The sequence below is a fragment of the Niveispirillum sp. SYP-B3756 genome, from assembly GCF_009495745.1.
In the GTDB taxonomy this organism is placed as follows: domain Bacteria; phylum Pseudomonadota; class Alphaproteobacteria; order Azospirillales; family Azospirillaceae; genus Niveispirillum.
Genome location: NZ_WIDQ01000020.1, coordinates 1 through 57671 on the forward strand (window position 1 = coordinate 1; position 57671 = coordinate 57671).

The 57671-nt window shown below is 61.2% G+C and carries 50 protein-coding genes, 1 pseudogene and 1 CRISPR repeat array (1 of these 52 running past the window's edge); of the genes and pseudogenes, 33 read left to right on the top strand and 18 right to left on the bottom strand.

The genetic code is table 11. The annotated features are described in order from the left end of the window. A partial coding sequence (locus tag GE253_RS22830) for an ATPase, T2SS/T4P/T4SS family (RefSeq protein ID WP_173012786.1) occupies nt 1–408 on the top strand: 408 nt, incomplete at its 5' end. Here the strand turns inward: GE253_RS22830 and GE253_RS22835 are convergent. Then, nucleotides 392–868 carry a helix-turn-helix transcriptional regulator gene (locus GE253_RS22835; protein ID WP_153206463.1) on the bottom strand — a complete coding sequence of 159 codons (477 nt, stop codon included), beginning with the start codon at nt 866–868 and terminating at the stop codon, nt 392–394. The two genes, GE253_RS22830 and GE253_RS22835, sit on opposite strands and share 17 nt — an antisense overlap. A gap of 511 nt (nt 869–1379) precedes the next feature. Between GE253_RS22835 and GE253_RS22840 the strand changes: the two genes are divergently transcribed. Beyond that, entirely contained in the window at nt 1380–1829 is a 450-nt protein-coding gene (locus GE253_RS22840) for a helix-turn-helix transcriptional regulator (RefSeq protein WP_153206464.1), read from the top strand. A 93-nt stretch (nt 1830–1922) separates the two neighbouring features. On the opposite strand, the gene GE253_RS22845 is transcribed toward GE253_RS22840, so the two are convergent. The 4 genes from GE253_RS22845 to GE253_RS22860 are packed head-to-tail and all read right to left on the bottom strand — an operon-like array spanning nt 1923 to nt 7024. Beyond that, a complete protein-coding gene (locus GE253_RS22845; protein WP_153206465.1) occupies nt 1923–2501 on the bottom strand; it encodes an SMC-Scp complex subunit ScpB in 579 nt (192 codons plus the stop codon). A gap of 2 nt (nt 2502–2503) precedes the next feature. Then, a complete protein-coding gene (locus GE253_RS22850) occupies nt 2504–3412 on the bottom strand; it encodes a DUF1403 family protein (RefSeq protein WP_153206466.1) in 909 nt (302 codons plus the stop codon). 2 nt (nt 3413–3414) lie between these two features. After that, entirely contained in the window at nt 3415–5205 is a 1791-nt protein-coding gene (locus GE253_RS22855) for an SIR2 family protein (RefSeq protein WP_173012787.1), read from the bottom strand. A 22-nt stretch (nt 5206–5227) separates the two neighbouring features. Next, a complete protein-coding gene (locus GE253_RS22860; RefSeq protein ID WP_153206468.1) occupies nt 5228–7024 on the bottom strand; it encodes an SIR2 family protein in 1797 nt (598 codons plus the stop codon). 238 nt (nt 7025–7262) lie between these two features. Here GE253_RS22860 and GE253_RS22865 point away from each other — a divergent pair, with 238 nt between their 5' ends. The 9 genes from GE253_RS22865 (at nt 7263) to cas2 (ending at nt 17406) form a co-directional block, all read left to right on the top strand. Continuing rightward, nucleotides 7263–7835 carry a hypothetical protein gene (locus GE253_RS22865; protein ID WP_153206469.1) on the top strand — a complete coding sequence of 191 codons (573 nt, stop codon included), beginning with the start codon at nt 7263–7265 and terminating at the stop codon, nt 7833–7835. 581 nt (nt 7836–8416) lie between these two features. Continuing rightward, nucleotides 8417–9472 carry a tyrosine-type recombinase/integrase gene (locus GE253_RS22870; RefSeq protein ID WP_153206470.1) on the top strand — a complete coding sequence of 352 codons (1056 nt, stop codon included), beginning with the start codon at nt 8417–8419 and terminating at the stop codon, nt 9470–9472. 172 nt (nt 9473–9644) lie between these two features. Then, nucleotides 9645–11927 (top strand): CRISPR-associated helicase Cas3', encoded by a 2283-nt coding sequence (gene cas3, locus GE253_RS22875; protein ID WP_153206471.1) that lies wholly within the window; start codon nt 9645–9647, stop codon nt 11925–11927. 16 nt (nt 11928–11943) lie between these two features. Further along, nucleotides 11944–12642, top strand: coding sequence for a type I-C CRISPR-associated protein Cas5c (cas5c, locus tag GE253_RS22880; RefSeq protein WP_153206472.1), 699 nt, complete (start codon nt 11944–11946; stop codon nt 12640–12642). Beyond that, a complete protein-coding gene (gene cas8c / locus GE253_RS22885) occupies nt 12639–14465 on the top strand; it encodes a type I-C CRISPR-associated protein Cas8c/Csd1 (protein WP_153206473.1) in 1827 nt (608 codons plus the stop codon). Before cas5c ends, cas8c begins: the two co-directional genes overlap by 4 nt. 3 nt (nt 14466–14468) lie before the next feature. Then, the gene (cas7c, locus tag GE253_RS22890) at nt 14469–15413 is read left to right on the top strand and encodes a type I-C CRISPR-associated protein Cas7/Csd2 (RefSeq protein ID WP_153206474.1); all 945 of its coding nucleotides are present in this window, start codon (nt 14469–14471) and stop codon (nt 15411–15413) included. 29 nt (nt 15414–15442) lie between these two features. Beyond that, entirely contained in the window at nt 15443–16057 is a 615-nt protein-coding gene (gene cas4 / locus GE253_RS22895; RefSeq protein ID WP_153206475.1) for a CRISPR-associated protein Cas4, read from the top strand. A gap of 3 nt (nt 16058–16060) precedes the next feature. Beyond that, on the top strand, nt 16061–17101 hold the full coding sequence (gene cas1c, locus GE253_RS22900) for a type I-C CRISPR-associated endonuclease Cas1c (protein ID WP_153206476.1): 1041 nt from the start codon (nt 16061–16063) through the stop codon (nt 17099–17101). 14 nt (nt 17102–17115) lie between these two features. After that, nucleotides 17116–17406, top strand: a complete 291-nt coding sequence (gene cas2, locus GE253_RS22905; protein WP_153206477.1) for a CRISPR-associated endonuclease Cas2 — start codon at nt 17116–17118, stop codon at nt 17404–17406. A gap of 193 nt (nt 17407–17599) precedes the next feature. Continuing rightward, nucleotides 17600–20395: a CRISPR direct-repeat array (repeat unit 31 nt; unit sequence GTCGCCCCTTCACGGGGGCGTGGATTGAAAC). A gap of 420 nt (nt 20396–20815) precedes the next feature. Here the strand turns inward: cas2 and GE253_RS22915 are convergent. Further along, entirely contained in the window at nt 20816–21697 is an 882-nt protein-coding gene (locus GE253_RS22915) for a hypothetical protein (RefSeq protein WP_153206479.1), read from the bottom strand. A 126-nt stretch (nt 21698–21823) separates the two neighbouring features. Here GE253_RS22915 and GE253_RS22920 point away from each other — a divergent pair, with 126 nt between their 5' ends. Then, on the top strand, nt 21824–22273 hold the full coding sequence (locus tag GE253_RS22920) for a hypothetical protein (protein ID WP_153206480.1): 450 nt from the start codon (nt 21824–21826) through the stop codon (nt 22271–22273). A gap of 284 nt (nt 22274–22557) precedes the next feature. On the opposite strand, the gene GE253_RS22925 is transcribed toward GE253_RS22920, so the two are convergent. Beyond that, nucleotides 22558–22827: a hypothetical protein gene (locus tag GE253_RS22925; RefSeq protein WP_153206481.1), complete on the bottom strand. Its 270-nt coding sequence runs from the start codon at nt 22825–22827 to the stop codon at nt 22558–22560. A 189-nt stretch (nt 22828–23016) separates the two neighbouring features. Between GE253_RS22925 and GE253_RS22930 the strand changes: the two genes are divergently transcribed. The 12 genes from GE253_RS22930 (at nt 23017) to GE253_RS22985 (ending at nt 32917) form a co-directional block, all read left to right on the top strand. Continuing rightward, nucleotides 23017–23439: a hypothetical protein gene (locus GE253_RS22930; RefSeq protein ID WP_153206482.1), complete on the top strand. Its 423-nt coding sequence runs from the start codon at nt 23017–23019 to the stop codon at nt 23437–23439. 7 nt (nt 23440–23446) lie between these two features. Then, nucleotides 23447–24319 carry a hypothetical protein gene (locus GE253_RS22935; RefSeq protein WP_153206483.1) on the top strand — a complete coding sequence of 291 codons (873 nt, stop codon included), beginning with the start codon at nt 23447–23449 and terminating at the stop codon, nt 24317–24319. Beyond that, nucleotides 24316–24741 carry a lytic transglycosylase domain-containing protein gene (locus GE253_RS22940; RefSeq protein ID WP_153206484.1) on the top strand — a complete coding sequence of 142 codons (426 nt, stop codon included), beginning with the start codon at nt 24316–24318 and terminating at the stop codon, nt 24739–24741. The genes GE253_RS22935 and GE253_RS22940 overlap by 4 nt, the downstream gene beginning before the upstream one ends. Further along, nucleotides 24734–25942, top strand: a complete 1209-nt coding sequence (locus GE253_RS22945; protein ID WP_153206485.1) for a hypothetical protein — start codon at nt 24734–24736, stop codon at nt 25940–25942. The genes GE253_RS22940 and GE253_RS22945 overlap by 8 nt, the downstream gene beginning before the upstream one ends. Beyond that, nucleotides 25923–26342 carry a hypothetical protein gene (locus GE253_RS22950; protein ID WP_153206486.1) on the top strand — a complete coding sequence of 140 codons (420 nt, stop codon included), beginning with the start codon at nt 25923–25925 and terminating at the stop codon, nt 26340–26342. Before GE253_RS22945 ends, GE253_RS22950 begins: the two co-directional genes overlap by 20 nt. A gap of 4 nt (nt 26343–26346) precedes the next feature. Further along, nucleotides 26347–29034 carry a TraM recognition domain-containing protein gene (locus tag GE253_RS22955; protein ID WP_153206487.1) on the top strand — a complete coding sequence of 896 codons (2688 nt, stop codon included), beginning with the start codon at nt 26347–26349 and terminating at the stop codon, nt 29032–29034. A gap of 60 nt (nt 29035–29094) precedes the next feature. Next, nucleotides 29095–29409 carry a helix-turn-helix transcriptional regulator gene (locus GE253_RS22960; protein WP_153206488.1) on the top strand — a complete coding sequence of 105 codons (315 nt, stop codon included), beginning with the start codon at nt 29095–29097 and terminating at the stop codon, nt 29407–29409. After that, nucleotides 29390–30727 carry a HipA domain-containing protein gene (locus GE253_RS22965; RefSeq protein ID WP_153206489.1) on the top strand — a complete coding sequence of 446 codons (1338 nt, stop codon included), beginning with the start codon at nt 29390–29392 and terminating at the stop codon, nt 30725–30727. The genes GE253_RS22960 and GE253_RS22965 overlap by 20 nt, the downstream gene beginning before the upstream one ends. A gap of 515 nt (nt 30728–31242) precedes the next feature. Beyond that, a complete protein-coding gene (locus GE253_RS22970; protein ID WP_153206490.1) occupies nt 31243–31554 on the top strand; it encodes a nucleotidyl transferase AbiEii/AbiGii toxin family protein in 312 nt (103 codons plus the stop codon). 155 nt (nt 31555–31709) lie between these two features. Continuing rightward, nucleotides 31710–31889, top strand: a complete 180-nt coding sequence (locus GE253_RS22975) for a hypothetical protein (RefSeq protein ID WP_153206491.1) — start codon at nt 31710–31712, stop codon at nt 31887–31889. A gap of 33 nt (nt 31890–31922) precedes the next feature. Beyond that, nucleotides 31923–32372 (top strand): DUF29 domain-containing protein, encoded by a 450-nt coding sequence (locus GE253_RS22980; RefSeq protein WP_247878824.1) that lies wholly within the window; start codon nt 31923–31925, stop codon nt 32370–32372. A gap of 119 nt (nt 32373–32491) precedes the next feature. Beyond that, nucleotides 32492–32917 (top strand): hypothetical protein, encoded by a 426-nt coding sequence (locus GE253_RS22985; RefSeq protein ID WP_153206492.1) that lies wholly within the window; start codon nt 32492–32494, stop codon nt 32915–32917. Here the strand turns inward: GE253_RS22985 and GE253_RS22990 are convergent. Continuing rightward, entirely contained in the window at nt 32901–35069 is a 2169-nt protein-coding gene (locus GE253_RS22990; RefSeq protein ID WP_153206493.1) for a DotA/TraY family protein, read from the bottom strand. The genes GE253_RS22985 and GE253_RS22990 overlap by 17 nt on opposite strands. Before the next feature lie 289 nt (nt 35070–35358). Between GE253_RS22990 and GE253_RS22995 the strand changes: the two genes are divergently transcribed. After that, nucleotides 35359–36288, top strand: coding sequence for an Abi family protein (locus tag GE253_RS22995; protein WP_247878825.1), 930 nt, complete (start codon nt 35359–35361; stop codon nt 36286–36288). A gap of 3 nt (nt 36289–36291) precedes the next feature. Here GE253_RS22995 and GE253_RS23000 read toward each other — a convergent pair whose 3' ends face one another. From GE253_RS23000 to GE253_RS23010, 3 genes are all read right to left on the bottom strand, one after another. Then, entirely contained in the window at nt 36292–36780 is a 489-nt protein-coding gene (locus GE253_RS23000) for a hypothetical protein (protein ID WP_153206495.1), read from the bottom strand. 65 nt (nt 36781–36845) lie between these two features. Next, nucleotides 36846–37274, bottom strand: a complete 429-nt coding sequence (locus tag GE253_RS23005; protein ID WP_153206496.1) for a hypothetical protein — start codon at nt 37272–37274, stop codon at nt 36846–36848. Next, nucleotides 37271–37567 carry a hypothetical protein gene (locus GE253_RS23010; RefSeq protein ID WP_153206497.1) on the bottom strand — a complete coding sequence of 99 codons (297 nt, stop codon included), beginning with the start codon at nt 37565–37567 and terminating at the stop codon, nt 37271–37273. Before GE253_RS23010 ends, GE253_RS23005 begins: the two co-directional genes overlap by 4 nt. A gap of 186 nt (nt 37568–37753) precedes the next feature. Here GE253_RS23010 and GE253_RS23015 point away from each other — a divergent pair, with 186 nt between their 5' ends. From GE253_RS23015 to GE253_RS23040, 6 genes are all read left to right on the top strand, one after another. Further along, nucleotides 37754–38227, top strand: coding sequence for a hypothetical protein (locus tag GE253_RS23015; protein ID WP_211101558.1), 474 nt, complete (start codon nt 37754–37756; stop codon nt 38225–38227). Between the two features lie 21 nt (nt 38228–38248). Further along, complete coding sequence (locus tag GE253_RS23020; RefSeq protein WP_153206499.1) at nt 38249–38749, top strand: hypothetical protein; 501 nt, start codon at nt 38249–38251, stop codon at nt 38747–38749. 11 nt (nt 38750–38760) lie between these two features. Further along, entirely contained in the window at nt 38761–39855 is a 1095-nt protein-coding gene (locus tag GE253_RS23025; RefSeq protein ID WP_153206500.1) for a hypothetical protein, read from the top strand. 12 nt (nt 39856–39867) lie between these two features. Beyond that, entirely contained in the window at nt 39868–41067 is a 1200-nt protein-coding gene (locus GE253_RS23030; protein ID WP_153206501.1) for a hypothetical protein, read from the top strand. Nucleotides 41068–41088: 21 nt separating this feature from the next. After that, nucleotides 41089–42678 carry a toprim domain-containing protein gene (locus GE253_RS23035; protein WP_153206502.1) on the top strand — a complete coding sequence of 530 codons (1590 nt, stop codon included), beginning with the start codon at nt 41089–41091 and terminating at the stop codon, nt 42676–42678. 318 nt (nt 42679–42996) lie between these two features. Next, nucleotides 42997–44154 carry a hypothetical protein gene (locus tag GE253_RS23040; RefSeq protein WP_153206503.1) on the top strand — a complete coding sequence of 386 codons (1158 nt, stop codon included), beginning with the start codon at nt 42997–42999 and terminating at the stop codon, nt 44152–44154. A gap of 3 nt (nt 44155–44157) precedes the next feature. Here GE253_RS23040 and GE253_RS23045 read toward each other — a convergent pair whose 3' ends face one another. The 7 genes from GE253_RS23045 to GE253_RS23075 all read right to left on the bottom strand — a co-directional run bounded on the left by GE253_RS23045 (nt 44158) and on the right by GE253_RS23075 (nt 56485). Then, nucleotides 44158–45111, bottom strand: a complete 954-nt coding sequence (locus GE253_RS23045; RefSeq protein WP_153206504.1) for a replication initiator protein A — start codon at nt 45109–45111, stop codon at nt 44158–44160. Nucleotides 45112–45703: 592 nt separating this feature from the next. Beyond that, nucleotides 45704–46786: a zincin-like metallopeptidase domain-containing protein gene (locus tag GE253_RS23050; protein ID WP_153206505.1), complete on the bottom strand. Its 1083-nt coding sequence runs from the start codon at nt 46784–46786 to the stop codon at nt 45704–45706. Between the two features lie 225 nt (nt 46787–47011). After that, a complete protein-coding gene (locus GE253_RS23055; protein ID WP_153206506.1) occupies nt 47012–49228 on the bottom strand; it encodes a DNA topoisomerase in 2217 nt (738 codons plus the stop codon). Beyond that, nucleotides 49228–49560 (bottom strand): hypothetical protein, encoded by a 333-nt coding sequence (locus GE253_RS23060; RefSeq protein ID WP_153206507.1) that lies wholly within the window; start codon nt 49558–49560, stop codon nt 49228–49230. The genes GE253_RS23055 and GE253_RS23060 overlap by 1 nt, the downstream gene beginning before the upstream one ends. Before the next feature lie 42 nt (nt 49561–49602). Beyond that, nucleotides 49603–54558 (bottom strand): strawberry notch C-terminal domain-containing protein, encoded by a 4956-nt coding sequence (locus GE253_RS23065; protein ID WP_153206508.1) that lies wholly within the window; start codon nt 54556–54558, stop codon nt 49603–49605. 33 nt (nt 54559–54591) lie between these two features. Continuing rightward, nucleotides 54592–55749 carry a hypothetical protein gene (locus GE253_RS23070; RefSeq protein ID WP_153206509.1) on the bottom strand — a complete coding sequence of 386 codons (1158 nt, stop codon included), beginning with the start codon at nt 55747–55749 and terminating at the stop codon, nt 54592–54594. A 214-nt stretch (nt 55750–55963) separates the two neighbouring features. Then, nucleotides 55964–56485, bottom strand: coding sequence for a hypothetical protein (locus GE253_RS23075; RefSeq protein ID WP_153206510.1), 522 nt, complete (start codon nt 56483–56485; stop codon nt 55964–55966). 213 nt (nt 56486–56698) lie between these two features. Here GE253_RS23075 and GE253_RS23080 point away from each other — a divergent pair, with 213 nt between their 5' ends. Together GE253_RS23080 and GE253_RS23085 are read left to right on the top strand one after the other, a co-directional pair. Beyond that, nucleotides 56699–56941, top strand: coding sequence for a hypothetical protein (locus tag GE253_RS23080; RefSeq protein WP_153206511.1), 243 nt, complete (start codon nt 56699–56701; stop codon nt 56939–56941). Nucleotides 56942–57384: 443 nt separating this feature from the next. Further along, nucleotides 57385–57671: pseudogene (locus GE253_RS23085) on the top strand (IS5 family transposase) (its annotated part continues 592 nt past the right edge of the window); the annotation flags it as partial.

The window sequence follows — 57671 nt, forward strand, 5'->3', positions numbered from 1 at the left end:
TTACGTCGAGCTCTTCGTAGTGGCATCGATCGGATTTTCATGGGCGAAACCCGTTCGCCCTCTGAAGCAGCCGTTGCCCTTGATGCGGCGACAACAAATCACCTTGTGCTGGCGAATTTCCATGCAGATGGGATTGAGGGGGGGATTGGGAAACTGGCTGATCTAGCGGGCCGCTTACGAAGCGACGCTTGGTCCTTGCTAGCCGAATGTCTCGTTGCAATTTTTTTTCAGCAGATGACGGTACAAGAAAAGGATGGACAGTTTCGTTCGGTTCCCGCGATTAGTCCCTTTATTATCCCGGGTGGAGTGGATGGTAGGCGCATTCGAGGATGCATACGCGAGGGGAAGCTGGCTGAACTGGCAACGGATATAGACCGACAGCGGGCGATGATTAGAGCAAGGAACTGATCATCGTTTCCGCTTCAAACGATACTCCTGCGTCTTTGTAAGCTCGCATGAGCGATATAATGGTGCTGTCATGGCTATCGGTCTCCTCGGTTTCCAATCTGCTGACTGTCGGCCTGGTCAAACCAGCAGCTTCGGCCGCTTGTGATTGTGACCACCGCAGCAGTTCGCGGGCGGCCCGGCTCCGGACGGACATCTGAGACAGGTTCGGGTGCTTCAACTGTCCCGGTCCAAATTCAATCCCCATTCCTGCCAATGCTTCGACGAGGATCCTAAGGCGCGCTTGCGACACGTTGGAACCTCGCTCAAACCGCTGGACGGAGGGAAGGGACCATTTAGCCAATGAAGCGACCTCGACTTGCTGCACCTGAAGCACAGCCCGCGCTGCGCGCAAGGCGGCCGATGATAGGGAGAATTCTGGCTTATTTGTCATTTTTGCATCAATTGATTGATGGTGCATCATATGATGTGTTATGTAGGGTCATCATGCTTTCTGAATAGCACTGGAGCTCCTACATGTTCAGCACAAATCTCTGGATATGGTTCGGCAAAGTCCGTCTGGGCGCATTGGTGGAGATCGTAATCAAGGCTGCGGCCGGGGCTGTCATCCTTGCAGCTGCTTGGGCTTGGTATCTCTTGATGTGGGGCTTAGCCGTATGAAGCCGAAGCCACAAATCGAAGCGTTTATTATGTGCCACAACGGAGAAAAATTCGTATCCATCAATGGTAATATCCAGCGTCTTTGGTCGAAAGATATTAGAATATTTCTACCTGAAAAGCTTGTTCTATTAAATGTGTCGAATGATCGTATTGTTATGACCGTTGAGGCGACGACATGGAAATTGGCAAAATCGGTTTTACTGAAAATTTGTCAAGATAAATGGCCCATGAATACGGTATTCTACAATGGACGTGAAGTTTTTTACTTAAACCAGTGAGCGCTTTATGGCGCGGTAACGCAAGGTGAGCTAGTGATGAACGATGTCGTCAAAGTTCGGCGGCCCAGCGGTCGTCCAAAGTTGGACAAGCCCAATGCAATCGATGTGCATGTCGGCTCCCGCGTCCGACTCCGCCGCACTCTGCTGGGGATGAGCCAGGAGAAGCTGGGCGAGGCCATTGGCCTGACGTTCCAGCAGGTGCAGAAGTACGAACGGGGCGCCAACCGTATCGGCGCTTCCCGCCTGTTCGACCTGTCCCGTGTGCTGGATGTCCCCGTGTCATTTTTCTATGACGACATGGCTGATCCTGAGAGCGGTGAGAGTCTGTGTGCTCCCTCCGCGATGCCGGACGCCGACGAGCCAGACCCCATGCATAAGCGCGAAACGTTAGAGTTGGTGCGGGCCTATTACCGCATTGCCGATCCCTTAGTACGTAAGCGCATCTTCGATCTGACGAAGGCCGTTGCTTTGCCAAATGACGCCTGACTACAAGGGTTCGGCAATCTCTGGCTAGATTATGAGGTCGTGAATGCGAATGCATTTTCGCTGATCAACAGCACCGACTGGACCGATCACCCGCTACGCCGGGGACGTTGCAGACAGAAGTAAAGCAGGATCGTCCAGATCAGCGAGACTGGCCAGCCCAAACAACTCCAAGAAGCAATCCGTCGTTACCAACGTGAATGGTGCCCCCGGTCCCGGCCGGCGGTGGCCAGCAGCGATCAGGCCCTGCGCCCGCAAACGGCCGATATCGTCGCCGCTGACAGCCCGGCCCAGGATTTGCTCGCATTGCCGCCGCGTCATGGGCTGGTGGAAGGCAATGACCGCCAGCAACTCCACCTCGCGGCGGCTTAGATCAACAGTGACCGCATCGCCGGCGAGTTGGCTGCGCAGCATGGCCCCATAGCGCTCTCGCGTCACCAGCTGCCAGCCGCCGGCGACATGCAGCAGCTCATAAGGCCGGGCGCGCAGCTCATCCTGCAATAGGGCGATGATGTCGGCCAGCGGGACGCTGCTTCCGATCAGACGCGCCAGCACGGGGGGCGGCACTGGCCGGGGGCTGGCAAAGATCAAGGCCTCCACCCGCAGCATCCATTCGCGCATCCGCATCTCAGGCGGCAGGTCCAGCAGCTCGCGATCCAGCGGGGGCGTCGCCATGCTCAAAGCCCGTATAGGCGATAGCTGGGGCGTCCCGTCAGTTCCCGCACCGCCCCCAGATCAACCAGGCGCTGGAGGAGCCGGCGGGCTGGCCGATCCGGCAGCAGGTCGGCCAGCGCCGCCGACCACACCGCGTCCCGCGAGAGAATGCGTGTGATAACCCCAGCAGCCTGACGTGTGCGCACCTGACGGCCGCTGTCAATCAAGCGGGCGGCCTGGCTGGCCAGGGGGCGCACCAGGCTGAGGATTTCCCCCGTACCCGCCAGCAGCGTGCGTGCGATCGCCGGTACTGACGGATCGGGCTGCTCCCGACGCCCCAGGCCCAGACTATAAAGGGGCAGGGGCCAGCCGAGACAGCGACCGACCACATAGTCGCCAGCCAGCAGGCGGATCGATAGCGGCAGGCCGGTGGTAGCCTCCAGGACAGTGCCGATAGCGGCGAGCGGGCAGGGCAGGGCGGCAGCGGTACCGACAGCCAGGACGAGGTGCAACAGCGCCTCGTCTGTGTCCCGCCATCCCAATCCACGGATCAGCTCAAACAGCCGGTTATGGTGGCGGTGGTCGGTGGCCATGCCCTGCAGATCACCGTGTGTCGACCGATAGCGGCTGGCGGCGGACTCTTCCCAGGGCAAGCTTGCCAGCCAGGACCAGGCTGCCAAGGTGGGAGCCCCAGGGCCAGCGGGGTCTCCCATCATCCGCATATCGCGCAGCTCCGGGACTGTTTCCGGGCGTCCTGCGCTGGCCAACACCTTGGCTGCCGCCATCAGGCTCGCCCGATCTGCCACTAAGCCGGCGATCGGAGATATGGCCAGGGCTTGGTGCAGGTCAGCCAGCCGTGCCCCCAGGCGTAACAAGGGCTGCACAGCGGCCGCACGCATCCAGCCGGGAGATTCTTCGAGGATGGCTTGCATTGCTATCCCCGGCGCCAGTCCTCAGCTTGACGCTCATAAAGTTGTTTGAATGCTTCTAGCCAGCGCTGGTCGATAGCAGCATTCGGCCAAAGATTTATTTCTTTGATCATGGCATTCATTAGTTCTCTTCTTTGGCTGCAATCCCATCCAATTTTGCCCACCGGAAAACCAATCCCGCCTGTTCCTCTGGGGGCAATTAAAGCCGCTTCTAGCGTGGTGGTGGGCATTTCACTGCATATCGCAAGCGCACCAAGCAGCTCATACCGGCCCATGATGGTCGGGAAGCTCGCCACTGGACCCAGAAACTGCTTCGCCCAGGTCTCTAAGAGCGTCCAGAGACGGACGACCAACGGTATCACCGATTTCCTGTCCTCCAATTCCAGTGATTGCCACCACTCCGTAAGCGCGCTGCCCTCCCACGCATTCAAAAACAAACACTTTGCGATCGGGAGGAAGGTGCCCCGCAGCTGCGCTAATGGGAACTGAAACAGCTGCCAGAGAGCGGTCCAACGCTGCGCGGCAATCAGGCCCAGGGCATAGCTGGCACACACCAGGAGCGCCGGGTAGGTTTTTATCCGATAATCATCATTCGTGCCGCCGCTGCCGGGCTTGAGATTGTACAGGTGCCGGATCACGGCGAGGACGGCCTGATCGGCCTCATCGTTTCCCCAGCGACCGATCACGCCAGCAATGCTGGCCAGGGGCTGGAACGCGGCTTCATAGCGTTCGATTTGGTGCCGCCGTGCGGGGATGCCGTTAACCGGTAACGCGGTCAGCGGTGAATTGCTGCTGACCGTCAGTGCCCGGCTGGCTTCGGCATCCAGCAAATCGGACAACTCTATCCGAAACTCTGGTTTCGACAGGTACCGTTTGGCCGCAGCGATCAGCAGCTCCACGCTGGCTGGGGGCGGCCGGCGGGCCTGATGGATCAGCTCCACCTGGTCAGCCAACCGGCAGAAGAACCCGTCGGCGCCGTCGATCGTCACCAGCTGGGCATCACGGTGGCGGGCCAGATCCTGCGCCGGAGCAGCCAGCGGGCCAAGACTGGCCCACCAGGTGCTGTAGCGCCGGCCGGGAGCCCGCAGCAGGGCCTGGCGCAGCGCCGTGTCCCAAACACCAGACCAGCCGCAGATAACCAGCCCATATTCATCAAAGACCCGCGCCAAAAGCCCTTCCATACTGGCATCGTAGGTGGCCAGCTCTTCGGCCGTGTTCAGGGAGCGCACGTCGAGATAATCACCGTGCAGCTTGACAACCGTGCAGCTGCCGGCGGGAACATGTTGCAAGGGGCGGGCACCGTTGCATTGGTCCGGTGACGCAATGACCACCGGCTCGACGCCGGCGTCACGCAGCGCCGTTTCCAGCAGCCGGTCGAAATTCGTGGTGAGGATGACCCGGATGTAACCGCCAGCGACCAGGCGCGCAATAGCGTGATGCGCCAGGGTCGGCACCTTGAGTCCCTCGGCCCGGTCCTCGTCGGAGGGTTCGATGTAGCGGGCAATGATTGGCTGTCGTTCGCTGGGCTGTCGTCCCAGGGCCGCCAGCAGCGCGCTGTAATCCGGCGCCTGGTCGGTTTGCGCCCGATACCATCCTTCCCAATCGGCATCGGTACGGTCGGTTGTCTCACCCTTCAGGGTGCCGATCTGTCGGATCAGATCAATGGTGATGCCCCAGCCCGTCGGAATGCCGGCGGCGCTGGAGAGGCCTGAGCCCAGCAGCAGGGCATAGACGCCCGGCTGCTGTTGGATGCTGAAGGCCAGCCTCAGGGTTCCATCTTCAATGATGCTTGGCATCTTCGTGTTGCTCCGGGACCGATCAGCCGTCGAGGCGGACCTTACGATTGAGATTGGCTCGATAGGCGTCATAGAGCCGCAGCTCAGTGCCGGCGGGTGCGAAGCCTTGCCCATCGATGGTGCGGCTCCGCATTTCATCCACGAGGAACCGGAGGATGCTGCGCTCCAGCACGGGTACCGCCATATCAACGCCGCTCCGGGCTGGTTGCCCTTGGTGGTCATATCGCTCCGGGCGTTGGCAGAAATGCGCGAAGGAACCATACACAATGAACCGGGCGTGTAGCATGTCGCGATCCGCAACGTCCGCAGCGAAATGACAGAGCCGGGGTTGAAGCCATCGCCACACATGCTCCGTCACCGGTGCTTCATGGCCGTCCGCAGTCAGTCCGGTCAGGTGCGTTACGAAATCATCCCGTGCGTGAAGCGGCTCCCACCAGGTTAGCAGCATCAAATCAACCAACGGCCTCTGCTGCGTGACACCGCGCCCGACTTGCAGCCGGAAGAACTCCACCAAGGCCTGCCAGCGTTCCCCGTGCGTCAATCCCACTCCATAGGCATGAAAAAGCAGCAGGACCGGATAGGTTTGAATATTCTCGAAATGGCGTGCGAGCTGGCCTGCGGCCTTCGCACCTAAATAGACCCGCGCGAGGGTGTTGTGCGCCAGCTGTTGGTGGGCCTTGGTTGCATCGTCTACACCCCAACGGCCCAGCAGGCCCAGCAGGATGGCCAGCCGCTCGGTAAGGCTTTCGTGGCGATCGCGCCTGACGACCAACGCCTCTCTGCTGTAGGGGACGCGTGGATCGAAGTCCGGGCCGGACAGAGCCGCGATGAGCCGATCCGCTTCGGCGGTGACCAGGTCGGCCAGTTCGATCCGAAACTCGTCTGGCCGGGCGAGGTACCGCTTCATGCGCGCGGCCAGCAACTGGACGGTTTCGGGAGGCGGTTGGCGGATGGCCTCGATACGTTCCACCCGTTCAGCCAGACTGACAAAGAGATCGTTCGCGGAGGCCCTGACGGTCTCGGCCTTGCGATGATCGATCAGATCATGCGCGTGAGAAAGGGACGCCAGATCCGCCCACCAAGTGCTGTAGCGCCGCCCCGGCGCCCGCAGCAGGGCCTGCCGCAGGGCATGATCCGACATTCCCGACCAGCCACAGATGATCAGGCCATGTTCATCGAAGACTCGATCGAGCAATCGGTTGACAGGCGCATCATAGGCAGCCAACTCAGGCACCGTGTTGCGGATGGTCGTTTCCTGATAGTCACCGTGCAGCTTGACGATCAGGCAGCTTCCGTCTGGAATGAACTGAAGGGGGCGAGCCCCTTCGCACTGGGCTCCCGAGGTCACCCGACTGTAGGAGACGCCCTCGGCCGCCAGGGCCTCCTCCAGCAGCCGATCGAAATTCGTGGTCAGAATGATTTTGATATAGCCATCCCGGACCAGCCGGGCGATGGCTTGGTGGGCAAGGGTTGGGATTTTCAGCCCGGCCTCGCGATCGGCCAGCGTCGGTTCAATATATTCCGCCAGGATGGGCTGGCGTTCTGCGGGCAACGGCGCGACCTGCTGCAGGAGCGTGCTATAATCTGGATCCGATCCTGTCTCTCGCCGATGCCAAGCTTCGCACTCTTCCAACTTCAGGGCTATGGCAGGCGTCCGGGCGGCGGCAACTCGTTGGATCAGGCGGAGAACGATCCCCCAGCCGGTAGGGATGCCGGCGGCGCTGGACACGCCGGAGCCGAGCAGCAGGGCATAGACACCCTTGTTCTGCTGGATGCTGAAGGCCAGCCTTGTCACGGGATCGTCGGCAATATCGGCCATGGCCTGTCCTTGTCAGCCTCTTTGGGGGCGCTGATTGTGGCAGGTGGCGGGGAGGCGTCAAGGGTATTGCGGTCACTTTTGTGCATAAATCAGCGGTAAAAGCGCCGTGAGTTGGAAGAAGCTTCATAGGGTTATAATTAAGCTTAGCGCCCTATGGACGAAAGCACACCGATAGGCTAGAACAAGAGCAGAACAGCGCGTACCATCGGACGAAAAAACAGGCTGACAAGGGGGCGACATGCGCATATCCAGCAAGGATGAGTTGAGGCAGCGGCCGGCCTGGGGCGCCTATAGCTGGGCAGCCGTCGCCGGTGGCCAGCAGCTGGCCATATATGTGGCCTATTTGCTGGCCGGTCTGATGGCCCTGGCCATCCTGGGGGCCAATATTGCCGGGTGGGTGGCGGCGCCGATCTTGATCTACCTTGGCTTCAAAAGCCTCGAAAGCGAAGTCGCACCCAAGGACTCCCAGCGGCCGCAGGAGGATACGCTCCTGATGTGGGGGTGCGGGGCGGCGGCGCTGGCCGCCGTGCTGGGCGCCATCGGCGGCGCCGGCTGGTGGTGGGCCGCCGACGAGCATCGCTATTTGGCACTGGTCGTGATGTCGTTAAGTGTCACGCTGGCGGTGATGATCGCAGAGGCTGCGCTGTTCGCCTCATGGTGGATCCTTCACAGGGTGGTCCAGTGGCTCAAGGTGCGCGCCGATAGGGTCGATGAGACGGGAAATGAGAGTTCCGACATGCCCGGCTCCTCCGCCGCGGGCCCGGGGCTGGTTGTGCCCTTTGTTCGTTCGCCTCGTCGCGGCCGGTATTGATATTGGAGGTGGGATGTGAAGATATCCGCTGTCGCTCTGCTGTTGACCGCTGTCGCCGGTACCGCCGCCGCCCAGGAGGTCGCACCACTTAACCTGAGGCCGGTCTCAGGGACGCCGGAAGAAGCCCTGGCCCTGGCCTACTGCGCCCGGCCGGAGGCCCGTCCGCGCAAAGATGGCTCAGCCACTACGCTCTACGCATACTGTGCGGCCTTGGAGACAGCACAGGAGATGCTCCGAAGCCCTGTCGCGGCACGGATGGATCCACGCCACTATGCTGCCGGCGTGAACCTGATCTTAACGGAAGGGCGTGCGCTGGGGTTGGACCAATGATTGACTCTCCCTCCTGGAACGCTGGTATTGCGGCCGCTGTGGCCAAAGTCTGCGCTTATTGTGGATTGGGGGTTCCCCTCACCCAAGGCAGCCAGCACGCGATGTGGCTGTGGGACGGCCCAGGGGGGGGGGAAGCTTCCGGCCAAATCCCCGCCGGCGGGAGCGGGGGACACCTGGGTATCAGCCTTGTGTTGCTACCGAGATCCGGATGCTATTGATGCCAGCAACGGGGCTGGCAGAGGACACGGTCCATGGCCGATGATCAACGCTCCCTCTTGGTTCCGATGGTCCGGCGCCAGGAGGTGTCAGCCGATCTTTCTCACCTGTCCGGATTGGCCGCCCGCGCCGATGCTTACCTGGCGGCGGCCCAGGCGCCGGCGACAATGGCCGCCTATCATGACGACTGGCTCGCTTGGCTGGACTTCTGCCGGCGGCGGGGCTGCCCGCCAGATCATTTGACGGTCGAGGCCGTCGCCCTGTTTCTGACCGACCTGATCGACAATCCCAGCCCAAAGACCGGCCGTCGGCGGGCGGTCAGTACCGTGAGACGCCGTCTGTATGGCCTGATCGCCCAGGCCCAGCAGCTCGGCTATGTACTGGATAGCCGTCATCCCCTGATTACCCAGATCCTGGACGGCATCGAAGCCGTGCATTACATGCCCCCAAGGCGTAAGGACGCCCTCAGTCCCGAGGATATCCGTGCCATGGTTGGTCATCTCCCGTTGGATCGGCGTGGCCTGAGAAACAGAGCCATCCTGCTGCTTGGTTATGTTTCAGCGTTGCGGCGCTCCGAGCTGGTCAGCCTGGATGCCGAGCGGCCGGATGATCGCTCTGTGACAGATTGCACGGGCTGGATTGAGTGGCATGGCGAGCAGCTGCTGATCATTACCAGGGGAAAGCGCGGCCGGTGGCGGGAGGTGCCGGTCGGTCCCGGCTCTACGGACTGGACGTGTCCTGTAACGGCAATCCGCCGCTGGCTGGAGGAGGCGCGTATCGTCTCGGGGCCGGTCTTCCGGCCGATCGCCCCCGATGGCACCATCGGCGCCGGCCACTTGGCGGCCAAGCAGATCCTTTATCTGGTTCAGCAGACGGCGCTGGCCGCCGGGGTGCGCAGCGATCTGCCCGAGGCCGACAGGAGGCGGCTCTGGGGCGCGCATAGCCTGCGCGCGGGTGTCCCGACCTATGCCGATATCGACGAACGCCGGGTCCAGCGGCACCTTGGCCATGCGTCAGTCACGACAACCCGGATTTACCAGCGCGAACGGGACCGCTTTGCACTCAACATAACCGCCGCTGTAGGTTTGTAATCACCAATCACGGTTGACCTGTTGTCGAGGTCGTCGGAGGCGCGGTTGCTGGTAACGGTGCGCCAATGAGGAGTGTAGCAGAGGGGCAAGAGATAAATTACGTGAATCAATATATTTTTTTGCAATCAGATATTCTATACTCAACCTGGAATAAAATGAGTGTATTTATCCGATGCTCTACGCCCATTCCGGACATCGTGGTGACTATGAAAGCTGGGAGCCGCTGGTTACCCATCTGATTGATGTGGCTGTGCTTTCGGCGCAATTCGCGGGGGTGTTCGGGTATGAAGCAGCAGGCCGAGCGCTGGGCCTGCTGCATGATGTCGGGAAGATGGCGCAGGCCTATCAACTCTATATCCGGGGCCAGGGGCCCAGCCCGGATCATTCAACGGCCGGTGCGGCCATTGCCGGTCAGCATTATGGGCGTTCATGGGGCCCCTTGCTGGCGGCATCCATCGCGGGGCACCATGCGGGTCTGGCCGATGGTGATGGTGCGACGGGACAGCTCAGCAGCCTGAAAAGCCGGCTGGACCGGTATAAGGGCAACCTGACCTGTGCGGAAGGGGCGGAGCCGCCAGCGCCGGAACAGGTCCGCCGCTCCATCAAGCATCTGGATAGCGGCCTGCGCCGGTCCCTGTTGGGCCGCATGTTGTTCTCCACCCTGATCGATGCCGACCGGCTGGCGACGGAGGCTTTTTATGCCCACCTGAAGCAGCAGCCTGTGCAGCGCGGGTGCGATACCAGTCTTGGGATGTTGCGGGACCGGCTGGCCGACCACCTAGCGGCCCTGTCAGCCAAGGCACGGGCCGATGTGGCGGATAATCCGGCACTGGGGACCATCAATGACTTGCGTTCCCAGGTTCTGGCCCATGTGCTGGCGGGTGCCGCACAGGAACCGGGCCTGTTCAGCCTGACCGTCCCGACCGGCGGGGGCAAGACGCTGGCCTCCCTGGCCTTTGCGCTGGACCATGCGCTTCGCTGGGGCAAGCAGCGGATCATCTATGTCATCCCGTTTACCAGCATTGTGGAACAGACGGCGGATGTGTTCCGCAAGGCGCTGGGGGATGATGATGCCATCCTGGAACATCACAGCGGCTTTGACGGCGGTTCCGAACGACAAGAGACAGGCGTCAGCGATGCCGAGGCACCGGATGGTGGCAAAAAGGCGCGACTGGCAGCGGAAAACTGGGACCGACCCGTGGTGGTGACCACGGCGGTGCAGTTCTTTGAAAGCCTGTTTTCCAACCGGCCCGGCAAATGCCGCAAGCTGCATAACATTGCCGGCAGCGTCATCATCCTGGATGAGGCGCAGACCCTGCCCCAGCCGCTGTTGCGCCCCTGCCTGAAACTGATCGATGCGCTGGCCCGTGATTTCGGCTGCACCCTGGTGCTATGCACCGCCACCCAGCCCGCCGTGAACAGCAGCAAGCTGTTCGCCGACGGACTGGACAATGTGCGGGAACTGGCACCAGACCCGGCGGGGCTGTATCAGGCCCTGAAGCGCGTGCGGGTGGAAACCATGGAAGGCCGGCCCGATGTGGCGGCCCTGGTGACGACGATGCAAAGCGCGCCGCAATGCCTGACCATTGTCAACAGCCGCCGCCACGCCGCCGACCTCTATGCCGCCCTGAAGGCGGCGGACAGGGCGGAACCCCGCTTGCTGACCACCGCCCTGTGCGCGGAACATCGCCGCGCGGTGCTGGCCGACATCCGGGAGGATCTGGCGCAACAGCGGCCCGTGCGGGTCGTCGCCACCTCCCTGGTGGAAGCGGGCGTGGATATCAGCTTTCCGCTGGTGATGCGGGCACTGGCCGGGCTGGACAGCGTAGCCCAGGCGGCAGGGCGTTGTAACCGCCATGGCGAACATGGGCGCGAGGGCGGGCGTGTCCTGCTGTTCAATCCGGCGGATGAGGAGGGCCACCGCCCGCCCGCCGATCTGAAGATCTTCGCCGACACGGCGGCCCGGGTGCTGTCACGGACTGATGACCCGCTGGGCCTGGATGCCATCCGCGCCTATTTCCAGGAACTCTATTGGAAAAAGGGGCTGGCAGGGGCGCTGGACAAACATAACATCCTGAAAATGCTGGAGGACCGGGCCGATACGCTGCTGTTTCCCTATGAAACCGTAGCCCGGCTGTTCCGGCTGATCGACGATGCCCAGGCCCCGGTGATCGTGCCGTACAAGCCGGCGGCGGAGAAGATCGCCGGTTTGGTGCGCGACCTGTCCTATGTCTCCTCCCCCGGTACCATCGCGCGCAAGCTCCAGCCCTACATGGTGCAGGTGCCGATCAGGGCGCGGGCCAAGCTGCTGGAGGCGAAAGCGGCAGGGTATGTACGACCCGACCTTTACGGGGATCAGTTTGTGTTGCTGACCAATAACGATCTCTATGACGCGAAGGCCGGCTTGCGTTGGGATGATCCGACCTATCGGGACATTGGCAATGGATTCATGTGAGGGGAGGAAAAGGCGAATGCCATTCGGCGTGAAACTGCGCGTGCGGGGTGATTTTGCCTGTTTCTCCAGGCCGGAAATGAAGGTGGAAAGGGTGTCCTACGACGTCCTGACACCCTCTGCCGCGCGCGGTATTCTGGAGGCGGTGCATTGGAAACCGGCCATCACCTGGGTTGTGGATCGCATCCATGTGCTGAATCCCATTCAGTTCATGTCGATCCGCCGCAACGAGGTGGCATCCAAGATGCCGGTGGCCAAGGTGAAGCAGGCCATGAAGGCCGGGCATGTGACCGACCTTTACACCCGCGCCGATCAGGACCGGCAGCAGCGGGCCGCCACCCTGCTGCGCCATGTCGATTACATCATCGAAGCGCATTTCGAGATGACCGACCGGGCCGGGCCGGATGACAACACCAGCAAACATCTGGACATCTTCAACCGCCGCGCCGCCACCGGGCAGTGTTTTCAGCAACCTTGTTTCGGATCGCGGGAATTTCCGGCGGCTTTCGAGCTGTGGACCGATCCTGTCCCCGCCCACAATCTGCCAACGGATCAGGTGAACAAGGATCTGGGCTGGATGCTGCTGGACATGGATCACCATGGCGATCCGGGCGGACATCGCTGCGACGACCGTTGTGTGCCGCTGTTCTTCCGGGCGCAGCTTTGCGACGGCGTGCTGACCGTCCCGGACCGGCATAGCGGGGAGGTGCGGTCATGACCATCCTGATGGCATTGAACCGGCATTATGACCGGCTGCTGGCCGAGGGGGCGGCCCCACCCTTCGGCTTCACCACCGAAGGCATCGGCTTCTGTCTGGTGCTGAACCGGGATGGCACCCTGTCCCGCCCGCCCGATGATCTGCGCGGCACCGATAAAAAGCGCCCGCCCACTCCCCTGCCCGTCCCCGCCAGTTTCAAACGGCCCGGCGTGACGCCGCGCGCCTTCTTCCTGTGGGACAACACGAAATTCGTGCTGGGGCTGGGCAAGGATAAGGCCAGCGGCGGGCTTGCCCCCTATCCCACGCATCTGGCCGCGTTCCGCGAAAAGCATGAGGCGGCCCTGGGCCAGAGCGATGATCCAGGCCTGCAGGCCCTGCTCGCCTTTCTGCGAGCCTGGAACCCGGATGCGTTTACCGATCAGGGCTGGGACACGGAGATTCTGGACCAGAATATCGTCTTCGCGCTGGACGAGGATTATCCCGGCCAGTTCCTGCATGAACGGTCCGCTGCACAGGAAATCTGGCGTCGGGAACTGGCAGCCACCGCCAGCGACAAACAGATGTGTCTGGTCACGGGCGAACAGGCCCCCGCCGCCCGCCTGCATCCCGCCATCAAGGGGGTTTGGGGCGCGCAAAGCTCCGGTGCCTCGCTGGTGTCGTTCAATCTGGATGCCTTCACCTCCTACGCCAAGGAACAGGGCGGCAATGCGCCGGTGTCGGAAGCGGCGGCCTTCGGCTATGGCACGGCGCTGAACGCGCTGTTGGCCAAGGGCAGCGACAACCGGGTGCAGGTGGGCGATACGTCCGTTGCCTTCTGGGCCGATGCGTCGGGCATCGCGGCAGCCAGAGAGGCGGAAGCACTGGCCGGTGCCGCCCTGGCCCCCCGGTTCGCGGATGAGGATGACGACATCCCCAGTGACGGGCAGGAGGCGCGGAAGGTCGGCGACGCGCTGGAAAATCTGGCCAAGGGGATGCCGGTGGAACGGGCATCCGTAACCGTCGATCCGGCCACGCGCTTTTACATCCTGGGTCTGGCCCCAAATGCCGCCCGCCTGTCGGTGCGGCTCTTTCAAGAAATGACGCTGGGTGGTTTCGCCACGGCGCTGCGCTGGCACTCGCGCGACCTGCGCTTGGACCCGCCGGCCTGGAAGGGGGAACCCAAGCTGCAGGCCCTGCTGTACCAGACGGCGGTGCAGGACAAGGCGGAGAATATCCAGCCCCTGCTGGGCGGGGAATTGATGCGCGCCGTCCTGAACCCGAACTGCCGCTATCCCCGCACGCTTCTATCCGCGGTGCTGCAACGCATCCGCGCCGATGGGGAAATCCGCCCGGCGCGCGCCGCCATCATCAAGGCCTGGCTGGCCCGTGACGCCCGCATCGCCGCCCCCGAAAAACATGAAACGCCTGAGAAGGAGGAACTGTACGTGAGCCTGGACAGGGAAGAGACAAACGCGGCCTACCGGCTGGGCCGGCTGTTCGCCATGCTGGAAAGTATCCAGTACCGCGCCTTGGGCAGCGTCAATGCCAGCATCGGCGACCGGTATTTCGGGGCCGCATCGGCCACGCCGTCCGCCGTGTTCCCGCTGCTGCTACGCGGATCGAAACACCATCTGTCGGTCCTGCGCAAGAAGCATGAGACCAAGCGCTTGGCTGGCTGGTTCGAAGGACAGGTGGGCGAGATCATGGATGGGCTGGCCACCACCCTGCCCCGGCATTTCGGGCTGGAGGATCAGGGGCGCTTCGTCGTTGGCTATTACCATCAACGCAATGAACGCAGTGCCAAGGCCGGAGAAGAGGCCGGAAACCAGGGGCAGGAGGATTGATCCATGAGTGTTCTGAATAATCGTTACGAATTCGTCTTCCTGTTCGATGTCACCAACGGCAACCCCAATGGCGACCCGGATGCCGGCAACCTGCCGCGCCTGGACCCGGAGACCAACCATGGCCTGGTCACCGATGTCTGCCTGAAGCGCAAGATCCGCAACTTCGTGGGCCTGTTCCATGAGGGGGAGCCCGGCAAGGGCATCTATGTTCAGGAAGGGGCAATCCTGAACGAGAAGCACCGCGAAGCCTATAAGGCCGTGCGCCCCGACGATGCCGATGTAGCTACCGCCAAGAAGCTGACGCCCAAGGGCGACGAGGAAGAAAAAGCCGTCCGCAAATTCATGTGCGACAATTTCTTTGATGTCCGCACCTTCGGGGCCGTGATGGGCACCGGCATCAATTGCGGACAGGTACGGGGGCCGGTGCAGTTCGCCTTTGCCCAGTCGGTGGAACCTGTGCTGCCGCTGGAAATCTCCATCACCCGCATGGCCGCGACGACCGAGGGTGAAAAGAAGGAGGGCGAGGCAGAGGGCGCGCGGCGGGAAAACCGCACCATGGGCCGCAAGCACATCATCCCCTATGGGCTGTACCGGGCCCATGGCTATATCTCGGCCAAACTGGCGGAAAAGACGGGGTTTTCGGAGGCGGATCTGGACCTGCTCTGGTCGGCGCTGGAACAGATGTTCGACCATGACCGTTCCGCCGCGCGCGGCGAAATGGGCAGCCGCAAGCTGATCCTGTTCAAACATGCCAACGCCTTGGGCAATGCCGCTGCCCCTGGCCTGTTTGATCGGGTACAGGTGCTGCGCCGCCATGCCGGCAGCGAGGTGCCGGTGAAGGACCCCCGCACCGACAATTGGCCCCCTGCCCGCAGCTTTGCCGACTATGCCGTGACCATCAACCACGACGGTCTGCCGTCAGGGGTAGAGATCATCGAGCGGTTCTGAGCCTGATTGAAAAATGGAGGGCCGACAGCATGGAACGTGACGACCCGATCCCGCTGTCGGCCCTTCAACATTGGCTGTTCTGCCCGCGCCAATGCGCCCTGATCCATCTGGAACGGCAATGGGCGGAAAATGCGGCCACCGCCGATGGCCGCATCCTGCATGAACGCGCCGATCAACCGGGCCGGACCAAACGGGGGGAGGTGCGCACGCTGCGGGCACTGCCGCTGCGCTGTCACCGCCTCCATCTGGCGGGGGTGGCGGATGTGGTGGAACTGCGCGGCGTGGCCCCCTTCCCCGTCGAATATAAACGGGGCCGCCCCAAATCCCACCGCGCGGATGAGGTGCAGCTTTGCGCCCAGGCATTGTGCCTGGAGGAAATGTTCAACCAGCCCGTCCCCACCGGTGCGCTGTTCTACGGGGAGACACGGCGACGCACGGATATTGTTTTTGATACCGCCCTGCGCGCGCTGACCGAACAGGTGGCCGCAGAGGTGGCTTCCATGCTGGCCAGCGGCACCACGCCCCCGCCTGTGTTCGAGACGCGTAAATGTGGTCAATGCTCCCTGATCGACCTCTGCCAGCCGCGCCCGCTGGCCCACCATCCCGATGTGACCGGCTGGCTGCGTCGGCAATTGCGGGATTGAACCATGCGCCAGCATCTGAACACCCTGTTCGTCACCACAGAGGGCGCATGGCTGCGCAAGGACGGGGCCAATATTGTGGTGGAGGTGGAGGGGCAGGAACGCGGCCGGGTGCCCGCCCACATGATGGGGGGTGTGGTCTGCTTTGGCCGGGTTGGCATGTCGCCGGCCCTGATGGGCTTCTGCACAGAACAGGGGATTGGTGTCAGCTTCCTGTCTGAATATGGCAAGTTCATCGCCAGGGTGGAGGGGGCGCAGTCCGGCAATGTGCTGTTACGCCGCCGCCAATACCGGCAGGCCGACGATCCCGCAGCATCGGCCACCATCGCCGGGGCCATTGTCGCCGGCAAGGTGGCGAACCAGCGGACAGTTCTGCGCCGCGCCCTGCGCGATCATGGCAACTCTCTGCCCCCCGATCAGACCGCCGCCATCGACGATGCCCAGCGCCGCCTGGGCGATGCCGCCCGTCTGGCCGCCGATGAGCCCGATCTGGACCGGGTGCGCGGGCTGGAGGGCGACGCGGCCAGCGCCTATTTTGGCGTATTCGACCATCTGATCCGCGCCAGTGCGCCGGAATTGCGGTTCCGGGGGCGCAGCCGCCGACCACCGCTGGACGTGCCCAACGCCCTGCTTTCCTTTCTCTATGCCATTCTGGGCCATGATTGCCGTTCCGCCTTGGAGGTGGTGGGGCTGGACCCGCAGGTCGGGTTCCTGCACCGCGATCGGCCGGGCCGTGCCGGGCTGGCGCTGGACATGATGGAGGAGCTGCGCCCCCTGCTGGCTGATCGCGTGGCCCTGTCATTGTTGAACCGTGGACAGGTGACAGCACGGGATTTTGAACAGCATGAAGGCGGGGCCGTAATGCTGCGCGATGACGCGCGCAAAACCGTGCTGGCCACCTATCAGGAACGCAAGCGGGAGGAGTTGGTGCATCCCTTCCTGGAGGAAAAGGTGACGATCGGCCTGATCGCCCATATCCAGGCCCGGCTGCTGGCCCGGCACCTGCGCGGCGACCTTGACCGCTACCCGCCCTTTCTCTGGAAATAGGATGTGTCCGGCCTATGCTGATGCTGATAACCTATGATGTCCGAACCGAAGACACGGCAGGCCGTCGCCGTTTGCGCCGCATCGCCCGCGCCTGCCAGGATTTTGGCCAGCGCGTGCAATTTTCGGTCTTTGAGTGCGAGGTGGAACCGGCACAATGGGTGGCCCTGCGGGCAAGGCTGGTGGGGGAAATCGATCCCGCCGTGGATAGTCTGCGCTTCTACCATCTGGGTGCCAACGCCGCCCGGCGGATCGAACATGTGGGTGCCAAACCCGCCCAGGGTTTCGATGCCCCGCTGATCTTTTGAGCACGTCACCCCGTGCCGCGCGAACCGTAAGCGATCATGCTGAACACATGATGTTCGCGCTGAAAAATGCCATTGAAAGACAATGACTTAAACTCCACACTCGGTTGTTGGGTGCCCAGCCGACGAGCCAAACACCAGGGTTCGCGCACAGCGAGCCATTGTGCCTTCTTGGACAAGTGTATATTCAAAGACTGTCGCCCCTTCACGGGGGCGTGGATTGAAACGCGGCGATTCGATACGCCTTAGCTCGCGCCCTCGGCCGTCGCCCCTTCACGGGGGCGTGGATTGAAACAGCCCGTGCGAGGCATATCGGTACTATCTGCGCCGCGTCGCCCCTTCACGGGGGCGTGGATTGAAACAGGATGATCGTGTTGCAGTAGGTGCCCACGCTGGCGTCGCCCCTTCACGGGGGCGTGGATTGAAACGCGGGCTGCTTCCACCGCCGCCGTCAGGGCCTGTGCCTGTCGCCCCTTCACGGGGGCGTGGATTGAAACAGCTCGACCAAACGCAACTCAATCTGGTGCAGCACCGTCGCCCCTTCACGGGGGCGTGGATTGAAACTAGTAGCGTGCGAGTTTTCGGGCACCGTTCGGGAGTCGCCCCTTCACGGGGGCGTGGATTGAAACAACGCCATGGCCGTCGTCTACGGCGTGAACATGGTCGCCCCTTCACGGGGGCGTGGATTGAAACATGCGCGTCGGCAAACATGCCGCTGGCCGGATGCTCGTCGCCCCTTCACGGGGGCGTGGATTGAAACCGCGCGCGACGTGACCTTGAAGCGCATATGGTCCGTCGCCCCTTCACGGGGGCGTGGATTGAAACCCCGCCTTTTGCACCCTTTTGGGCATGGGTTGGCGTCGCCCCTTCACGGGGGCGTGGATTGAAACTTCCGCCATTGGCACCACTTACGGCGTGGGTGAGTCGCCCCTTCACGGGGGCGTGGATTGAAACCTTCAGCTTGCCGTCCGTGCCCGTCAGATCAGCGGGTCGCCCCTTCACGGGGGCGTGGATTGAAACTTCAATCACGACGCCATCACGGACCCGACGCTTGCGTCGCCCCTTCACGGGGGCGTGGATTGAAACCGCCCACTGGTACAACAAGGCGGATATTGGGTTGGTGGTCGCCCCTTCACGGGGGCGTGGATTGAAACTTGCTGATACCATATTTCGTGACCCCTCCCGGGTGTCGCCCCTTCACGGGGGCGTGGATTGAAACTTCGCTGGCCGCCACCAGCAGGGGGGCCGGGGTGGTCGCCCCTTCACGGGGGCGTGGATTGAAACGAAATGAAATCCCGCGTGCTGATGGCTCGGAAGACGTCGCCCCTTCACGGGGGCGTGGATTGAAACACTGGTGGAGCGACGACTGGAAGACCGGCGGCTTGTCGCCCCTTCACGGGGGCGTGGATTGAAACAGCGCTAGCCGATATGCATCCAGCACGCGCGGGAACCGCGGTCGCCCCTTCACGGGGGCGTGGATTGAAACGTTGTAGCGGGGAAAGCGCGCATACAGCCAGTCAGTCGCCCCTTCACGGGGGCGTGGATTGAAACGCTGATCCACCCAGCATTGGCCGGCGTGCCCACCAGTCGCCCCTTCACGGGGGCGTGGATTGAAACTGCGCCGTGACGCGCATGGCCGCGTCATCATCTCGTCGCCCCTTCACGGGGGCGTGGATTGAAACATTGCCAGTCTCGATGTGCCGACGCGCGACTACTGTCGCCCCTTCACGGGGGCGTGGATTGAAACAAGTACGGGTGCGCAACGCGCATTGCGCAAGCTGGTCGCCCCTTCACGGGGGCGTGGATTGAAACGACGCCAGGAACTGTTGATGTCGCAGCAATCCTGGTCGCCCCTTCACGGGGGCGTGGATTGAAACATTGTACCAGCTGGCGTCGGGGGAGGACCAGGCCGTCGCCCCTTCACGGGGGCGTGGATTGAAACAAGATTGCTGAAATCATTGGGGACAAACAGGCGCGGTCGCCCCTTCACGGGGGCGTGGATTGAAACCCGGACCTGCCCAAGACGATCCCGGCACTGTTGGCGTCGCCCCTTCACGGGGGCGTGGATTGAAACGTCCGATCCAGGCGGATGAACAGCGGCAAATGGCGGGTCGCCCCTTCACGGGGGCGTGGATTGAAACCTTTAAGGAAACGCGTCCGGTTGGCCAGCTGCCGGGTCGCCCCTTCACGGGGGCGTGGATTGAAACCTGCGCCGGATGCGGCAGGAACAGGGCTTGACCCGTCGCCCCTTCACGGGGGCGTGGATTGAAACCAGACCAAGCTGCTGGGCAAGTATCCTTGTGTCTCGTCGCCCCTTCACGGGGGCGTGGATTGAAACGCCTGCCAGCGGCGCACCACGCGGGCCCGCATTCGTCGCCCCTTCACGGGGGCGTGGATTGAAACGCCAACCGGCTCCGCGTCTGGACGCTGGAGGGCCGGTCGCCCCTTCACGGGGGCGTGGATTGAAACCCGACACCGGGAGAATGGTCGCCGGGTGGGTGGTGTCGCCCCTTCACGGGGGCGTGGATTGAAACCCGGACGTCCTCAACATAGGCGACCGTGCCGTAGGTCGCCCCTTCACGGGGGCGTGGATTGAAACTGGATCATGGCGCGGGCCTTGCCACCCGCCGCCAGGTCGCCCCTTCACGGGGGCGTGGATTGAAACTTCTACGGACAAGATGACAAACCTGCCGTAGACTTGGTCGCCCCTTCACGGGGGCGTGGATTGAAACTCTAAACTTGCGCATTCTCCGTCATGGTGTCCTGGGTCGCCCCTTCACGGGGGCGTGGATTGAAACCCAGCCGCTGCGCCTCTGCGCGCGCCTCGGCCGGTCGCCCCTTCACGGGGGCGTGGATTGAAACCTGCTGGCCGACGCCTTCCCGGTCCCCCTCCTCCGTCGCCCCTTCACGGGGGCGTGGATTGAAACTTGGCACCAAGCCGCCAGCACCGTGGCCGTCGAAGTCGCCCCTTCACGGGGGCGTGGATTGAAACATTGTGGATGAAGTTCACGAGGTAGCCGTCAAGGAGCTCTGATCCGTTTTTTGAGAGTTGGCGCAGCTCGGAACCGTACACAGTCAAACGAGCGGCTTATCGCATCCTCACCGGTGCGGGGGTGGCGGATCTTGTGCCCCTGGCGCGTTACCCTCTCCAATGTGCCGAAGCCTCGAATTCGGATCGCCTCTCGATGTCTGCGTAATGCGTGCTTCATTGCGTCTAAAATCACGTGATAAACAACAATCGCGTCGCCTTGGGACAACCCGGTGGCTTCAACGATCCGCCCGATAAAGAACGCGTCAGTACAAGTCGGACGTGTTGAACGGGATCGGCGTGATCTCTCTGTAGGAGCCCGGTTTCGGTCTTGACACGTAGAGCAAACTTCACCTGGAGGTAATCCCAGCTCAAGCTCTTCCATCACTTTCCCTCCGGAATTTCCGCCATCAACTGCGCAACCTCGTCCTCCTGTGGTGCATAGATGACTTGTATGCCATCATGCTGGTCCACGTAAACTATAGTCGGCGTTCCTTCAACTCGAAGCAGCTTGAATGCTGCGAGGTTAACTTCGAGCAGGGCATCAATTTCGGCAGCCGCTCCGGCGGGCAGAGGCGGATCACTCTGTATTTGATTCAACACCTCGTCGAATTTCTCTGCTGTCAGGCCAGACTTCTCAAGGCTTAATAAAGCGCGAGCGCGCATACGGCTTGGGTCAGGCCTGATAACGATTGGAATGACCCTTAACTGAATTCGCCCAGATTGAACAGCCGGTGACAACTTGGCCCAAAGAGCATGGCAATGCCCGCAATTCATATCGGCGAAAAGGTACACAGGCATACCGGTACCGAGAGGAACCCAGCCGAGATCCCTCAGGATATCGGCGAACTGGGCATCAATGTGAGCATGACCGATCGTCTGGCCGCTGCCTCTTTCCGCAAGGTCCAAACCTAATGCGGCTCTCACTTGGTCGGGCAGGTTCTCCCGTTTTAGACCTTCCATCTGCCGTTTCGAGATGTTGCGGCCTGCCTCATCGAACAAAAGCCCCGCGATAAGCCCCCCTTCAGGGGTCGAATGGAATATCTGGACATTACCAGCCTTGCCGATAGCCACCCAGCTTCGGACGCCTGCCGCTTTCCCGATTTCAATGACCACCGCTCCATGTTCACGTAGCCGCGTGATCGCGGCTGGAAGCTCTGCCGCTTGTTCCGGACCGGAGGCTTCGTCGGCACAGGCGGTCGTTGCAGCGATTAGAGCCAGCGCGAGGCCCGCACTCCTCTGCTTCCACCGTTTGCACATATTCAATGTTAGGCTCCCAACATAGCGGCCTTATCGTGTGGAGCCTCAACGAGGAATGTTTGCCGGAAAAGGGGCAACTCTTTGCGGCGTGAATTTTGTGAGGGTGGGATGGGAATTCGACATGCACTATCCATGGACTGCTTCGAGCGCGCTATTGCCCGCCGCGCCGCAGCAAATCGTTACATGGCGGAGGGACAGTTTTCTGAGGCAGTCGAAACAGCCCGAAGTGTTGTCGATTTGGTTATGCTCGGGACCATGGCGAAACAACGTCAGCCAATTACACCTCATGAAGTGGCCAGCGGCAGGCCCGCGTCGGCAACGTCATTTCTATCTGCGTTCCGGTCTGCCCATAACCGATCACATTCCAACTTACTGACCAAAGAGCGCCTGCTGTCTACAGCGCCGGTAGGTACCGTCCTGCCCACCAAGCTTTTCAGCGAAGCAGATGCGATAACGGCAATGGAGTTCGCCGACGATATTCTCGACCGAATGGTTTTTCAGCATCATCCGTCCCTACGCCCATCGATCGAGATGAGCGACGACCATACCGGTCGATATACCGTGACGGGCGTCTCACCTTGACCCGGCGTATCAGCGCCGCAAGCTCCGGCATGGGCATGCCTGCAATGGTCTCCCGCTTCACCGTCCTCATCGTTAGACAAAATCCAACTAAGACAGTCTGCGTGGGGGCGGGTTCTCTCGAATGGTTGTCGCCATTAATCTCAGCCAAGAGGCTATATCGTCAGGAACATGGCCCTGTCCGGCACACCAGCGGCGTATTTGGCGCTCATCTATCAATAGCATTGAGGCGAAGCCCCGCCGAGACCATCCAAGCAGTTCTAAACAATACCGAATTTCATCTGGGGTCACAAGACCCCCAAATTCTTCAATGCAGCGCTGATTGCGACGATAAGGCCAGCAGTACCACCGATTGCACCCAATGCTAGCGCATATGGGGCAAAGCCACGATCCAGACGCAGCTTGTCTGCTTCTGCCAATAGCTTATGCTGCTCTGCTAACAGCTTATGCTGTTCGGCCATGTACTTTTGTGTCTCTTCGATCAGCTTGCCCGTCTCCGCTTGGGTGCGGTCAATCCGAGCTAGCTGTTCTTTCATGTCGATCGAAATGTCGGTCATTGGGAGCGCCCTCAATGTGGCCGGGAGCATCCCCTCGCCGTGTCCGCATTATGCGGACATTGGCGACCAGAGTCAAGTCTAACAGCGATAATGCCCTGGGCTGCCAGTAAACAACCCGGTTGGTCCTCAAACATCCCCGGCATAAGGCTTTAGAGCCACCAAGCCGTGATGAGATGATGGGATCAGCAGATGCGGAACATTCCAGGCAGAAGCATATCGACTCCCCAACTTACTCGATACCTAGCCAGCCTGATGGCCGCCCGCGCGGGCAATATCACCTGCAATGGAGAACCGCTCAGCGTCGAGGAGGCGGCGAATGCCTTCCTACCCGCATTTCTGAGAGCTGGTGATGCAAGGCTTATTGAGGCATTCGGAGGCCCGAGCGCGCTATCGCTTGAGATAAAGTCAGACCCCGAAAGCTTCGTGGGGCTGTGCCTGCCGGATGACCAGCACCACCTTCCAGTTTCCGTCACGCTCCTCTCCATACTGGACGTGATCGAAGAACACCGCTCCGAAGTCGGAGGACTGGAGCTATGGCCAATGATGCAGGCCTGGGCCGCCCTGGCGGACGAGCACGAACACGCGGCCTCCAGCGTGCCGACGATGAGGTGACATCATAATGCCGATCATTCCCCCCCCAGGCACGCCAGACGCTGTCATTCGCCGCCGCCGGCATGCTCTCCAGATCGCGACACCCTTGCTGACAGCGGCGATCGGTCGTGGCGTCACCAATGGCCACGATACGATCGTCACAGGCCTCAGGGCAGCCGGAGAGGCGACAGGGCGACTGGCCACACTGGTGGCGGCTGGGGGAGATGAACCTGCCTCACTACGCTACATGCTCGTGTCAGATGTGGCCACGCTGCTGGGCCAACAATTTGCGGTCAGCGGCGAAATGGATTTCACGAAGCTTATCGAAGGCTACCAGCTCCCCGAATTGCTGAATGCCGCCGACGACATTGTCCGGGGGCTCGGCGATGCCGCCGACGCCGAACTCGATCCGATGACCGTCATCCGGCTGGCCAGCCTGCGTGCCATGTCTCCACTGGTCGCGGAAATCGCCAAGTTTCCCTTCTACAGCGACCGAGAAGCCCTGACGCGGGAGGTTGCAACAAAGGTCCATGGGTCGGCACGGGGATTGGCGATCCAACTCTCGCCAATCAACTCATCCGCTTCCTCACGGCTGCAGATGTACCAGACCTCGGTTACGCAATGTGGTCGGGTATTCACCGAAATCTATCGGTCAGAACGTCTCCGCACAGTGGAAGAGCTGCTGACCAGGTCCAAGGTCAATCCGGAGGGGCACCGTGAGTTCGTCACAACCATCAAGGCGGCCGGCGGCATGAAGGATAAGTTGGCCCGGATCTACAGCGAGTACGGCAAACAGGTGCAGGCGCTGGCTCATATGGCGACAGCGGCCTCGGCCGATATCTCGGTGAACCTTGATCCGGACGATCCACAGATGGAGCCGGGAACGGGACAGCTGCAATGACCCTGAAGTGCCTAGCCGTGGCCGTCGCGATGTACGCACCAGCAGACATTGGCGAGCAGACGTTCGGTATTGCCCTTGAGGCGATAGCCGAAGTCGAGGGCGGATTATCCGGGCTTGAATCCCAGAACGACAACGGCACGGCTGATCTCGGAAGGATGCAAATCAACACGATATGGGTGCCCGAGCTGGCGCAGGCCTGGGGCCGGTCGCAGGAAGAAACCAAAGCGCTCCTCCGTGACAACGAATGCCGCAACGTGGTGGTCTCTGCCTACATCCTGTCTATGAAGGTCCATGAAGCTGGTGGCCTTTGGGGCGGGATCAGGCTCTACCATTCTGCGACACCGGATAAGGCCGACGCCTACCAGGCCAAGGTCGTTGCAGTGCTCCAGAGGCGGCTGAAGAAGGATGCGGCCGATGGCTAATAACCAAAGCCCCAATCCCGATACGACGCTCATCGTGGTCGTGGGTGTCACCTTTCTCCTGGTCTTAACGCTATGGCTGGTCTGGTCGGCCGCTTCGGAGCAAATTTCGACCTTCGTTGTCCAGCTCAAGAAAGCGCAGCTCGCCGTTTTGGTACCGTTCGCAGATCATCTGCGCCCCCTCGACCATTGGCTTGCATCGACTCCACGCAAATGGACGCCGACCGAGCTGATTGCGTTGTGCAGGGCTGTCGGAGAAACCGCGCGGTGGCCTATCGCTGCATCACTAATCGCGATGGCTATCTTTGTCCTTCTACGGATGCCGACAGGCCGGTTTCGTAACCGACTGGGCCTGGAGGAACTGATTGGCGAGCAGGTCAAGGTGTGGCCTGTGATCAAGCCAATTATGCGTGATGACCCGAGAAAGTTCGACCGCCGCCCGGGACATGTTTCGCCAGGCCAGGATCTGGGCCCCTGGGGCTGGCATCTGACACCACAGGAATGGCTGGACTGGATTGGGTGCGGAAGCACCTTCGACAATCCGAAGGTGTCACGGGCACTCGAAACCCAGCTTGGTCCCCGCTGGAACGGCGTTGCCGACCTGCCGCAGCACATCCGGGCCCTGATGGCTGCCTTTGCCCTGAAGATCGTCCGGGACCGCGACGGCGCAAGAGACCTGCTTGCAGCCCTTTCATATGTCTATGCCCGTCCGCAACTCGCGTGGTGGCATCGCCACCAGGTCAGCGCCCGATGGCCAAGTCTTATCCGTCGACGCTTTGAAAAAGTCTTTGGATATATGCGCCGGACTTGGCCGGCGCCGGCTTGGCCGCCGGGTCTCCCCGCCCATATCGCCTATCTTGTCGAAGACACCCTCGCCGAGCACGAGCAACTGGTCGCTTCCATTGCGAGCCGTCACGCGTGGCGGACCACGGCCATGCTCCGCCTGCTTCAGGTTGCCCGCGAAAAGGGTGGGGTGGTGGCGCCCAGCGAATTCATCTGGCTCAAGAATGTCGACCGCGCCCTCTGGTACCCGATGCACGATCTCGGCATGCGCCGCCCTCACGCGGAGGCCGCTGGCGCCATGGAGCACTACTGGGCGGAACTCGAAATGAAAGAGCCGGTCATCCAGCCGATCATTGTCAATTCGCTGGCGGCAGCCGCCGCGGTATTCAAGGAACGTTCCGATGCGATCAGCAAGCCATAAGACGCATGCAAAACGTCGAGGCAACACCATTATCCTGACCGCAGCGGGATCAGATCCGGTTCTGGCCGTACTGGATGCCCGTTCGGTCGTTGAGATCAGTACTACGCAAGGCGGTCAGCTTCACCTGAAGGACGGCAAGGGCCAAATCCGCATCTTCACGCTGGCCAGCCAGGAAGACGCCCGCGACGCGCTCTATGCCATATCTTCAAGCATTTGCCGTTGGGGTCTGTTGCGCCGCATCGGCACCGGCCTGGCTGTCGTCGGAACCGTCGTGGCGATCCTGGGCATGGTGACGTTAGCGCAGATCCTGACGACAGCCAGGCCGACGCCGGCGGTCGCACAACCCTCGGCCGTACCGCCTCAACAGGGCTTGCAGGGCTTCGGTCTCGAAGTGGATTGACGGCATGCGCATTACATTCCGCGCGCCTGATTCAAAGTATGAACGTCGTATAGAGCGGCAACTTCGCGACACGCGCCCGGTCTTGGTGCAAGTCGGCGAAGCGTTGTCCGACCCCATGGCGGCGGCGGTCGGCCTGATTGGGCTGGCGATGGTGGCCATATTTTTCCCCGCAGCGTCGGACCTGGCCCTGCTGCTCGGCCTGCTCGGAATGCTCTGGTCGATGACCAGGCCCTATGGACTGCCGCTGCATATGCCACAATGGTCGGGCGCGAAGGACCCCAACGACGTGCATCCGGGCACCATGCGGCCGGTGAAGGCGAAGGGCATCATCTATTTCGGCAACGAGGTGGGCTCCTCTGCGCAGGTGATGGCCACCAACGATTACCTGCGTCAGCACCAGATGACCCTTGGCACCACCGGGTCGGGCAAAACCGAATTCCTCAAAGCCAAGGCCACCAATACGCTGTGCTGGGGATCTGGGTTCATCCTGATCGACGGCAAGGCTGACAACAAGCTGTACGGGGACATCCTCACCATCGCCCGCCGATTTGGTCGCGACGACAGCGTTCTCGTCATGAACTACATGACCGGCAGCAGCGATGCCGGCTCCACCTCCAACACGATGAACCCTTTCGCGGAAGGTTCGTCCTCGGCGCTCAACGAATTGCTCGTGAGCCTGATGGACGAATCCTCGGGCGATGGCATGTGGAAAGGCCGCGCCATCGCGTTGTCCAGTTCGATCATGACGGCCGTGGTGTGGCTCCGGGACAACCAGGCTGGCTATAATCTGAACGTGGAAACGATCAGCGACGCGCTGGTGCTGAAGAATGTGGTCAAGCTGTCTCGCGACAAGGCCCTTCCCGCCCACATTCGCGTTCCGCTCATGGACTATTTGAAGTCCGTTCCCGGCTATAAGGACGAAAGCTTCAACGATAATGGCAGCGAACGCACCGACCCAAATGCGAAGGGAGGTCCAGACAAAGGATTGGCGACCTGCCGCGAGCAACACGGCTATCTCCAGATGCAGTTCACCCGAGTGCTGAACGACTTGGCGAACACATACGGTTATATCTTCAAAACTAGGGCCGGCGAAATCGACATGTACGATGTGGTGGTGAACCGCCGAATCCTGGTCGTATTGATGCCGTCATTGGAGAAGAGCCCTGAGAGTCTTGCTGGTCTGGGAAAAATCGTTGTCGCCACATTGAAAAACGTGATGGCGAAGTGTCTCGGCTCCGCCATTGAGGGGGAATGGGCAGAAATCATCGAAAACAAGGTGACCAACTCGGCGAGCCCGGCATTGGCCATGTTCGATGAAGTCGGCTACTACGCCACAAACGGGATGGCCATGATGGCAGCGCAGGCGCGTGGCCTCGGCTTCTCCATTGATTTTGCTGCCCAGGACGAGGCAGCCATGAAGCGACGCATTAAGGAGGAGGTGGACTCCATCAAGGGCAACGCCAACCTGAAATTCTTCCTTCGGCTCGAAGACACCGGCGACACGAAGCGAACCTTCGAAGAGGGCGCAGGTGAAATGGATATCACCAAGGTCCGCGGATTTGACGATGACGGCGCCGGTCTTGGCTATCGCGCCCAGTCTGGGGCGGGACTGGAGAGGGTTCGGCGCGGTACGTTCCTGGACCTGAAGGGCCAACCCCTTGGGTTCGCTCACCTGATGGTCGGTGACAAAATCATCCGGATGCGGGTTGCCAATATCGACCACGGCAAGCTCAAATACCTGCGCGTGAACCGGTTCATGGCCGTCGAGCTGCCAAAAGCAGCCGAGATCCAGGAACGCAATCTTGCCGGCGCCATCCATCAACGGCTTACCACCAAGGGATTCAAGGTCGCCGACCATGTTGGGCCATTCGCGGCCAGTCCGGAAATCACCGACATGGCCGCCACACTGGCCACGTTGAAAGCGGCTGGCATTCGTGTGGCATCGACAGAGCGCGGTATCGTCGCCCTGGCCAGCCTTCATGTGCCGCTCCGCACGAGGGCAACGCTGGCCGCCGTCGCGGTGACCACCGTCGAAAACGCAATAACCGGACCCGCGACAGGTGTCATTGACCCTTCCAACCTTATTCCTACACCCATAAACCCTGAAATAAACCTTGTGATCGACCTTGTAGATATGCCCGACGATGGTCTCATTGAGGGGGAGGCCGGCCATGCCGCACTGGCTCCGCCAGAGGGAAGTGACCAGGAGGACCTCGTCGCTGAACGCGTCCAGCGCGCTCAAGCAGATCAGGCAGACACCGAGATGCAGGACATGCTTGTGCGGGCCTTCGCTGATCTCTACGGCCAGATTCACGAGCGCGGAATTCTCGGGCCACTGCCCCCTGCCACAGATAGTTTCCCGCCAACTGCAGCCGGTTCGAATGACGACATGTCAGCGATTGCATTCATCACTGGCGTGGGCGATCCCAGCTTCTCTCAGGCAGTCTTCGGTGGGGAAGATGGCAGGGCCGCGGTTGCTGTCGGCATTTCAGCGATGGAAATGATGACTGGTGCCAGCAGGGATGAGGCAACTGTAGTTGCCGGCGCCCTCCTGGACGCGGCCGAGCAGGCAACCATCTATCCTTCGAAGCCGACGCCGGCCCCTCTTCCGAAAGCTGATCTCAAAAGCGCACTGAATGTGCTTCGCACCGCGTTGGCAGCAAAACAGGGTGAAGGACGGAATTCAGGTTGATTGCATATTGTAAAGTATGGTTTACAATATCGGAGTTATCGTAAGTTTTGGTTTTCATAAATGGCCACCGCCCTTTCGAGCCCGGAACTCGACAATCTAGCCGTCTTGGGGCAATCCCTTCGCTTAGCCAGACGCCGTAGAAACCTGACCCAGGACGAAATGGCCGATCGGATGGGGGTGTCACGGCCGACATATAGTCAGCTCGAAAGGGGCTCAGCGACGGTTGGCCTGGGCATCCTGCTGCGGGCGATGACCGTTCTAGGTTATCCGGAAAGGATTGGCGGTTTGCTGGCCGAGGACCCGATCGGCGATGCGATGGATGATGCATCTGGCAGACAAAGGATAAGGAAGCCGCATGGCCTGGCAGATTTCTAAAGACGGTCGCATCGACAGGCTTGTGGTCTTCCGTGTGCTGCCTACCGAGGGGGCGGTGCCGATCGGCCAACTCGTTTTTGAGGGGAAGGGGCCGGTACGGCAGAGCCGGTTCGCCTACGCACGTTCCTGGACGGAGCGAGCGGACAAGGTCGCCATTGATCCTGTGAACCTACGGCTATCGTCGAAGCAGACGCAGAGCACCCCCTATGAGGTGCCGCTGCCCTTCTACGATGTCGGTCCCGATGGATGGGGCAAGCAGGTCTTGGCAGCTGCCTACCCTGGCCACCAGCTGGGCATGGGCGAGTTACTGGCCCTGGGAGGAGACGATAGGACGGGTGACCTGCTTTTCGGACCCGATCCATCAGGGCCGTCGACCTGGGTCCCTGAGGCGCCGCCAATGGGAGATCGGCTTGCCCGAGAAGACGACTTGGCCCAGTTGCTCGAAGCGGCAGCAGCCATGGAGGAAGGCAAGATCACAGACCCCAGCCTGCGGCTGCTCATGCGGTCCTCGGCCGACATCGGCGGCGCCAGGCCGAAGACACGATTCAACAGTGATGGGAGATCCTGGATTGCGAAGTTCCCGGCCTGGGGCGACCCGTTCGATGACCCACGCGCCGAAGCCGTGTGCCTGGACATAGCCGCCGGCGCCGGCGTCCCTGTCCCTTCCCGCAGGCTCGTCACGATCAATGATCGATCCGTGCTGCTGGTGGAACGCTTCGACCGGGGTCCAGCCGGCGAGCGTCACGGCTATATCAGTGCCGGGACCCTTTTGAGGGAGCCACCGGCGACCTACAGGACCGCCATGACCTATCTCGACATCGCGGTGAAGGCGGCCGCCATCGGTGTTGCTGACGCGCGTGCCGATATCTTCCGACGCATGCTTGTCAACAGCTTCGTCCATAACACCGACGATCACCTGCGGAACATGGCATTGATCCGCACTGGTCGCGCCTGGCAGGTAGCGCCCGCGTTCGACATCGTCCCACACCGTCCGAACCGTCATGTGCTGGCTCCGGCGCCTGGCGTCCGGCCGGACTGTGATCCCGCCCTGGCCTTTTCGACCAGCAAGGCCTTCGGGCTCCCCGTCGGCGAAGCGGCTGCAATCTACGACCAGGTCGCACAGGCGGCACAGGATATTGGCCAATTGCTGGACAAGCACCACACGTCGCCCAAGGACCGTGAGGTGCTTACCACCCTGTTGAGCCGTTGCCTGTCACCGCCGGCCGTCACGATGTCTGTGGGCTATGCGGGCCAGCCCATGGCAGAAGCGGATATGGACCACGATAGTGATCCGTATGATGGTCCTCGTTTGAAGTGATCAACGCGTATGCAGCGGAACCGAAGGTCTTTGAACTGCGCACCGCTGGCCCTATAATCTCAGCATGATGGAACCGTCGACAGCATCACAGAGTGTTTTGGCCTTGGGGCGAGCTGCGAAAGTTGCCGTCGTCGATCAGCTTTTGCCCGCATTGCCCAACCTTGATCGGACAAGCCTCCTCCAGTCGCTTAAGGATCTGGAGAGGGCTGGCTTAGCCGAACGGTTGGACAACAATGCCTGGCTGTTCCCGCATCAGGGCAAACCGCGTCTCAGCTTTTCCAGGACGTGGAGTAAACCCGGTGGCGCGACCCCTGATGTCGAGATTGCTGCGACACTCGCCAACCCCAGGCTGGCCGACTTGGTACAATTATGCCTCGCCTACAGCGAGCGCAGAGTACGGACGAACCTGGATACGCTCATTGAAGAGGACGCCCTACGTCCCCCGATGATTGCTCGCCTTGGGTCGATGCTGAATAACATTCACGCTGGCTTCATTGCCGCCGCGCGGAGACGCTATGAGCGAACTTTATCTGGACGCGCTTCCTGAAGCGACGGGACGCCTTCTGAACATCCTCGCCACGAAGGAGTTCATAGCACCGGCCGTGTTGATAGGCGGGACCGCGATCGCACTCCAAACAGCCCACCGCATCAGCGAGGATCTCGACTTTCGGTTCCCAGGCGGAAAATTGCCACGCCGGACCATCACGGGGTTTCTTCAAGAACTGGAGTCCATCGGCGCGACCTCAAGGGACATGATCGAAGAGGACGTCCGTGACCAGTTCACCAACGAGGGTTCGGACGTTGAGGATCATCAGCAGGATTGGTGAATCAGCTTCCCTGACGGACAGGGCGTCAAGTTGACCTTCTTCGCTTCACTCGATGCGATCCCGTTCTCGACGGTCGAGCGAGACGTCCAGAAGATCGATCCCGCCGGCTGGCGCTGGCGATTTAAGGGCCGACCACAGCCACGACAGGAGGCAATATGAAGCCGGGTAATCCTCAGCCACTGACGCCCGAGCTCCGGGTGGAACTTGAAGTCCTCGCCGCCCTGTCCGACGAGTCGATCGATACCTCAGACGCCCCTGCGGTGAAGGACTGGACCGGCGCCAGGCGCGGAGCACTCCACTTGCCGATCAAGATTGACCCTGATTTTGAAGGCTGACCGCGCCGTCAATTAAAACTATGATGCTCGCTCATGGAGGATGCGATGAGCGGCGACCTATACGAATCCGACTTCTATGCCTGGGCCAATCAGCAGGCGGCATTGCTGCGGGCTGGAAAGCTGTCGGCCGCCGACATCGAGCATATCGCCGAGGAAATCGAGAGCATGGGACGGACGGAAAAGCGCGAACTGGTCAGCCGTCTCACGATCCTGCTCCTCCATCTGTTGAAATGGCAGTTCCAGCCTGGACTGCGCGGGAATAGCTGGCGGCTGACCGTCAAGGAACAACGGTATCGACTGGCGGATCATTTGGCGGACAATCCCAGCCTTAAAGCCAAACTGTCGGAAGCCATTGCGAACGCCTATCGGCTTGCCCTGGTGGAAGCGGAGCGTGAAACCGGCCTGCCGGAAACGACCTTTCCAGCCGAATGCCCCTGGTCATTTGATCAGATCGCATCCCCGGATTTCTGGCCCAGAGACTAAGTTTCGGCCCGTGAAAGTGGCAATTGCCACTGATATAATTTGCCACTAATGGCAGGAGACGCCCTTGCGTTGGGGCGCTTCCTCGGTGATACTCTCTTTGAGAGAGGTAGGAGACAGAAATGCTCTGGGACAAAGGCGGCGGGAGTCTCTGGGGGAACGGCGGCGACAACGGCGACTTCCTGCGCGGCGTCGCCATGGGGCGAGCGACCGCCGAGCCGATCCCGGTGCCGGTCCAGGTTGCGGACGTTGAGACGACCGCCCAGTTGGCCGTCATCATACGGCGGCTGCAGGATGAGTTACGCCGCGAGCAGCAAGAGCGGGCGCGGGCGCGGGCTAGCATCGCTGGGCTGCGGGCTGTTATCGCGGCACTGACCCACGTCGTCGGCCGCGAGCGCGTGGAGGTACTCATACGCCGACTATATCCGTCCGCCTACGCCGATCGAGCGCAGCAGGTAGGTCGGCACGTCGACGACATCTCCAGCGAGGCCGCCGGGATGGCAGAGACGACTATAGGGGCGATAGCGGGCCTCATCCCTCGTCGCTAGTGTCCTGCCTCTCCGGCCGCCCTGGCGCTGGCCGCGCCAGTGACTCCAATATCTCCGTCTGTCGGCGCGATGTCTCCGCCCCGCTCTTACGCGCCGCTGCTTCGGCCATTCGTGCGCGCCGCTTTTGGGGCCCCTGGACTGCCATCGTGGCGACCTGCGAGGTGGTGGAGACGGCCTTGTCGGTCATCCGCACGGCCTGCTCGCCACCCGCTTCCGAGCCCTGCAAAACGGCCCGGCTATGGAAGCCCGACACCGACATGACGAAATCCGGCAGCGTGTGGATCAGCTCCAACGACTTGTTGGCCAAGCCGAACTGCAGGATGACCAGCAGCGCCACGAAGATTACCGTCCCGACGACACCGACCAGATAGCCGTCCGTCGCCCCTGCCCAGGCCGACGAGAACACCATGAAAGCGATCGCCGCCGCCCCCTCCATGATCCACATCGATCCGATCAGCCCCGCCAGCATCAGCATCGGCGTCAGCGCGACGTTCAGCAGCATCATGTAGCCAGATTCCGATCGGGCGTAGACAAGGCCATCCCCTTCCATATTGATGTGCGCCAGCCCCCAGACCGTGGCGCTGATCATCGTCGCGAACACCGAGGTTAGCCACATCGTCACGCCGAAGACCCAGTGAAAGAACGGGAGCATCGGCAGGACATAGGCCAGCAATGCGCCCAGCCCCATCAGTCCCACCATCACCATCCAGAAGATCGACCCCGCTGTCTCCAGGATCGAGCCGAGGGGCCCGGCTGAGGTGGCAAAGGACAGCACCTTCTTGGGGATCCCGCCCCCATACAGACCCATGCCAATCTCGGCCGCTCCGGCGACACCGATCGCCGTCCAGGCCGCGTTCAGCAGCGTGTGACCGAAGCCGACAGTCTTGCCGAAGGCCGACATGTTGTCCTCGGTACTGGCTTGGTGCGCCCACGACAAGATACCGCCGACCAGCGCCGTCTCGCTCAGCAGGTCCAACGGACTGCCGCCGGCCTGCAGGGCGGACAGACGGCGGGCCTCTGCTCCTCCTTCCTGTCCCTGTCGGGCCGGCGCGTAGGTTTCATCCCACCAACTTTCCATCCGAGCCAGGCCACGGTTCAGTGTGGTCCCACCTGACCCGGCCCCGAAGGAGCCGGTCTTGGGCGGCAGCACGGTGGCCATCGCCCCCGCCGCCGTCGAAATCTCCGACCGGCGCGTTGTGAGTTGCATGTACCACGATCCTGCCCCCGTCCAGCCGGCGCTGGTCGCGGCCCGGGCGAAGCTGTCCTCCTTGTCGGACGTCGTTGTCTTCGGCGCCGACTTGGCGGCCGCCGCGATGGCGGCCCGATAATTCTGAACAGCCGCGACAAGCGGGGCCGGATCGGGTGGCGGGGGCGCGTCCACGCTGTCGCGGGTGAGTTGTTCGGCCGTCATAATCGCCACCGAGAACAGGGCGTTGAAGGCGGTCTTGTGTGCGGCGATCATTGCCTTCGCCGCCGGCGTCTTCGGTTCATGTTCGCTGAACTTGATCGTACCGCAGGCGCCGGCCGGGAACATGCGGAAGAGCCCGTTGCGGCCGCCATCGAACGAGATCTCGTTCGAGCGCTCCGACTTCACAATCCAGGTCTCCCCGACCTGGCGGCCGACATTGTTGATTGCCTGGACGCAGGTGGCTGTCTGTAACAGGCCCTTGGCCAGCACGTCGGGTGCCGACACGGTGGGCGCTGCTGTCTCCTGCAAGCGATTGCCGACTGCATCTGCCACCTCCTTCCAGAGATTACCGGCGGCCCCCAGGCCGGCGCGGGAAACGGCATAGACGGCGTACTGGCCACCGGACCAGCCAATATCCGGCAAGGGGAACATCAGGCCCAGGCCCGTGATCACTCGGATGATGCCCCATGCCGAGGACCACTTTTTACCCATGAACTCGCCGTCGATCGCCGTCTGGACGACACCGTGCGCCAGGATGTAGCTGATCACGACCGTGCCGACGGCCAACACGAGCGTGTTGAACCAGGTGGCGAAGGTGCGCAGCACCTGATCGTCCAGCAGCGTCTGCAACACGTCGGCCGCCGCCTCGCCTTCCACCGGCGCCAGCAGCGCGGACGGGTCGAACGCCAGGGCGGCCGGCGCCAGGAGCTGTGTGGCGACGACGAGAAGCAGGGCCAAACGCATGGGGAACCTCCGGGCTGGAGGTTCAGGATTGGTCAGCTATGTTTGCAGGTCACGCTTTGAAAGAACAAAGCGCTGCCCTGGAGATGCGCCCGAGCGATGACAAAAAGCCATTATGGCGTTGAACAATCCGCTCTGATGAGCTATATAAGGCTCATCACGGCCGGCCCCTCTTTCACCTTCGGGTGATACGGGCCGGTTTTCCATTTTAGGCTTCTTCCCGGTGACGATCCCCTTCACGAAGCCGTTTATGACGGTCGATCAGCAGCTTCAACAGCTCGTTGATCGCGGGATGGCTTGCACGGACACTGCCAGGGCGAAGGCCTACCTATCGAGAATAGGATACTATCGCCTATCCGCATACTGGTACCCATTTCGGGGCCTGTGCATGGGCCCAACGGCGGATGGTGCGCCCTCATATCGCGGCGATCAGTTTCTTGCCGGCACCGCCTTTACCCACTCCCTTGATCTGTACCTGTTCGACAAGCGATTGCGCCTGATGATGCTGGACGCAATCGAACGGATCGAAGTGGCGTTGCGCGTGGACGTCGCGATCCGGCTTGGAAGTCAGGATCGGTTCGCTCACCGCAAGCCCGCGTTCCTACATGGCCATTTTGCAAAGCAGGCGATCAGGTTCGGGCAGAACACCGGCCGAACACAGCACAATGTCTGGCTGGCCAAGCTCGACGCGATCGTTCCCAAAAGCAACGAGGATTTCGTCCGGCATTTCAGGGCAACTTACTCCGATCCCTTGCCGATCTGGGCGGCGATCGAACTGTGGGATTTCGGGATGCTGGCAACCTTCTTCGCTGGAATGAAGCACGCGGACCAGGACGCCATTGCCATCAAGTACGGCATCCGGGACCGGGATGTGCTGGTGGGCTGGCTTCGCACGATCAACCACGTTCGCAACATCTGCGCCCATCATGGGCGCCTTTGGAACCGCAACCTGGATGTTCAGCCCAAGCCGACGGTGGTGGGCGACATCCCGCTCCTGGATCACATATCAAGACCAGACCGCCGATCTCCTCCGCCAGCAGTATTGACGCGCACATATGGAGCCGCTGCGATAATCCAGTACCTGATACGCCACATCAATCCCTCCAGCAGCTGGAACAGGCGAGTGCGGGACCACATCACCAACTTCCCCGCTATTCTGGGCGTGACGATCCAAGACGCGGCATTCCCCGTACGATGGGAAACGCTGCCTCTCTGGCAATAGGCCTCAATCCAGATAAAATCGATATGCGACGCCCTTGCTCATGCCCGCGCTCTGGGCACCAGGATTGTAGCGGATCTTGTCCTCAATCGTCACGCGCACGAACTCGTCTCGGCGCGACCCGTTTTCAATGATGCCAGCGAATTCGTAACGGAATTTGAAGCGACCATCGGGCATCATCGTGGTAGCCACGACCTCGCCGCCAGCGCATTCTTTCCCGCCACCGCCATGCATTGCCTCGGTGTATCGCTCTTCCTGGCCACTGGCTGCCCGAGTGAGGCGTACGTTTCGGGTCTCACGGAGAGAGAGATCGACGTCAAGCCCGAAGGTGTAATTGAGGCCTCCGCGCGAAGATTCCAACGGTCGGTTGGCGCATGCCTCACGGATCAAATATTGATGCCGTCCAGGCCCCTGGAGCTGGGCACCCGTTGAACATGCCGTCAGGACAACGGAGGCCAGTACGGCAGTGAAAATCTGAGAAACATAAATGCGCATGGTCACATGCAGATTGTTGATTGCAAGTGCCGGTAATATGCATGTTGCGTATTGAACCTTCAACGCTAAGCGTCTTTTCGCCCTTTCAGTTGGCGGGTAACATGGTAGGCGCCGGCACCGGCAAGCAATAAGGTGACCAGGAAGCTGATCAGCACCACCAGCATCTTGGTCTGCGGCGCCGTCGCCTCCACCCAGGACAGCACGACCGCCCCCAGCAGCGCGGTCACCATGCCCGCGATGATGAAGGCGAACGGAAACACCCCCGCCCAAACCACCCATCCTGGCAGCTTGGCAAGGACCACACGCCAGCCAGGCCTGGGCCCGAGCTGGTTAATCCAAGCCTGGGTGCGCCTCGCGAGATGGAAGGTGCAAAGAGCGCTGAATCCCAGCAGGACCACGGCGGCTTCGGTGGAGTCTTGCGCGACCGATCTGAAGAGCGGCCAACCGAGCCCCAAGGCCAGCAGACCATAGATCGCCCAGATGATCGGCATCATCGCCACACCCCCACATGCCAGCCGGCCAGGCAGAACACGCCACCAATGCCGGCACCGGCTAAGAAAAGCACGATCCCCGCCGCCCCGCCATGGGCCAGACCGGCGCCCATGGCGCCGACCAGCAGCAGCAACCCCGTCGCGACCAGGTTGATGCCGGCGCGACGCCGCAGCACTGCCTGGTGCTCCGTCAAGGGAGGTGGTACCGCACGCAGCCGGCCCAGCAGATCCCGCCAGGATCGCACGCTCAACGCGCTGCCGATTACCCGCCCGCCATCAAGGGCCGCGCCCGCCACGGCCTTGACCCTTGGTGACCAGGCCGACCAAGCGCCGCTGAAGGGGACGTACCATCTGCCCCTGCTGTCGCCACGCTCCGTTTGCATCCGCTTCGCCTAATCTTAGCAGCGATGTTTGATCGCCAAACATAGGCAGGTTAGGGCTGGGATGTTTGCACGGCCAGTCGGAAGGAGCGGCAATTGTCGATGTTGGAGGATGATGCGATCGATGATTGGCTGGGCCAGCACGGTGAGGCCTTCCGCCGCTGTGTTCACGACCTCGAACTGACCGAAGGCTGGCCCGCCGACATCAGTTCCTTGGAGATCGATGCCGCCGTCGTCGAGCTGGGTCGGGACCTGGATCAGGTCGCGCCGCACATGCTGCAGGAGCTGGGGCGAGCCGAGCTGCTGCCCTATCTGGCGCTGACGCTGGCACACCTGCGCGCCGGCCGCCGGCTGCGCCTTCTGGAATTCCTGGCGGCCGTCGTCCCGCCAGCCGCCACCACCCACCAGGACCTAGTCGATCGCCTGCTGGCGCTGGACGGCTCCCAGCAGGTCGCGGAGGCGGCCCGCATCCTGCGCGAATGTCTGACCGTCATTCACCGGCGGCATGTCCTGGAGCGCCTGTTCGCCCCGGACCGTATGGCCATCGTTCTGTCCGCCCTTCATGGTCGATTATGACGAGGAATTTTCCTGGAGAAAATGATGAAAAAAACATTGGCCCTGAGTATGGCATTGTCGCTTCTCCTGTCCCAGGCAGCAACAGCACAGATGGCTGCCGATGGATGTGATGACGCTACAATGCAAAAATACGAAACCGTGGCCATCCAGGCTGCGGACCGCGAATATAAGAATGTCATTCTGCCTGTCATCCGCCGACCCGCCAACATAATGCAACTTTCGTGCCTTGAACGGTTCGTCAATCCCCGAGGTGTCGACATCCTTTTCGACGTGTCGGGCCTGATGTCCAGCCTAGTTAATGACCTGTTAGGCAAAGCATGCGCTGCAGCTGATCAAGTCTGGTCCCAAGTTCCCTCTTTGAACGGCTCGGTCTACGCCAACCAAGTGCCCCTACCGCCCGGCACGGCGGTCAACAGCACCGGCAGCACGTCCTCGGTCAAGATTTACATGCCAACTGGCAGCTCCGGTGGCCAGCAGGGTAAGTCGGGCTCGATCCTTGACAACCTGTTCGGCGGCAAATAACGGAGGAAACCATGCGTAAGCTGCTTCTGGTGGGTGCTGCAACCCTCTCGATCACACACCAGGCTCACGCCCTGGGCGGATACGATTACATTCATGCTGAGGCCCAGACCAGCAAAGTGATGGCCCGGATCGCAGCGCTTGATGCCACCATGTCAACGACGATGGCTCGTGGCTTCGGACAAATCAGCGGCCGGCTCGGGGCTGTTGTCGCCGGTATTGGTGCCATTACCAACGAGCAGACTCAGGCCCAAGGCCGCTTGCAACAAGATGCCATGCGAGCCGAAGGCGTCATGCAGCGCACGCCCACCAGGGCCGGCTGTCGGAGCGCCACCCCTTCCTCCACCGGCATCGGCCGGGCCGTGACCGCAACATCCGTGAACGAAACCCGCCTGCTGGCCGCCGCTGCGTCGTGGCGAGGTGCCGCCGCACGCAATGGCGCCGACCATGACGGCGCGATGGCCAGCCTCTACCCATATCGGTCGAAAGGTTGCACCTGGTGGAGGCGGGGCGAAGCCGGCTGCACCCAGGAAGACGCCGCCACTGGCAAATGGTCGCCGACACCGCTCTGGCCAACGGACAAGACATACAAGACCGAAGGACAGGTCGAGGCCGCCCAGGATTATATCCGCAGCCTGGTGCGATCGGTGGGACCGGACTATGACCCGACTTGGCGCAACACGCCGAACGGGCGGGCTAACCTGATGCAGGCGGAGGACCGCGAGCGCCAGCACGGCGTGGCGGACCAGGCGCTGATGGCGATCCATGCGCGCTATGTGCCAGTCGCCCAGCTCGGCCAATGGCGTGACGCTGTCCTGGGCGGGGTCGTGCCTGCCCAGGATCAAGCGACCGTCAGCATGAACGATTACCTCCAGACCGAAGTCCTGCGCCGGCATGCAAACCCCGCTTGGCATGCGTCACTGATCGACATGCGCGGTGATCAGCTCGTACGCGAGCTGGTGCAGATCGAGGCGTTGCGCACTTTCATGCAGTTCCAGGACAGCCAGACACTGGAAAGGATCTCTGCCACCCTGGCGACGATCCTGCCCCGCACCACGGAAATCGCAGATTACCTCGATCCCGATCGCGGCAGCCCAGCCAGCAAATGAGGCCAAACGAAAATGGATTTCAACGATATGTTCAAGGCGATGGACGCGCACGCGGCCCGCCAGGACCAGGAACCGGAAGATGCGCCCAAGGAGGCAGCCCCGGCTGGCGCATCCGCCCCCTCCCCCAACGGCGCTGCGGCGAAGCCGCCAGGCGATACGACCTCCAGCGGTGATGCGTCCCCGGAGCCAGATGCACCTGGCCCGCAGGCGGATGAGCATGATTTCAGCAGCGGGCCGATGGCCGGCGGGTTCCAACTGCCGGCCGTCCCGATGAGCCCTGGTCCTGAGGCATTTTGGCGGGAAGGAGGCGTGCCACCTTATGACGCCTTGATGATCGCTTGGTCCCGCAAGCAACCAGAATGGGACACTATCGATGGAGACGTCGATATCGATTTCAACACTACTGAATCAAAAACATACCATCGTCTGTTTGATGATATATCCCAATTGGGCGAGGCCGAACATGAGCTGGCGGCGGCGATACGCGAGGACCTGGACCAGGCCGCCACAGCGGAAGGGCAACGGATTTTCGATCAGAAGGCCGCCATGTATGCTTCAGCGCTCAACGCGGGCGCACCCGGCCCCGCGCCCGCCGGCATGGGTGGCGGGGGCTTTTCCCTGGGCGGCTGGGGACGGCCCCGTCCGCCGGCGCCGCCGCGCCATGCGCCCTCGGCTCTGACCCTGGCAGGGCGGGCCGTATCGGACAAACTCCACGCGTATCGCAAGTCACGGACTGTCGATGCATTCCAGCAGGTCGATGACGCCGGTGAGACCGTCCAGAAGACGCTAGACCGCCTAGGAAACTCGCCTGTCGGAGCATTCCTTAAGGGTCAGCTCAGAACAGACCAAGACCGCAAGGCCTTCTCGGAAGCCTTGGCCGCCAACCCGGAAGCTAAGACGTTGTTCGAGAAGCTGTCCGACGATGTCGGACAGTTCGCCACCAACATTCAGAAGGCGAGCCTCGCGGCAACCCGCGCCGGCTACGATCCCACGAAGGTGCATGATCTGTTGAAACAGGCCGCCAATCCGATCCTGGACCAGGTGAAGGATATTCCCGACGTGAAAGTCCCGAACGGTGACAAGACGCTGGGTGACAGCGTCAAGGCGGCGATAAAGGCGATCAAGGTCATTCTGGCCGCATTGACCAGGCGCAACCAATCTCCCGGCCACGATCATGATCTTGAAGATAGTGGTCCCAGCTTGACCATTTAAGCCACCTGCCGGGGACGCGCCGTGCCGCTATTCTTGATCGAAGCGCCAGGCAAGGTCCGACGCTTCGCCCATCTCGCTCGCGAAATTGGTATCAGGAACGCCGAGATCGTCGCAACGAAGGGTCACCTGCTCGGCCTGCCTTCTTCTCTTTGGCCCGTAGCGATCGGCTCTGATCTCCTGGACCATGCTGCGCGACAGCCACGCGACTTGGAGCGCATCAACCTGATCAGGTCGGCGGCGCGGCGCCATGACATCGTGTATGTCGCTACCGATCCGGATCAGGAAGGCGACGTCATCGCCGCCGACATTGCAGCCATCCTGGAAGGGCACACAGACCTTCGGCGGCTGCGTCTGCCGGCGCTGACCGCCAATGGGCTGACGGTCGCATTGGCTGCCGCAGGTCCCGTCAATATCGCCAGCGCGGTGCCCGGTCGAGCCCGCGCTGTCGTGGACAGGATCATCGGCAGCGTCTTCAGCCGACCTGGCCGCCCTGCTGGCCGCGTGTGGACGGCCCTGCTTGGCTCCTGGGACCAGGATCTGGTTCCATCCGCCATGACGCGCGTGAAGGCGCTAGCGGCTGACGCCGGCCGACACTGGATTGCCACGCTCCCCGGTCTTCACCCCGACCTGCCACCGGAAATCTTGACTAGGCTGGCCAGAGCGACGGCCTTCCCGGCTCGCGTGGCACCGGCTTCGACCGGCGAACTCCTGATCGACGCCGCGGCTGCATTGGACCGCCCGGTGAAAGACATCATGGACGATATGCAGGAGGCCTACGAGGCGGGCTTGCTGTCCTATCCCCGCGCGTCTGGACGATTGATCGGCACCGCAGGTCGCCAACAGATCGCGGCCATCGCCAACCGCTACGCTCTGCGCTATGACCCACATCGCGGCGAAAGCGATGAGGGGGCCGCCGGCGCGCACGAGGCTCCGCACCCTGTCACCGATGTTCCCATCGCTTCCGATTTGTCGAGCCTGCCGGCAATGGCCGCGACAGCGGCTTTCGTCGCGCGCCGACAAATGGAGGCAGGGCAGGACCTGGTCGATGAGACCCCCGACCTCGGGGCCTTGCCGCCCGACTTGGCATCACTGGGCTGGAGCCGGCGAACAGGATGGCGGCGCCCGAGAACCGGCGAGCAGGAGGCCCAGCTGGGCGCTCATTTGGTCCGGCCCGATGTCCGTGCGGTGATGTTGCTGCTTGAAACCGGGATCGGCCGCCCATCGACATTCGCGACTTTTGCAGACCAAGTGCAAATTCGCGGTGTGATCGGCGCCAATGGTCGAATCAATGAACGCGGTTTACACATGATCGAATCGACTCCGCTGACACTGCGGTCGCCGTCTTGGGCACGCTTCGTCGAGGATTCTCTCGCGTCGTGGGTAGTTCCTTCGGCTCTTACGCTGGATCAGCTTCCCGTCAAAGCTGCAAATTTGACAGCGTGCGTTTTGAATGCGCTCCCCGGAGATGCAAATGACAAAATTCGTTCCGCTTTAGCAGGAACTGACGGTCAGCGTTTGCAAACCTCCGAAACTGCCGGTAACTTCTTGAAATTCCTGCAGCGTGGCACCGCCCGCGATGAGGAAGACCCCGCCGGCCCCAAACTCCGATAAGGAAACGGCCCGGCACCAACCTGATGCCGAGGCCGAACATGTCGGAATAAGCCCGATCCCATAGGCACAAAAAGCAAAAGCGGCCCCGAAAGACCGCCCTGCCGAAGAACCTAATTGCATTGCACCGATCACGAAGCGTTTCCAGCGCTGCGGAACCGATCTCCAAGTCGCAAGGGAGATTATACCCCCGCCAATCGTGAAATCGCAATCGGATTCTTCGAATGGGGACGTGCTGCCTGACGCAGCCGCGTGCGCCACCCCATATCTTCACGGAAGAACCCGATGCGACCAGAACCAGCTGGAGCGCGCCGCCCGCGCTTGGCCAGCGCAGACGCCCGCCGGGCGCAGGCCGACGCAGCGACCGCAAAGCTCATCTCCATGGGCGGCAATGTCGCCGGCATGCTGCCCCTATTGACGCCCGTGATGCGGATCGTCGCCGCCCGCTTGGCAGACCTTACGGCGGATGGCTCCCGGTCCTACCGATCAACGATCGCGGAACTGGGCCGGCAATGCCTTGTGTCTGTAAGAGCCGTTCAGGCCGCCTGTCGGGTGCTCCAGCAGCAGGGCTTCCTGCGGGTGATCGAAGAGCGGGTCAACGAAGTCACGTCGCTCCCGAACATCTTCTTGGTGTCGGCATCGTCCCTGGTGCAGGGCGGGCGCTCAAATGCGCGGGGGGTGCAAAAATCCGCAGCCAAGAGTCAGGAACTTATATCTAAAACTACTACAACCTCTACAAACTTAGGCTGTAGGTCGAAATTTTGTTCTCAACAGATACAAGCACCTCGCGTCACGGAAGTGCCTGCGGCTGCCACACCGACCGGGCCGGCAGACATCGAGGAGACCACCTTCCTTGACCTGGCCGCCTATGCCGTCCGCCAAGTGGCGCCGGACGCCCTCCCCGGTCTCAACGGCCAATCGACTGCCGCTTGGCTCGCCGCCGTCGAAGACCTCCTGAAATCGCGGATCGCTGGCTTTTCGCTCACCGCCTACCACAGGGTCGCTCAGCGCCGGCCCCTCGTCGCCGCGCTGTCGGTCCTTGAGGCCCTGGTCGTCTCCCAGCGCCGGGAGGCCAGCTCCCGTTATCGACCTATAGCCAACCTCGCCGCCTACCTCTCGGGCATCCTGTTCAATCGAACGACCGGTCCGCGCCCGCAGGACACGCTCGGCCGCCTTGTCAGCACTGATACCGGCCCGGTTACCAACGAGACCAGGGCTAGGCCGCCGGCGACGTCGGCATCCACTGCCGGCAGCGGCCGATGCGTGATGCTCACCAAGACCGACATGCTGCGGACGCACGCCGACCCGATGGTGCGTCAGCTCGCCGGCTACGGTCCTGCAACGCGACTGGATGTTGTTAAGCGGTTGAACAAGCTCCGGGGTGCCGCCGGCCGGGCTCTCCTGTCGCTCACCACCGACTTGGAGACAATCGTCCACGCCATCAGGGAACAAGACTGCGCTCGCGCGGTGATGCCATGAAGCTTAAGCTTCGCCGACAGTCACCAGTTCGCTGCCGTCGATCTCAGGATAGCCGTCAATCGGGGTCTTCATCATCTCCGTCCAAGGTTGGTCATCCCGAAAGAACCAGACCATGTACCCTTTGAGCGGCGTGCGCCCCGGTTGACGAGGGGCCTTGCGATCAGCCCCGCGGCTGCGTGGGTCTACAAGGGCTAGTCTGTATTCAGGGAGGGCGTCCTTCTGCTTCGTCAGCTTCACCAGCAGTGCCTTGAAGTGCTTCAACTCTTGCTGTGTGCCAACCTTTCGGCGCAGTTTCTCAATATTGATCCGGAAGCCGGGCTGGTTCCCGCAGTGCGCCCGGGCAATCTCGTAGAGCCGCTGCTCGATAGGCCCCAGCCGGAAGAAATCGGCGTGATAGGTCAGCATGCGGTTATCGCGCATGATCGCTCGCCACAGCCAGGGGCACAGCTCTACCGATATACCCTTTAAGGTCTTTGTCTTCCCATCTTCGGATCGACGGTAGGAGAGCTTGTAATCAGACACCCAGCTAAATGCACTATCCTCCCCCTCACCGCCGGTCTCGATATTGGTGAAAACGGTGGTGCTCTTCAGTCGCTTCAACCCTTCCAGCAGCCGGTCGTAGGCGCCCTCATTGGGCGATGTATCGTTGACGCGGAAGAAATCGTGGGCGGTGAATGTTACCCGCCGGGAGCCTGTCTCGATCAGCTCGCCACGGTTGACCTTGCCCTGGATAAGCGACGCGATATAGATCAGCAGCCGCTTGTCCCACATCGTTGCCACGCCCAGCTCGGTACCGCGAACTTCGATACGAACCGTGCCATCGTCATAGGCCGGCAACTCTGTGACCCTCTCCTTCGTCAGCGCGAAGAAGGGAAACACCATGTTGGTCCTGTCGTTGCTGACCTTGCCGACGAGGGGGCTGTCAAAAACCAGGGAAAGTGCAAGCTGGGTGGTCATCGCGGTCTCCAAGCTGGCCTATCAAAATCTGGTATGACAGCAACTGTCCAGCCCCCTCTGCATGATAGTCGGCGATAAGTCGAATCTTATCCCCCGCCAAGTCGGTGATAGGTCGAACTTCACGCCGCCCTTTAGGGCCGACAGCTGGATTGGTCGGCAATAGGGCGAACTTCTGGGAACGCGGCTGGGAACGCGGGAGCCGTTCAGCGTCGAGAATCGGCCATCGCGAGGCCATCAACAGGTTCAGCCTCGACCTATCACCGACCAATTCCCTTAGAAGCCCGCATCTACTCGCTCTTTCGCCGACCAAACACGGGATTCGGCCGAAATCCATACTCGCCCTATCACCGACCAAAAGTCCTGTTCCTCCTTATCGCCGACGATGATTCGACCTATCCCACCCCAAGGCTCGCCGGATCACCAGCCGAAAGCTCAATCAATTGGCGACCCTGATTCGCCAGATCACCGACCAAAAGTCCTGTAACCCCATGATCCACCACCGCTTTCGGAGGCGGTAAATGTGTAATCTACTAAATCCATATTGATTCTAATAACTATAAAATACTGCAACAAGTTATCCACAGCTTGTCGCTCATAACAACGCCAGCTGATATCCATCGATATCTGCAACATCGATCATTACCCGCTCGTTATCGTCTGTTCGGACACCATAGTCGAACACCAGATCCAGCCGCTGACCAAATGCCCTTTCATACAGCCAGTCCGCGATCTCCTGCGCATCTTTCGATGCACGGAACAACTCGCGCGGATCGTTCTCCAACAGCTTGAGATAATGGTCGATATAGCTGGCATGGTCCTCAATCTTGCCATTGAGCCCGATCTCGCCACACAGCATGAATGACGCCATTTCCGCGCGCAGTTCCTCTCTGGCGTAATCTGTCGTTCCCGGCATCCCAAACATCCTGGCCAGCCGGCTGGGATGGCCTGTTGCATGGCCAAGTTCGTGGATCAGCGTCGTATAGTAATCGGCAGCACTAGAAAAACTATGCTTGGCAGGCATCAGGGCCTTGTCGAGCGCCGGCACATACGCGGCCTGGGTCGATCCATGGATAACGGGAACACCCGACGCTGCTGCGATCTGTTCGGCCGCCTCCACCGAGGCCCATCCCAAGGCCGGCACGATAACATCCTCGATCGCAGGGATGCCATCGATCTGGGACGCGTGGAAGACGGTGTAGGTCTTCAGAATTGGAATGCTCCGTTTCCGGAAAACCTCTTCCCCCTCGATCACGAAGCTATCGTCCCCGCGATCAGCCGCGAGGCGGGCTTCGTCCACCTCGCCAGGATCGTCGATGGCCAGCGTGCTCTCCCGGCGTTTGTAAAAGAAAACTGGGAAGCCCTTAGCTCCCTTCTTGATGCGCCACCCGCGCCCAGTTGCCTGGTTGAAGGTGCAGAACCTGGGGTCTCCGCCCGCCATGCATATCTTCACATCGTCGCCGTCGTCAAACGCGGCAAAGCTGAGGACGATGCGATTGACCCCCCGATATTGACGGCCGGTCAACGCGTTAACGGGAACGAAGGGGACATTGATATTGACGGCTGCCGACCAGGAGGGGCGCCAGGGGTCGACACCCCTCCTGATCGCGTCCAGCACCGCTTGGGCTGCACGCTCATATGGGGCCATCCTGTCAGCCGGGGTAAATCGCTTCACCATGGTCGTCCTCCGATTGGCAACTCCTACCCATCAGGGATGACGCCTATATGTGCAAACGACAACTCCAACTTCAAACCTGATAAACTCGAAATATATAAACCTATCGCCACCAATTCCTTCTAGTTTTCGTCTTCTTCCAATCCGAGGTCGCGCAATTCTTCGTCGGTCAGTTCGACGGCTTCATCTTCGTCATCACGATCAGTTTGATTCTTCATCAGAGATCCCTCACTTCAGCCACCGCTCAAATGGTCCGCGCTCCATCGAACTGTCGATATACCACCGTTTCTCCTTGCCGTCGAAACGCGCTCCCAATCGCTTGACCGTATCCTTTTCTTCGAACTCGGTCGTCAGGTATATTCGCTGGCCCTTGCCATCCATGGCATATGCCACATCGCCACCAGTGGCCGTTTCTGCTTTCCGTGAAGTGTCACTTTCGCTTCCTCTGTCAGGAAAAATCGCGTGCTTACAGTTCGGATAGGCCGAACACCCTAGGAATGGCATTCCACGGCCCTTGCGTGTGATCATCCTACCGGTGCCGCAGGCGGGACACGAAGCGCCATGACCTTCGATGGGTTCGATTGCCGGCTTGGGCGGGCGGTCTCCTCCAAGCGTCGATGACTTGCCTTGGAAGCGCTCCATCACGATGCCGACCTCTGTCGCGATTGCCTGAAGGATCTCCCCGGTTTTCGCTTTCCCCAACAGAATGCCATCAAGCCGGTCTTCAAGATCGGCCGTGATGGCAGGATTGACGACCCTTGGCGCTATTTCACTGAGGACGGAGAAAAGCCCCATGCCCTCTTGAGTGGGCACAATGTATTTGCCCGCGTCCGTCAACTGCCCTCGCACTTTTAGACGTTTGAGAACCTCGGGCTGCGTTCGAGCGGTGCCGATACCACGGGCTTCCTTGAGACGGTCCCGTTCCGCATCGGTATCCACAAAACGCCAGGCTTCCTTCATGGCGGTCACCAGCGTGCCCTCGGTGTAGTTCGGCGGCGGCTTGGTCTTCTTCGCCTCAATGCGGGGATCGGCCAATGTTGCGGGGCTTCCGGAGGCGACTTCCGGCAGCAGGACGGCCTTGTCGTCGTCGGTGTCTTTTCCCGATTGGTCATCGGCCGGATCTTGCCATATCCCACGCCACCCATATTCCAAAGGGACGCGCCCACGGGCTTCGAAAACGTGTTCAGCGCCGTGAACGGACACACGCGCCTTCACGATGGTCTGGTTGAACACGAAATCTCCGGAAACCGCCGCCAGATACCGTCTGGCGATCAGGTCGAACAGCTTATGCTCGTCACCAGACAGCGCCCCGTAGGCGCTTGCCGCCGCCTGATGGTCCGCAAGCACATTTACGTTCGGCACGATGGCGTGATGCGGGAACCCTTCCAGACCTTTATCCCAATAATGCCCTCCCTTGCCGGACCTGATCGTTGGCGTGGTGGGCGCCAGCGTCTTATAGGGCCCCAGCTGGGCGAGGCCGGAGACGAGGGCGGGAGCGTCCGACGCCTGGACCTCAGGCAGGTATTTCGCATCTGACCCGATATAGGTGATGAGCTTGTGCTCCTGATACAGCGACTGGGCAACCTCTGCCGTCCTTTCCGCCGACCAGGACCAGGCAGATGCTCCAGCGGCGATCAAGCCGGCGATGTCGAACAGCATGGGCGGCGCTTGGCGCTCGACCGATTTCTCAACCGAGAGGGGGCCGGACCAGGTACCGGCCGCGAGAGCGACTGAACGCGCAATCGCTTCATCTGTCAGCGTGTCCCCGATACGACGCATCTGGAAGGAGCCGGCCGCCGTGTTACACCGGGCCGTCACGACGAAGTAGGCCTTTGCAACGAAGTTGTCGCGTTCCAGCTGCCGCCGGCAGACGATCGCCAGGGTGGCGGTCATTACACGCCCGACACCGACGGCGCCGCGTGCTCCCTCTTTGCGGAAGGCGATCGTGGCACCCCGCGTCAGTGACAGATTGTAGATCTGATCCGCTTGCTGCCGTGCGATCGCCGCCTCGCGCAGATTGCGGAACTCCGCATTCGGCCGTGCTTTCCCGAAGGCCGTTCGGATTGAGGATTTGTCCTCGGCATTGAAGGTCACGCGCATCACCCGGCCGCGGAACTTCGCATAGTCCAGAAGCTCCTCGCCGATGAGCTGACCCTCCCTGTCGGGATCGGTGGCCAAGAAGACCAGGTCCGTCTGCTTCAGCGCCTGGAGGATAGTCTTCAGCCTGGCTGGCTTGCCACCGCCATCGTCCGGCCGCCAAGGATAAAGGCCAGCAGGCGGTATCAGGACATCGTAGGTCCATGCCTTCCAGTGCGGATTGACCTCCTCCGGTTCCGCAAGCCGAAGAAGGTGGCCCTGCAAGGCATGGACTTCTCCGTATTGTGAGCCAACGGCGGCGATGACGTTCCGGCGCTGCGAGGGCTTCTCGGTCAGGACGATGGACATCAGGCACCCTCCACCAGGTCGAACTGCGAAACCGCTTCCCTGACGGCTGCGAGGCGGTCGAGAACGGTATCCTCGGGCAGCCTGAATTCGATGCCAGCCGGCGTGAGCAGGCCTACCAGCTCCACCACCATGTCCGCATCTCCGCCGGCGATCGCCCGTTCCACGACCTGAAATTCAAGCCCGCCATCACCCATCAGCGCGATCGTCGCCTCGCCAACCAACTCGCTTTCGTCAAATGCCGGCGACCGCCATTGGAGCTTTCCGCCGGGGGGCGGTAACGCCCGCCCGATCACATGCTCAACATCCTTCTTCAGAACCAGAACCATCGTCACTCGCCGCCTTCTGGCCGCGCTCCCTTGATGTTGCTGTGATGATCATCGTGCCGACATGTTGGGAGACAAATCCGTCTCGCCGTCAGAATCGGTATTGCGGCAATGCCGGCTCAGGACCTGCACGTTTCGACTCTTGTATTCGTTCAACCAGGCCCGAAACTCAGGCGCGCAATAGAGGCGGTTTCCGCGTGAGAAGAGCAAGTCGGCAACCTCAGGAAGCTTGTCCAGGCCCTTGAGGTTTACCCCCATCAGCGCCCTGGACCCTGCCCACTCGCCCGTGATCGCAACAAGGCTGGCGTCGGCGAAATACCGTCCCCCCTTTTCGGTAGCGCCTGGGCAAAACAGCCGGGCATGGCCGCCTGTCCAGACGATCCTCAAGCCCTCTCCGGTACGTGATTGAAGCGTGTCCACCAGTTCACCTTCCGGATGGTCGGCGAGAAACTCGCGAACCATCTCGGCTGATCGAAGCTCGACGGGCAACTCGGCGACCGGTCCGGCCTTCTTCGGCACCAGGATGCAACGCCGCCTCAGTCCCTGGTCGTCCTCATAGGTGACTACCTTGCCGAGGCGATGCTGGTGGGAAAACCGCGCCGCGTCGAACAGGTTGCCATCGAGTACCTCCCGCCGCTCGATGATCGTACCCGCTGGGGCGTTATCGAATTCATGAAAGCTGCGCACGGGCCCGGTGCATTCGAAGTTCGGATCGTTGATCAGCGCATAGAGCGAGAGCGCGCGCACGCGGTCGGTTCCTGGTGCTGCGAACCTGATGGACCAAGCACCCGCATTGTGCTCGCGACCCTTCTGCGGCACCTCCACTCGGATCACAACATGGCGTTCGATCGCACCTTCGTTCCCCGTAATGCTGATGCCAGCGCCGGGCACGATGTTCGGAAGATGGCTGACAAGTGCGGCAAGACGATTGTAGGTCGCTTTCACGGCATTGGGCTTTTCATCCGCCAGCGCTTGGTCAACCGTTTCAAAGCGCTCAGGCAACACACGCCGCAGGAGCTGCATCGAGTTCTGACGGATGCGCTTCGTCAGCATCGGCATCGCGTCGTCGGCTGGCAGCTTCGTCGTATCCGACAGATGCCGCCAGCCGGCTTGGATAGCCTCCTGCAGAAAATCGCTCCGCAGCGGTTTGGCCTCCCTTTCGATTTCCAGGGTGCTGACATAGATCGGTCCCTCGAAAGGGTCGTCCGTGTCGACCTGGGCGCCCTCGAAAAGGACCCGTTGGGTCACACGGGCCTTGCCAAGATCCTGCGCCTTAAAGGGGTCTTCGCCCCGCAGCGCATATTCGTTGAGCTTCGCATCATACGCGGCGCTGATCTCGCTTTCCCACAGCTCCTCCTGCTCGTCGGAGCGTAGGAGAATGAGGCGGCTCAGAAGCTTGTTAACATACCAGAGATCCTGACCGTCCGGCTTGTCCTCCGGCATCTCTATCGCAAGCCTGTGAGCCAGCTCTGGGCGGCTCTCAAGGATTTCCCGGCAGACCTCATCACCAACCACATTGAGGATGTCTGGGACATCCGTGTCGAGGGCGGAGCTTTCCCGATTGCTGGTGACGTTCGCGCTTAGTTTCCTCAGCTTCGTGTTCTGCATGGCCAGCTCGCGAAGCTCGCAGACGAGCCCCGATGACAGCATGGAGATCATCGGCCGTGAAACCTGCCCTTTGCGGTTGATCCGGCCCCAGAACTGCATGCGCTCGGCGACGTTGGCCGCGATCTGCAATTCCAGCAGTTCGCGCTGGCGCTGATCCGCGAATTTCTCGGATGCGTGCAGGCTGATCCCCGTGCTGCCGGCCCTGGTGAGGACCAGCGCGTCGATCTGACCCGAGTTGTACCCGGCGACGATCGAGGTGCGAGGGACCTGCGTCCGCTCGACAAGCCGGTCACCGACAAGCATCCGCGACCGGCCGGAGATCTCGTCGCACCGATAGCCGGCATTGGTGATCGCCTCCCTGATCGTGTCGATTGGCGACAAGGGCAGATCGGGGAACTCCTCGATCATCTCTATCAACGTTTTATGCGCATTCAGCGTATCCGGATCAGAAATCTCCCTGATCGTCGGCGCTCCATAGCCCGTTCTCTCCGTGATCGTCAGCAAGCGCTGCGCCATCACCTTGAGCAGGTCGCGAAATTGCAGGCCCACCGGCTCATCGGGCGCTAGGTCCTGTGTGATCTCATCAAGCAGGCTCGCCATCGTGTTTTCGAGAACGATCGTCGGCTTGCGGCCAGCGGCGAGGGCCTCCAGCGTCTTCTCCACCGTGAATTCAGTCTTCAGCGCCAGACTGAACTGGCGGCTGATGTTGTAGAGCCTGCTTATGACGTTGAAGGTGGTGACCTGGAGACGCGCACCCTTTCTATCTGCTTCCGGAACGTTTTTCAGGCTCTTGCGGTTTTCCTTCTTGATCGCGGATACGAACTTGTTGACATCGCCGCTCAGGAACGCCATCGCCGAAAGGATGGGGCTCAGTTGATCGCAGAGATGCCGATTCCGCTCCAGGCGCTGATCATCGATGTGGGAGCAAAACGTGACGCCGCTTAGGTCATGCTCGCGCCGGATCATATTCCCCCGTTCCGCGAGCATCCCGGAGAGCGTTTCCATCATAGGCTCACCGCCGAGTCTCAGAATCTCGGGCAGTTCCGTCGCGTTCACGCTCTGCGGAAAAAGCGGAGCGTAGGCGACAAGGTTTTTCGCATCCTTGGCGAAGGTGGCGCTGGAATAGCCGACCGCCGCCGCTCCGGATGCAGCCGCGGCGATGTTGGTCGCCGTGTTTGAATCGCCGGCGGCATTGTGGCTTTCGTCCAGCAGGAGCAGGCAGCCATTGGCGACCTTCTCCAGCCAGGCTGACTTGCGGCCCTCTTCGCTGTTGAACTGCGAATAGGTCGACATCGACAGCATTGCGTCGGAAGGCATGGTTCCGCCCGCCAGGGCTGCATCGCGAACCTGTTTCGGGGTCGCAGGAACCAGCACCTCCCCCGTGATCGTGTCTAGAATGCCCGTTGCGTCATTGAGGATCAGGGGTTGGCCTGCGAGGTCGGCGCTGCCGGTGTCGCAAAGATCCCGCCAGAAATCGGAAAAGAGGTTCGCCTTCTCCGTAACGAAATGCACGGCCATGCCTTTTCGCATGGCAGCTCGGGCCAGGCCGGCGAGGATACGGCCTTTGCCGAAGCCGGTCTGATCGGCAACCACAAAGGCCTCTCCGGCGGAGATCTTGGCCTGGGCGAGGGCGAGGGCATCGACCTGCTCTGCGGACCAGAATTTTCCCAGCTCCTCCTGGGCCACCCCCAGTTCGTCGCCGACATACTGGTCGATAGACCCATACTCGTCCTCGATCCGAGCCAGGGCGGCTCTTGTGCCGGCGGCGAGGTTTTTCGGGATCATCGCTTCCGGCTCTGATACCCGTGAGAACGGCACATAGGGGGTTTGATAAGTGTTGGAGGCGCGTAGCTCCTTGGACCTCGTTGGGACCGGCGCAGGGCTGATTTCCAGGGCGGGAGCAGTCTGGCGCTGGTCGCGCAAGGATGACGCCCAGGTCCAAAGCGCATCCCAGTCCCTGATGACTGGAAGCTTTGAAGGAACCGATCGCACGCCTTCGCCAGGCAGTGGTGTGTCACGCCTGTCGCCGATGGAAAGGAGCCGAACTGGATAACCGGCACCCTGCCGATTATAGAGCCGGCCATCAACCTCGATGACCCCTTCCAGGTGGTAATGGTCGGCAATCCAGTTGAACAGATACCGACTGGCGGCCGTCACCTCGCCCGCAGAGGCCGACTTGTAGCTGTCCCCGGCTATGATTGCCACGGTGCGCCCTCTTGGGGTTCGCGCGGCCAAGGTGCGGAACAGGATCAGCTGGTCTACGCGGGAAAGGCGGAGGCCATCGCGGATGATCGGTTGATCGAGACCGCCGAAGGGCGGGTTGACGATGGAGGCTTCATGCTCAGGAAGTGCAACTGCACGAGCGTCGCCGGCGTGGACCTCACCAACGTTGCCGAGCATGCGAGCTACGCGCTCCAGGCGGTTGGTGTCGAGGTCAAAGCCCAGCACTTTGGCAGCGGGAGAGAGGGAAACAAGCGAGCCATTGCCGATCGTCGGATCGAGAAGCCGGATGCCGGAGGCAGACAGGCGTTCGGTATCCAGCAGCCATTGTGCGGCGACGGCCATAGGACCCGGAGTGGAATACTGCTGAAGGGCGACGGAAGACGACGTTCTCGCCTTCATCGTCGGTTGGTTGTCGTTGAGCCGCACCGCCAGGTCGAACGCACCCCTGGAGAGGGCACCTTCCTTTGATATCCTTCTGACGATCGATGCTTCGATCGCTTCCTGCACCTGGCGGAACCTGGGATCGTCTGCCCGCAGTTCGTCGGCAATCACCCGGCCGAACTTGATCAGGTCCTGGAACGATTTCCGCTCCCCGCCGACATCCATGTCAAGCACGAAGCCGTCGGCACACAAGGCGAGTTCGTCGGGATCGCCGAGCGAAGCACGTAGAAACGCGGCCCTAGACTGATCCGGTGATCCCTCGATGGCCGTGCGGTCGTCCAACCGAATGAACCGGCCGTCGGCACCCTCCATCACCTGCTCGCCTCGGAAATTCCGCCCAAGCTGGACGACCTGCATCAATGACACTTCAGCAGCATTTGAAACCGCACTCTGTGCGGTTGATGAATTTTTTTGGTCAATTCGTCCGGCCGAATGGACAAAGCGGGGTGCTAAGCGGATTTCATTGAGCGGAAGTTCGTGGATCAAAGCGGCAGGAAACAGCTTCTGCCAGTCGTCGATCTTCAGAGGTTCCGAGACTTTTCCCCAGACATTTGAGCGCGGCCACCAGCTGAAGCCTAACTTTCGCAGATCCTGGTGCTCGGCCCCCAACGTCGCGATCAGGTATCGCCCACGGCTGGGCACCTGGATCAGTTGCAGCCGGCCGCCGTAGGCTGTCAAATCAATCCAAACTGCTTTTTGCATCATGTATCCTTCAAAAGAAATGGCGCCGACCACCGGCCGACGCCATTTCTCATAAGTGGACTGTCATCACGGGCGCGCGGCGTGGGCGAGATCGTCATCCAACTCGTCCGCCAGCGGGTCCGGAATGTCATCCGGGTTGATTTCCGGCTCGGCGCTGGTGATGGCGGCAGCCAATGCCGCCGCCGGCGCCGCTTCCTTGACCCCTGTCGGCACCATTTCCGGTACATACAGGGCGGGCGCCGTGGACGTCGGGCCGACATGGCTGACAAACCAGCCTTTATCGCCCTTGCGGGGCTTCATCGCGACGATGGAAGGTGCGAAGCCGACCTCCCCCGACGACGTCTTGTAGAAGCGCTCGAAGGACGGCCGGACCTCCTCGGGCGTGGCTCCCTTGGTGTTGCTCTTCACCGTATCGGCGCCGACGTTGGCACGGACAACCGGTACGATCTCGACCGGCTGGCCATTGGTCACCCAGCTACTGATGGCGGACCCTACGGCGGTGGCCAGGATGTCCTGGGCGACATCTTTCGAACTCTTGACGATGGGGGCATTGGTATGGGGATCGAGCTTGATCGACTCATACACGAACCCCGCTTTCACCTCACCGCTGTCAGGATCGGTGGCCCTGAGCATGAAGCCCCTGGTGCCGGGAACTTTTGATGCGACATCCAATGACTGTGCGATGCGCTCCGTGAGTTGGTCCGTGCGAGAAACCATCACGGCGGCGTCCGGGAAAAGGCTCTCCACCTGTTGCCGGATTTGGCCGGTTCGCTGATCTTGAATAACGGGAAGCGCGCGGGCCATGGCGATCCGTACCATGACGAGGTCGTCGGTGCTGGCGGCAAGCTTGGATGGCCACCAAGCTGTATAATTCCCGTCGCCCTTGTTGCGGGCTGGCGATACGTCATCGAACAGGATCACACCGCCTGGGTAGACCGCACGCTGCGCCCTCTGGAGATTTTCCTGGATAGCAATGGCCTGGGGCGGCAGCTTGGTAATGTCGAAAGCGAAATCGGCGACCTCAGGCCGGGGAAATTTCTTGCTTTTACGTGTATCTGGACGAAGGGATACACGGACGTCACGGCCAGAAGCAATATCGGTGCCGATGACCACTGCTTCCTCGGGCCGATCTGACAAAGCGTAGCCTGTGACCTTGACGGCGAGGTTCTGATTCGGAGGAGCACTGCCACGGTTGACTGTAGCAAACAAGGAATCAATTTGCATATTTCGACCCTCTAATTCGGGGGCTGCCAGCCCCCATAGTTGAAGGTGACGTGGAGTATTCCCATCACCGATACCTGCATTCATTCGAGGGACCACCGTTGGCAGCTGGATATGTCCGACCTTTTTGGTTCGGGGGGGGCGCCATGGGCGGTGTCGGGCCTCTTGAGTTGAGCTTTGCAAAAAAAGATGCAAACGCAAATCGACCGGACGCAACCTATCTGACCCCAATTGAGTAGACGCGATCCTCCTCCCATCCACCCCGCTTCATCACGAATGTGCAGATGGGGCAGATTCGGTTCGAGCGCCGGTCTTGGGACGCGAACGGCTGCTTGCACTGCAGACATTTCAATCGCCAAGCCGCGTTTGTGGCCAGGAGATCAAGCCGGATCGGAAGTGGCTGGTTGGTGAGGGCCGGTCGAAGTTGGCGAAGAATATGCAAACGTGCAACGCCATCGGCGGTCACCGTCTGAGCAGGGACACGTTCGCGCAGGTTTGTCGGCTCGACAAGCTGCTCTTTTAGCAGGGCCGTCATCGCTTTGGTTACCTCCGACATCTCAAGTCCGGTAACAACCGCGATCATGGATTTGTCACGAACCGCGCGTCCGCTTGTTTCGAGCCAGTGAAATAACTCCAATAAAATAAACATGTTATGACTAGAAAAGGCAGTGGGTGCCCCACTTTGGGATTTCCCCTTGCCTTCATAACATGACGGCTCCACCGTCTGTCGCATCAGCATTCTGGCCCCCCGTCAGTTGTCCCCGTAACACACCTTGATTTCCGTAAAATGGTATCGCACAGCGTATCGCCACGAGAAACATGCAAACTATCACCATAAGAGGTGTGGGTTGGTCAATAGGAGTAAATGTTTGCATCATTATATGCGTGCGAAAGCTTCAGCGACTTTGGTTGCGCGAGGCGGCTTGGCGCGATACACCGATAGGCGGGTACAATGACGTTGGACGACTTCCTGACGGCCGCCGGCATATCCAACGAGGCTTTTTCTAAGCGGCTGACTGACCTAGCGAAACTGATGTCAATCGAGCGTAGCTATAATCGCGCCTCCATATGGCGCTACCGCAATGGAAAGGCTGATATGGATGCAGACACGCACCGTCTTGTCTCCTTCCTTACGTGTGGCCGGGTGACGCCGAACGACATGATACTTCGCAACGGCGAGGTACTGTCGGTATGACGGAAGGGGCCGGAGCGCCGGACTCCAAGCGGCGGAAGCCGGTCTGGCCAGACGATAGGGTAGAGAGGTTGCGACAGGCATATGCAGCAGGGCCTGTGAATCTGGGTGCTCTATCCAGCGAACTGGGGCTTCATCGGTCGGCTATTGCTGCCAAGGCGTCCAGACTGGGTCTTACCAATGGACGTGCGATCCCCCAGGCGATCCCGCAGCCTGTCATTGCAGCAGTTGCCGATATATTGCCAGAGCCGATTATGCGGTCGCCGCGGCAGCCAGGACCGCGACGCTGCTTGGAATGTCGTTCGCTGTTTGCAAGCGAAGGTGCGCATAATAGAGTTTGCCCGACCTGTACCTGTCGTCGAAAAGGTACAGCTTCAATCGAAGAAACCGGCTTGATCGCTTGGGGGATCAAAGGCCTCGGTGACTGCTTCTGATCCGGCGTTTAGCGGCCGATCCGAGCGATGGTTGACGAGGTTCTGGAGGTTCTGTCGCCTGATTTCGAGGGGATGTATTCGAAGTTTGGGCGTCCGTCGATCCCGCCGGAGAAGCTGCTTCGAGCCTTGCTGCTGCAGGCGTTCTATTCGATCCGGTCGGAACGGTCATTGATGGAGCAGATGGACTACAACCTGCTGTTCCGGTGGTTCGCGGGCCTGTCGATGGATGCGTCGATCTGGGACGTGACGGTGTTCACGAAGAACCGGGACCGTCTGCTGGCGGGTGATGTCGCGGCGAA

What these genes read in the sequence shown, in the direction of transcription:
- GE253_RS22835 (WP_153206463.1), bottom strand. Translation starts at nt 868, where the DNA reads ATGATGCACCATCAATCAATTGATGCAAAAATGACAAATAAGCCAGAA.
- GE253_RS22840 (WP_153206464.1), top strand. Translation starts at nt 1,380, where the DNA reads ATGAACGATGTCGTCAAAGTTCGGCGGCCCAGCGGTCGTCCAAAGTTG.
- GE253_RS22845 (WP_153206465.1), bottom strand. Translation starts at nt 2,501, where the DNA reads ATGGCGACGCCCCCGCTGGATCGCGAGCTGCTGGACCTGCCGCCTGAG.
- GE253_RS22850 (WP_153206466.1), bottom strand. Translation starts at nt 3,412, where the DNA reads ATGCAAGCCATCCTCGAAGAATCTCCCGGCTGGATGCGTGCGGCCGCT.
- GE253_RS22855 (WP_173012787.1), bottom strand. Translation starts at nt 5,205, where the DNA reads ATGCCAAGCATCATTGAAGATGGAACCCTGAGGCTGGCCTTCAGCATC.
- GE253_RS22860 (WP_153206468.1), bottom strand. Translation starts at nt 7,024, where the DNA reads ATGGCCGATATTGCCGACGATCCCGTGACAAGGCTGGCCTTCAGCATC.
- GE253_RS22865 (WP_153206469.1), top strand. Translation starts at nt 7,263, where the DNA reads ATGCGCATATCCAGCAAGGATGAGTTGAGGCAGCGGCCGGCCTGGGGC.
- GE253_RS22870 (WP_153206470.1), top strand. Translation starts at nt 8,417, where the DNA reads ATGGCCGATGATCAACGCTCCCTCTTGGTTCCGATGGTCCGGCGCCAG.
- cas3 (WP_153206471.1), top strand. Translation starts at nt 9,645, where the DNA reads ATGCTCTACGCCCATTCCGGACATCGTGGTGACTATGAAAGCTGGGAG.
- cas5c (WP_153206472.1), top strand. Translation starts at nt 11,944, where the DNA reads ATGCCATTCGGCGTGAAACTGCGCGTGCGGGGTGATTTTGCCTGTTTC.
- cas8c (WP_153206473.1), top strand. Translation starts at nt 12,639, where the DNA reads ATGACCATCCTGATGGCATTGAACCGGCATTATGACCGGCTGCTGGCC.
- cas7c (WP_153206474.1), top strand. Translation starts at nt 14,469, where the DNA reads ATGAGTGTTCTGAATAATCGTTACGAATTCGTCTTCCTGTTCGATGTC.
- cas4 (WP_153206475.1), top strand. Translation starts at nt 15,443, where the DNA reads ATGGAACGTGACGACCCGATCCCGCTGTCGGCCCTTCAACATTGGCTG.
- cas1c (WP_153206476.1), top strand. Translation starts at nt 16,061, where the DNA reads ATGCGCCAGCATCTGAACACCCTGTTCGTCACCACAGAGGGCGCATGG.
- cas2 (WP_153206477.1), top strand. Translation starts at nt 17,116, where the DNA reads ATGCTGATGCTGATAACCTATGATGTCCGAACCGAAGACACGGCAGGC.
- GE253_RS22920 (WP_153206480.1), top strand. Translation starts at nt 21,824, where the DNA reads ATGGACTGCTTCGAGCGCGCTATTGCCCGCCGCGCCGCAGCAAATCGT.
- GE253_RS22925 (WP_153206481.1), bottom strand. Translation starts at nt 22,827, where the DNA reads ATGACCGACATTTCGATCGACATGAAAGAACAGCTAGCTCGGATTGAC.
- GE253_RS22930 (WP_153206482.1), top strand. Translation starts at nt 23,017, where the DNA reads ATGCGGAACATTCCAGGCAGAAGCATATCGACTCCCCAACTTACTCGA.
- GE253_RS22935 (WP_153206483.1), top strand. Translation starts at nt 23,447, where the DNA reads ATGCCGATCATTCCCCCCCCAGGCACGCCAGACGCTGTCATTCGCCGC.
- GE253_RS22940 (WP_153206484.1), top strand. Translation starts at nt 24,316, where the DNA reads ATGACCCTGAAGTGCCTAGCCGTGGCCGTCGCGATGTACGCACCAGCA.
- GE253_RS22945 (WP_153206485.1), top strand. Translation starts at nt 24,734, where the DNA reads ATGGCTAATAACCAAAGCCCCAATCCCGATACGACGCTCATCGTGGTC.
- GE253_RS22950 (WP_153206486.1), top strand. Translation starts at nt 25,923, where the DNA reads ATGCGATCAGCAAGCCATAAGACGCATGCAAAACGTCGAGGCAACACC.
- GE253_RS22955 (WP_153206487.1), top strand. Translation starts at nt 26,347, where the DNA reads ATGCGCATTACATTCCGCGCGCCTGATTCAAAGTATGAACGTCGTATA.
- GE253_RS22960 (WP_153206488.1), top strand. Translation starts at nt 29,095, where the DNA reads ATGGCCACCGCCCTTTCGAGCCCGGAACTCGACAATCTAGCCGTCTTG.
- GE253_RS22965 (WP_153206489.1), top strand. Translation starts at nt 29,390, where the DNA reads ATGGCCTGGCAGATTTCTAAAGACGGTCGCATCGACAGGCTTGTGGTC.
- GE253_RS22970 (WP_153206490.1), top strand. Translation starts at nt 31,243, where the DNA reads ATGAGCGAACTTTATCTGGACGCGCTTCCTGAAGCGACGGGACGCCTT.
- GE253_RS22975 (WP_153206491.1), top strand. Translation starts at nt 31,710, where the DNA reads ATGAAGCCGGGTAATCCTCAGCCACTGACGCCCGAGCTCCGGGTGGAA.
- GE253_RS22980 (WP_247878824.1), top strand. Translation starts at nt 31,923, where the DNA reads ATGGAGGATGCGATGAGCGGCGACCTATACGAATCCGACTTCTATGCC.
- GE253_RS22985 (WP_153206492.1), top strand. Translation starts at nt 32,492, where the DNA reads ATGCTCTGGGACAAAGGCGGCGGGAGTCTCTGGGGGAACGGCGGCGAC.
- GE253_RS22990 (WP_153206493.1), bottom strand. Translation starts at nt 35,069, where the DNA reads ATGCGTTTGGCCCTGCTTCTCGTCGTCGCCACACAGCTCCTGGCGCCG.
- GE253_RS22995 (WP_247878825.1), top strand. Translation starts at nt 35,359, where the DNA reads ATGGCTTGCACGGACACTGCCAGGGCGAAGGCCTACCTATCGAGAATA.
- GE253_RS23000 (WP_153206495.1), bottom strand. Translation starts at nt 36,780, where the DNA reads ATGCGCATTTATGTTTCTCAGATTTTCACTGCCGTACTGGCCTCCGTT.
- GE253_RS23005 (WP_153206496.1), bottom strand. Translation starts at nt 37,274, where the DNA reads ATGATGCCGATCATCTGGGCGATCTATGGTCTGCTGGCCTTGGGGCTC.
- GE253_RS23015 (WP_211101558.1), top strand. Translation starts at nt 37,754, where the DNA reads ATGTTGGAGGATGATGCGATCGATGATTGGCTGGGCCAGCACGGTGAG.
- GE253_RS23020 (WP_153206499.1), top strand. Translation starts at nt 38,249, where the DNA reads ATGATGAAAAAAACATTGGCCCTGAGTATGGCATTGTCGCTTCTCCTG.
- GE253_RS23025 (WP_153206500.1), top strand. Translation starts at nt 38,761, where the DNA reads ATGCGTAAGCTGCTTCTGGTGGGTGCTGCAACCCTCTCGATCACACAC.
- GE253_RS23030 (WP_153206501.1), top strand. Translation starts at nt 39,868, where the DNA reads ATGGATTTCAACGATATGTTCAAGGCGATGGACGCGCACGCGGCCCGC.
- GE253_RS23045 (WP_153206504.1), bottom strand. Translation starts at nt 45,111, where the DNA reads ATGACCACCCAGCTTGCACTTTCCCTGGTTTTTGACAGCCCCCTCGTC.
- GE253_RS23050 (WP_153206505.1), bottom strand. Translation starts at nt 46,786, where the DNA reads ATGGTGAAGCGATTTACCCCGGCTGACAGGATGGCCCCATATGAGCGT.
- GE253_RS23055 (WP_153206506.1), bottom strand. Translation starts at nt 49,228, where the DNA reads ATGTCCATCGTCCTGACCGAGAAGCCCTCGCAGCGCCGGAACGTCATC.
- GE253_RS23070 (WP_153206509.1), bottom strand. Translation starts at nt 55,749, where the DNA reads ATGCAAATTGATTCCTTGTTTGCTACAGTCAACCGTGGCAGTGCTCCT.
- GE253_RS23075 (WP_153206510.1), bottom strand. Translation starts at nt 56,485, where the DNA reads ATGCTGATGCGACAGACGGTGGAGCCGTCATGTTATGAAGGCAAGGGG.
- GE253_RS23080 (WP_153206511.1), top strand. Translation starts at nt 56,699, where the DNA reads ATGACGTTGGACGACTTCCTGACGGCCGCCGGCATATCCAACGAGGCT.